52 protein-coding genes and 1 pseudogene (1 of these 53 running past the window's edge) are annotated in these 56,951 nt (G+C 60.6%); 19 read left to right on the top strand and 34 right to left on the bottom strand.

All coding sequences use genetic code 11. From position 1 onward, the window contains the following. The 6 genes from purL to lipA form a co-directional block, all read right to left on the bottom strand. Positions 1-1,024, bottom strand: the 5' portion of a protein-coding gene (gene purL, locus E0L29_RS07710; protein WP_131357239.1) for a phosphoribosylformylglycinamidine synthase subunit PurL. The gene continues 1,256 nt to the left of window position 1, outside the view; 1,024 of the gene's 2,280 nt are visible here — the first part of the coding sequence; it begins with the start codon at positions 1,022-1,024; its stop codon lies beyond the left edge, outside the window. A 30-nt stretch (positions 1,025-1,054) separates the two neighbouring features. Continuing rightward, positions 1,055-4,132 (bottom strand): preprotein translocase subunit SecA, encoded by a 3,078-nt coding sequence (gene secA, locus E0L29_RS07705; RefSeq protein ID WP_131357236.1) that lies wholly within the window; start codon positions 4,130-4,132, stop codon positions 1,055-1,057. Between the two features lie 151 nt (positions 4,133-4,283). Next, a complete protein-coding gene (locus E0L29_RS07700; protein WP_242664319.1) occupies positions 4,284-5,228 on the bottom strand; it encodes a DNA glycosylase in 945 nt (314 codons plus the stop codon). Between the two features lie 335 nt (positions 5,229-5,563). Continuing rightward, entirely contained in the window at positions 5,564-6,259 is a 696-nt protein-coding gene (locus E0L29_RS07695) for an SDR family oxidoreductase (RefSeq protein ID WP_131357231.1), read from the bottom strand. Between the two features lie 13 nt (positions 6,260-6,272). Further along, positions 6,273-6,851, bottom strand: a complete 579-nt coding sequence (locus E0L29_RS07690; protein WP_165498856.1) for a hypothetical protein — start codon at positions 6,849-6,851, stop codon at positions 6,273-6,275. Between the two features lie 12 nt (positions 6,852-6,863). Next, the gene (gene lipA / locus E0L29_RS07685) at positions 6,864-7,748 is read right to left on the bottom strand and encodes a lipoyl synthase (RefSeq protein WP_131357228.1); all 885 of its coding nucleotides are present in this window, start codon (positions 7,746-7,748) and stop codon (positions 6,864-6,866) included. Between the two features lie 149 nt (positions 7,749-7,897). Between lipA and E0L29_RS07680 the strand changes: the two genes are divergently transcribed. From E0L29_RS07680 to E0L29_RS07650, 7 genes are all read left to right on the top strand, one after another. Beyond that, a complete protein-coding gene (locus E0L29_RS07680) occupies positions 7,898-8,515 on the top strand; it encodes a TetR/AcrR family transcriptional regulator (RefSeq protein ID WP_131357225.1) in 618 nt (205 codons plus the stop codon). Then, a complete protein-coding gene (locus tag E0L29_RS07675) occupies positions 8,512-9,420 on the top strand; it encodes an HlyD family efflux transporter periplasmic adaptor subunit (RefSeq protein ID WP_131357222.1) in 909 nt (302 codons plus the stop codon). Before E0L29_RS07680 ends, E0L29_RS07675 begins: the two co-directional genes overlap by 4 nt. Positions 9,421-9,424: 4 nt before the next feature. Beyond that, a complete protein-coding gene (locus tag E0L29_RS07670; RefSeq protein WP_131357219.1) occupies positions 9,425-10,354 on the top strand; it encodes an ABC transporter ATP-binding protein in 930 nt (309 codons plus the stop codon). Further along, positions 10,347-11,090, top strand: a complete 744-nt coding sequence (locus E0L29_RS07665) for an ABC transporter ATP-binding protein (RefSeq protein ID WP_131357215.1) — start codon at positions 10,347-10,349, stop codon at positions 11,088-11,090. Before E0L29_RS07670 ends, E0L29_RS07665 begins: the two co-directional genes overlap by 8 nt. Continuing rightward, entirely contained in the window at positions 11,087-12,214 is a 1,128-nt protein-coding gene (locus E0L29_RS07660; protein WP_131357212.1) for an ABC transporter permease, read from the top strand. The genes E0L29_RS07665 and E0L29_RS07660 overlap by 4 nt, the downstream gene beginning before the upstream one ends. A gap of 54 nt (positions 12,215-12,268) precedes the next feature. Continuing rightward, positions 12,269-13,390, top strand: a complete 1,122-nt coding sequence (locus E0L29_RS07655; protein ID WP_131357510.1) for an ABC transporter permease — start codon at positions 12,269-12,271, stop codon at positions 13,388-13,390. Between the two features lie 112 nt (positions 13,391-13,502). Further along, positions 13,503-14,402 (top strand): LytR C-terminal domain-containing protein, encoded by a 900-nt coding sequence (locus tag E0L29_RS07650; protein WP_131357209.1) that lies wholly within the window; start codon positions 13,503-13,505, stop codon positions 14,400-14,402. A 401-nt stretch (positions 14,403-14,803) separates the two neighbouring features. Here E0L29_RS07650 and E0L29_RS07645 read toward each other — a convergent pair. Next, positions 14,804-14,938: pseudogene (locus E0L29_RS07645) on the bottom strand (AbrB/MazE/SpoVT family DNA-binding domain-containing protein); the annotation flags it as partial. A 185-nt stretch (positions 14,939-15,123) separates the two neighbouring features. Between E0L29_RS07645 and E0L29_RS07640 the strand changes: the two are divergent. Further along, the gene (locus E0L29_RS07640; protein WP_041463829.1) at positions 15,124-16,038 is read left to right on the top strand and encodes an NAD(P)H-binding protein; all 915 of its coding nucleotides are present in this window, start codon (positions 15,124-15,126) and stop codon (positions 16,036-16,038) included. A gap of 15 nt (positions 16,039-16,053) precedes the next feature. On the opposite strand, the gene E0L29_RS07635 is transcribed toward E0L29_RS07640, so the two are convergent. The 14 genes from E0L29_RS07635 to E0L29_RS07570 all read right to left on the bottom strand — a co-directional run bounded on the left by E0L29_RS07635 (position 16,054) and on the right by E0L29_RS07570 (position 29,590). Further along, the gene (locus tag E0L29_RS07635; protein ID WP_011357808.1) at positions 16,054-17,040 is read right to left on the bottom strand and encodes a phosphate acetyltransferase; all 987 of its coding nucleotides are present in this window, start codon (positions 17,038-17,040) and stop codon (positions 16,054-16,056) included. Beyond that, complete coding sequence (locus tag E0L29_RS07630; protein WP_011357807.1) at positions 17,037-17,900, bottom strand: thiamine pyrophosphate-dependent enzyme; 864 nt, start codon at positions 17,898-17,900, stop codon at positions 17,037-17,039. Before E0L29_RS07630 ends, E0L29_RS07635 begins: the two co-directional genes overlap by 4 nt. Beyond that, entirely contained in the window at positions 17,893-19,596 is a 1,704-nt protein-coding gene (locus tag E0L29_RS07625; protein WP_011357806.1) for a 2-oxoacid:acceptor oxidoreductase subunit alpha, read from the bottom strand. The genes E0L29_RS07630 and E0L29_RS07625 overlap by 8 nt, the downstream gene beginning before the upstream one ends. Positions 19,597-19,729: 133 nt before the next feature. After that, positions 19,730-20,641: a F0F1 ATP synthase subunit gamma gene (locus E0L29_RS07620; protein ID WP_011357805.1), complete on the bottom strand. Its 912-nt coding sequence runs from the start codon at positions 20,639-20,641 to the stop codon at positions 19,730-19,732. Beyond that, positions 20,638-22,173 (bottom strand): alternate F1F0 ATPase, F1 subunit alpha, encoded by a 1,536-nt coding sequence (locus tag E0L29_RS07615; RefSeq protein ID WP_131357206.1) that lies wholly within the window; start codon positions 22,171-22,173, stop codon positions 20,638-20,640. Before E0L29_RS07615 ends, E0L29_RS07620 begins: the two co-directional genes overlap by 4 nt. After that, positions 22,151-22,945: a F0F1 ATP synthase subunit B gene (atpF, locus tag E0L29_RS07610; RefSeq protein ID WP_011357803.1), complete on the bottom strand. Its 795-nt coding sequence runs from the start codon at positions 22,943-22,945 to the stop codon at positions 22,151-22,153. Before atpF ends, E0L29_RS07615 begins: the two co-directional genes overlap by 23 nt. Positions 22,946-22,948: 3 nt before the next feature. Then, positions 22,949-23,230, bottom strand: coding sequence for a F0F1 ATP synthase subunit C (locus E0L29_RS07605; protein ID WP_011357802.1), 282 nt, complete (start codon positions 23,228-23,230; stop codon positions 22,949-22,951). A gap of 34 nt (positions 23,231-23,264) precedes the next feature. Next, positions 23,265-23,936 (bottom strand): F0F1 ATP synthase subunit A, encoded by a 672-nt coding sequence (locus tag E0L29_RS07600; protein ID WP_011357801.1) that lies wholly within the window; start codon positions 23,934-23,936, stop codon positions 23,265-23,267. 2 nt (positions 23,937-23,938) lie between these two features. Then, the gene (locus E0L29_RS07595; protein WP_011357800.1) at positions 23,939-24,244 is read right to left on the bottom strand and encodes an ATP synthase subunit I; all 306 of its coding nucleotides are present in this window, start codon (positions 24,242-24,244) and stop codon (positions 23,939-23,941) included. Further along, a complete protein-coding gene (locus E0L29_RS07590; RefSeq protein WP_011357799.1) occupies positions 24,234-24,554 on the bottom strand; it encodes an AtpZ/AtpI family protein in 321 nt (106 codons plus the stop codon). Before E0L29_RS07590 ends, E0L29_RS07595 begins: the two co-directional genes overlap by 11 nt. Continuing rightward, positions 24,547-24,936 carry a F0F1 ATP synthase subunit epsilon gene (locus E0L29_RS07585; RefSeq protein ID WP_011357798.1) on the bottom strand — a complete coding sequence of 130 codons (390 nt, stop codon included), beginning with the start codon at positions 24,934-24,936 and terminating at the stop codon, positions 24,547-24,549. Before E0L29_RS07585 ends, E0L29_RS07590 begins: the two co-directional genes overlap by 8 nt. Beyond that, entirely contained in the window at positions 24,926-26,332 is a 1,407-nt protein-coding gene (atpD, locus tag E0L29_RS07580) for a F0F1 ATP synthase subunit beta (protein WP_011357797.1), read from the bottom strand. The genes E0L29_RS07585 and atpD overlap by 11 nt, the downstream gene beginning before the upstream one ends. Positions 26,333-26,499: 167 nt before the next feature. After that, the gene (locus E0L29_RS07575) at positions 26,500-28,332 is read right to left on the bottom strand and encodes a citrate/2-methylcitrate synthase (protein ID WP_131357203.1); all 1,833 of its coding nucleotides are present in this window, start codon (positions 28,330-28,332) and stop codon (positions 26,500-26,502) included. A 61-nt stretch (positions 28,333-28,393) separates the two neighbouring features. Then, the gene (locus tag E0L29_RS07570; protein ID WP_131357200.1) at positions 28,394-29,590 is read right to left on the bottom strand and encodes an ATP citrate lyase citrate-binding domain-containing protein; all 1,197 of its coding nucleotides are present in this window, start codon (positions 29,588-29,590) and stop codon (positions 28,394-28,396) included. 134 nt (positions 29,591-29,724) lie between these two features. Between E0L29_RS07570 and lgt the strand changes: the two genes are divergently transcribed. Beyond that, the gene (gene lgt, locus E0L29_RS07565; protein WP_131357195.1) at positions 29,725-30,579 is read left to right on the top strand and encodes a prolipoprotein diacylglyceryl transferase; all 855 of its coding nucleotides are present in this window, start codon (positions 29,725-29,727) and stop codon (positions 30,577-30,579) included. Positions 30,580-30,642: 63 nt separating this feature from the next. After that, positions 30,643-31,521: a protease HtpX gene (gene htpX / locus E0L29_RS07560; RefSeq protein WP_131357192.1), complete on the top strand. Its 879-nt coding sequence runs from the start codon at positions 30,643-30,645 to the stop codon at positions 31,519-31,521. Positions 31,522-31,631: 110 nt separating this feature from the next. Here htpX and fetB read toward each other — a convergent pair whose 3' ends face one another. From fetB to E0L29_RS07545, 3 genes are read right to left on the bottom strand one after another with little or no spacing between them, the layout of a single operon-like run. After that, positions 31,632-32,423, bottom strand: coding sequence for an iron export ABC transporter permease subunit FetB (gene fetB, locus E0L29_RS07555; RefSeq protein WP_131357189.1), 792 nt, complete (start codon positions 32,421-32,423; stop codon positions 31,632-31,634). Next, the gene (locus tag E0L29_RS07550; protein WP_131357186.1) at positions 32,420-33,091 is read right to left on the bottom strand and encodes an ATP-binding cassette domain-containing protein; all 672 of its coding nucleotides are present in this window, start codon (positions 33,089-33,091) and stop codon (positions 32,420-32,422) included. Before E0L29_RS07550 ends, fetB begins: the two co-directional genes overlap by 4 nt. Before the next feature lie 3 nt (positions 33,092-33,094). Then, on the bottom strand, positions 33,095-33,757 hold the full coding sequence (locus tag E0L29_RS07545) for a TMEM165/GDT1 family protein (protein WP_131357183.1): 663 nt from the start codon (positions 33,755-33,757) through the stop codon (positions 33,095-33,097). Positions 33,758-33,874: 117 nt separating this feature from the next. Between E0L29_RS07545 and E0L29_RS07540 the strand changes: the two genes are divergently transcribed. Together E0L29_RS07540 and E0L29_RS07535 are read left to right on the top strand one after the other, a co-directional pair. Then, positions 33,875-34,336 (top strand): GNAT family N-acetyltransferase, encoded by a 462-nt coding sequence (locus E0L29_RS07540; RefSeq protein WP_131357181.1) that lies wholly within the window; start codon positions 33,875-33,877, stop codon positions 34,334-34,336. Continuing rightward, complete coding sequence (locus E0L29_RS07535; protein ID WP_131357177.1) at positions 34,330-35,325, top strand: GTP-binding protein; 996 nt, start codon at positions 34,330-34,332, stop codon at positions 35,323-35,325. The genes E0L29_RS07540 and E0L29_RS07535 overlap by 7 nt, the downstream gene beginning before the upstream one ends. On the opposite strand, the gene E0L29_RS07530 is transcribed toward E0L29_RS07535, so the two are convergent. The 4 genes from E0L29_RS07530 to E0L29_RS07515 are packed head-to-tail and all read right to left on the bottom strand — an operon-like array spanning position 35,322 to position 40,003. Then, positions 35,322-36,596, bottom strand: a complete 1,275-nt coding sequence (locus E0L29_RS07530; RefSeq protein WP_242664318.1) for an ABC transporter permease — start codon at positions 36,594-36,596, stop codon at positions 35,322-35,324. The genes E0L29_RS07535 and E0L29_RS07530 overlap by 4 nt on opposite strands. After that, the gene (locus E0L29_RS07525; RefSeq protein ID WP_131357174.1) at positions 36,593-37,852 is read right to left on the bottom strand and encodes an FtsX-like permease family protein; all 1,260 of its coding nucleotides are present in this window, start codon (positions 37,850-37,852) and stop codon (positions 36,593-36,595) included. The genes E0L29_RS07530 and E0L29_RS07525 overlap by 4 nt, the downstream gene beginning before the upstream one ends. Next, on the bottom strand, positions 37,842-39,116 hold the full coding sequence (locus E0L29_RS07520; RefSeq protein WP_131357171.1) for a GGDEF domain-containing protein: 1,275 nt from the start codon (positions 39,114-39,116) through the stop codon (positions 37,842-37,844). Before E0L29_RS07520 ends, E0L29_RS07525 begins: the two co-directional genes overlap by 11 nt. Beyond that, positions 39,113-40,003: a substrate-binding domain-containing protein gene (locus E0L29_RS07515; protein ID WP_131357168.1), complete on the bottom strand. Its 891-nt coding sequence runs from the start codon at positions 40,001-40,003 to the stop codon at positions 39,113-39,115. The genes E0L29_RS07520 and E0L29_RS07515 overlap by 4 nt, the downstream gene beginning before the upstream one ends. Before the next feature lie 203 nt (positions 40,004-40,206). Here E0L29_RS07515 and argC point away from each other — a divergent pair, with 203 nt between their 5' ends. The 7 genes from argC (at position 40,207) to argH (ending at position 47,675) form a co-directional block, all read left to right on the top strand. Then, positions 40,207-41,235 (top strand): N-acetyl-gamma-glutamyl-phosphate reductase, encoded by a 1,029-nt coding sequence (argC, locus tag E0L29_RS07510; protein WP_131357165.1) that lies wholly within the window; start codon positions 40,207-40,209, stop codon positions 41,233-41,235. A 112-nt stretch (positions 41,236-41,347) separates the two neighbouring features. After that, positions 41,348-42,556, top strand: a complete 1,209-nt coding sequence (gene argJ, locus E0L29_RS07505; RefSeq protein WP_131357501.1) for a bifunctional glutamate N-acetyltransferase/amino-acid acetyltransferase ArgJ — start codon at positions 41,348-41,350, stop codon at positions 42,554-42,556. A 32-nt stretch (positions 42,557-42,588) separates the two neighbouring features. Beyond that, positions 42,589-43,506, top strand: a complete 918-nt coding sequence (gene argB, locus E0L29_RS07500; RefSeq protein WP_131357162.1) for an acetylglutamate kinase — start codon at positions 42,589-42,591, stop codon at positions 43,504-43,506. A gap of 15 nt (positions 43,507-43,521) precedes the next feature. Further along, positions 43,522-44,514 carry an ornithine carbamoyltransferase gene (gene argF / locus E0L29_RS07495; RefSeq protein ID WP_131357158.1) on the top strand — a complete coding sequence of 331 codons (993 nt, stop codon included), beginning with the start codon at positions 43,522-43,524 and terminating at the stop codon, positions 44,512-44,514. A gap of 10 nt (positions 44,515-44,524) precedes the next feature. Continuing rightward, a complete protein-coding gene (locus E0L29_RS07490) occupies positions 44,525-44,971 on the top strand; it encodes an arginine repressor (protein ID WP_131357155.1) in 447 nt (148 codons plus the stop codon). Between the two features lie 18 nt (positions 44,972-44,989). Further along, a complete protein-coding gene (locus E0L29_RS07485; RefSeq protein ID WP_131357152.1) occupies positions 44,990-46,192 on the top strand; it encodes an argininosuccinate synthase in 1,203 nt (400 codons plus the stop codon). A gap of 97 nt (positions 46,193-46,289) precedes the next feature. After that, on the top strand, positions 46,290-47,675 hold the full coding sequence (gene argH / locus E0L29_RS07480) for an argininosuccinate lyase (RefSeq protein ID WP_131357149.1): 1,386 nt from the start codon (positions 46,290-46,292) through the stop codon (positions 47,673-47,675). Positions 47,676-47,684: 9 nt separating this feature from the next. Here the strand turns inward: argH and E0L29_RS11685 are convergent, their stop codons facing one another. The 6 genes from E0L29_RS11685 to E0L29_RS07455 all read right to left on the bottom strand — a co-directional run bounded on the left by E0L29_RS11685 (position 47,685) and on the right by E0L29_RS07455 (position 56,772). Beyond that, complete coding sequence (locus E0L29_RS11685) at positions 47,685-47,813, bottom strand: hypothetical protein (RefSeq protein ID WP_278248906.1); 129 nt, start codon at positions 47,811-47,813, stop codon at positions 47,685-47,687. 119 nt (positions 47,814-47,932) lie between these two features. Beyond that, a complete protein-coding gene (locus E0L29_RS07475; RefSeq protein ID WP_242664317.1) occupies positions 47,933-48,832 on the bottom strand; it encodes an alpha/beta hydrolase in 900 nt (299 codons plus the stop codon). A 75-nt stretch (positions 48,833-48,907) separates the two neighbouring features. After that, positions 48,908-49,525, bottom strand: a complete 618-nt coding sequence (locus E0L29_RS07470) for a hypothetical protein (protein WP_131357141.1) — start codon at positions 49,523-49,525, stop codon at positions 48,908-48,910. A 72-nt stretch (positions 49,526-49,597) separates the two neighbouring features. Continuing rightward, complete coding sequence (locus E0L29_RS07465; RefSeq protein WP_165498855.1) at positions 49,598-50,428, bottom strand: metallophosphoesterase; 831 nt, start codon at positions 50,426-50,428, stop codon at positions 49,598-49,600. Positions 50,429-51,086: 658 nt separating this feature from the next. Further along, entirely contained in the window at positions 51,087-51,839 is a 753-nt protein-coding gene (gene avs3b, locus E0L29_RS07460) for an AVAST type 3 anti-phage proein Avs3b (protein ID WP_207387763.1), read from the bottom strand. Further along, positions 51,817-56,772: a hypothetical protein gene (locus tag E0L29_RS07455; RefSeq protein ID WP_207387762.1), complete on the bottom strand. Its 4,956-nt coding sequence runs from the start codon at positions 56,770-56,772 to the stop codon at positions 51,817-51,819. Before E0L29_RS07455 ends, avs3b begins: the two co-directional genes overlap by 23 nt. Between the last annotated feature and the right edge of the window lie 179 nt (positions 56,773-56,951).

The following is a 56,951-nucleotide window of genomic DNA, read 5'->3' as shown; positions in this document are numbered from 1 at the left end:
CGTCCCATTTTTTATAGACCTCGATGATCTCGTCCTCATGGCCTTTTTCGGCCACGACGAGCATCCGCTCCTGCGACTCCGAGAGCATGATCTCGTATGCGCTCATGCCGGCTTCGCGGGTGGGCACGAGATCGAGGTCGATCGTGATGCCGCCCCGGCCGTGTTTTTCGATGCCTCGGGCGCTCATTTCGGACGTGGAGCTCGTAATGCCGGCTGCGCCCATGTCCTGGAGTCCGGAGACATGACCGGTGGCGATGGCCTCGAGCGTGGCCTCGAGCAGGAGCTTTTCCGCGAACGGGTCGCCGACCTGGACGCTCGGGCGCTTGTCTTCGGAGGCTTCGCTGAGGTCTTCGGACGCGAACGTGGCGCCGTGGATGCCGTCGCGGCCGGTCGAGGAGCCGACGATGAGGACGGGGTTGCCCTCGCCTTCGGCTGTGGCGCTGACGGTCTTGTCATGTTCGACGATGCCGACCGACATGGCGTTGACGAGGGGGTTGCCGGTGTAGCACTCCTCGAAGTAGATCTCGCCGCCGACGGTCGGCACGCCGAAGGAGTTGCCGTAGTCGCCGATACCGCGCACCACGCCGTCGACGAGATAGCGGACCCGGGGATCCTTGGGGGATCCGAAGCGGAGCGAGTTCAGCGAGGCGACCGGTCGGGCCCCCATGGTGAAGATGTCGCGGTGGATGCCGCCGACCCCGGTTGCCGCGCCCTGGTATGGTTCGACGGCGGAGGGGTGGTTGTGGGATTCGATCTTGAAGGCGACGGCCAGGTTGTCGCCGATGTCGACGAGGCCGGCGTTTTCCTCTCCGGCTCCGGTAAGGAGGGACTCGCCTTCACGCGGAAGGGTCTTCAGCACCGCGATGGAGTTCTTGTAGCTGCAGTGTTCGCTCCACATGACGGAGAAGATGCCGAGCTCGGTGAAGGTGGGGGTGCGTCCGAGCACCTCCTGGATCTTCTGGTACTCTTCGGCGCTGAGGCCATGCTCGGCGGCTAGTGCCGCATTTACTTCCGGTTCAGTCATTGTTCTTTATTGGGGTTCTGTATTGCCGTTTCACGCAGAGGCCTGCTGGCCGCAGCAGTTCTTGTATTTCTTGCCGCTTCCGCAGGGGCACAGGTCGTTCCTTCCCGGCCTCGAGTGGTCGGCAGTGGCCGGTTGCTGCCCGGGTGCTTTGGTGTCCGGTTCAGCGCCGGCCCGGTAAATGGTTCCGGCCTCCTCGTGCTGGGCAGCCATCAGCTTTTCCTGCCGGATGGCCTCCTGGCGCCGGCGCTCCTCCAACTGCTGCGCCTCGTCCGGATTGACGGGGAAAAGCTTGAAGGCGAGCGAAAGGGTTTCGAGCTCGATCTCGTGAAGGAGAGCGATGAAGAGGTTGTAGGCCTCCTGCTTGTACTCGAGGAGCGGATCCTTCTGGCCGTATGCGCGGAGGTTGATGCCCTCGCGAAGAGTGTCGATCTCGCGCAGGTGCTCCCGCCAGTGCTTGTCGATGACGCTGAGCACGGCGTACTTCTCGATCTGGCGCATGATCTCTTCGGGCACCATCTCCTCCTTGCGGCGGTAGAAGGCGAGCGCGAGCTCATAGAGCCGGTCGGCAAGGGCCTCGGCTCCGTCCTCCTCGAAACGCTCCCGTTCGGGCTTGAACTCGATGGAGAGTTCGCGAAGCACCTGCTCCTCGAGCCCGTCGACGTCGAGCGCCTTGTGGTATTTTTCGACGGTGGTGTCGCAGTAGTCGCGGAGCAGGTCGAGGATGTCGCTCGTAAGCCGCTCCTTCTTCAGGCCGTCCCGCCGGCGGGTGTAGATGACCTCGCGCTGCTGGTTGAGGACGTCGTCGTACTCGAGAAGGCGCTTGCGGATAGCGAAGTTCTGCTCCTCGACCTTCTTCTGCGCACGCTCAATCGATTTGGTGATCATCGAGTGCTCGATGACGTCGCCATCTTCATGGCCGAGCCGGTCCATGACGGAGATGACGCGGTCTGAACCGAAAAGGCGCATCAGTTCGTCTTCGAGGGAGACGAAGAAGACCGATTCGCCGGGATCTCCCTGGCGGCCGGCCCGGCCTCTGAGCTGGCGGTCGATCCGGCGGGACTCGTGCCGCTCGGAGCCGAGGATGTAAAGGCCACCGAGGTCCCTTACCCCTTCGCCGAGCTTGATGTCTGTACCGCGGCCGGCCATGTTCGTGGCGATGGTCACCGCGCCTTTCCGGCCGGCCTCGGCGACGATCTCGGCTTCGCGCTCGTTCTGCTTGGCATTGAGCACGTTGTGCTGGATGCGTCGGCCGCGCAGCATGCGCGAGAGGGTTTCGGAGACCTCGACGCTTGTCGTTCCGACAAGCACCGGCTGGCCCTTTTTCTGGAGTTCCTCCACCTTGGCTGCGATGGCGTTGTATTTCTCGCGCCGGGTCTTGTAGACGAGGTCGTCCATGTCCCTGCGCTGGATGGGGCGGTTGGTGGGAATGGACACAACGTCGAGCTTGTAGATCTCGTAGAACTCGGAGGCTTCGGTTTCGGCCGTACCGGTCATGCCGGCAAGCTTCTTGTAGAGTCGGAAGAAGTTCTGGATCGTGACGGTCGCCATGGTCTGCGTCTCGCCCTCGATCTTGACGTTCTCCTTGGCCTCGATGGCCTGGTGCAGGCCGTCGCTGTAGCGCCTGCCGGGCAGGATGCGCCCGGTGAACTCGTCGACGATCATCACCTGCCCGTTCTGTACCACGTACTCGTCGTCCTTCTGGAAAAGCGTATAGGCCTTCAGGAGCTGGGCGATGTTGTGCAGGCGCTCGGAGCGGTCTGCAAACAGGCGGTAGACCTCGTCCTTGCGTGCGATCTTGTCCTGCGAGGAAATCGAACCGTCGGCATCGATGGCGGCGATCTCGGTTCCTACGTCGGGAAGCAGGAAGAGGTCGCGGTCCTGGTGGCTCAGCTTGCTGAGGAACTCCCGTCCCTTGTCGGTGAGATCGATGGTCGAGGCCTTCAGGTCGACGGCGAAGTAGAGCTCGTCGTCGACCTCGTGCATCCTGCTGGCGTTGTCGCGCAGGTATTCGTTCTCGGTCGTCTGCACATGCCTGGCGACACCCTGCTGTGCCAGCAGCTTGATGTAGCGGCTGTTCTTCGGCTGGCCGCGCTTGACGCGGAGCAGCGCCAGGCCGGATTGTGCGTCGGGCTTCTCGTTTTTGAGGCCCTTTTCCGCCTCTGCGAGGAAGGAGGCCGTGAGGTGCTGCTGGGCGCGCACCAGCTGCTCGATCCAGGGCCTGATCTCGTCGAACTTGCTGTTGTCGGCATTGGGGACGGGTCCGGAGATGATGAGAGGCGTGCGGGCTTCGTCGATAAGCACGCTGTCCACCTCGTCGACGATGGCGAAATAGAAGTCGCGCTGGACCATCTCGTCCTCGGTGCCGGCCATGTTGTCGCGCAGGTAGTCGAAGCCGAATTCGTTGTTGGTACCGTAGGTGACGTCGCACTGGTACTGCCGGCGGCGCTCTTCGGGGAGCATGGTGTTGAGGATGACGCCGACCGAGATGTTGTGGAACTCGAAGACGGGCTGCATCCACTCCTTGTCGCGCTGGGCCAGGTAGTCGTTGACGGTGACGAGGTGGACGCCGCGGCCGGTCAGGGCGTTGAGAAAGGTCGGAAGCGTCGAGACGAGGGTCTTGCCCTCGCCGGTGGCCATTTCCGAGATCTTTCCGGAGTGGAGTACGACGCCGCCGATGAGCTGCACGTCGTAGGGAACCATGTCCCAGATCATCTCGCGCCCCATCACCATGTAGGTATGGCCCTTGAGGCGGCGGCAGGTGTCCTTGACGATGGCATAGGTTTCGGGGAGGATCTCCTCGAGCACCGAAGCGGTCTCGGTCTCGTAACGCCCGGAGAGCGCATCGATCTCCTCGTTGACCAGATCGGCATCCTCAAGCGTTATGGATGCGTCGTCAAGGCGGTGGTAGAGCTCGCGGCGCTTGGCCTCGATCGGCTCAAGCGTCTTGCGTATCCTCTCCCGGAGGGCTGTGCACCGCGCCCTGAGCTCATCGTCGCTGAGCGGAACAAGGGTTTCCTGCAGTGCATTGATCCGGTCGACGACCGGCTGGATCTTTTGGACGTCTTTATCGTGCTTGGACCCGAATATCTTCTCGAAAATTTTCAGCATGCTTCGGCGGTGCTCATCCGTATGGGTTCAAAGAGGGCTCATTGGCCGTAATTTCGTCCCATAAGGTATTGAATTAGGGCTTGAGAAAAAAGCCGATACACGGAAAAAAGCCCCCCGTTGCAAGTGCTTTCGGCAAGGCGCCAGGGGTGACTCAGAAGGCCTGCAGTCCCCTGACTTCCGTGCGCCAGCAGTGGAAGAGGTGGTGCCCGGCATATCCTGCGAGCTCCGGGCCCAGAAGATCGGTCGCCCTGTCGGATAAGATGCGGTAGGTCCTGTCGGTTAGAGCCCCTGACGCCTCTGGAAAACCGAACCACTCGCCGAGAAACTGCCGGACATGGGTGTCTATCGGAAAGGCGCCGAAGCGGCCGAGGCCGAACAGGGCGATGCAGTCGGCGATCTTCAGTCCTATCCCCGCGCAGGCCGAAAGGGCGGAGCGGATATCCTCCTGCGAAGTTTCGGGGCTGGCAAGCGATGTAAAGTCAATGCATCCTTCAGCGACCTTCCTTGACGCCGCAACGATATTGCGGGCCCTGGCGAGATTGTTGTTCGTACATGCCCTCAGTTTCATGGGATCGGCTTCGGCAAGGCGCTGCGGGGTAGGGAAGCGGTGGATCCTTGCTGCCCCTCCGTCGAACTGCACCGTTAAGGGCTCGCCGAACTGCTCCCGGAGCATCGTGACCTGGCGGCGTATCAGAGCCATTCCGATTCCCTGCGCACACATGAACGAAACCATTGTTTCGAATGGATCCTGCCTCAGCACCCGCAGGCCCCGATACCGGGCCAGAAGTCCGGCAAGCTGCGGATAGCGCAGACGGAACGCTTCGGAGAAAAGGGATTCCGTATCGACATCGAGAGAGAAATAGCGGGAAAACCATTCCTCCGGAGGCAATGCATCGACAGCGTCCGAATCGCAAATAATCTCGACGCCTTCAGCATCAGAAGCCTGAATAATGACAGCGCTGACGCTGATCGGAGCGCAATAATACATCCCGCCGCCGCTTAATTTATCCCACATAAACGACTGTCCGCTGAACAGCGAGGACTCAATATCAAGCGATACCCCATGCAGGTTAACTGGCTTCATATAAAAATACATGTATTCGGTTGTTGGTGTCGTGAATCCCGTGTCCCTTACCTAAATCCCACTCTTCATCTGTGGTCACTATTTACTTGTAATAAAACAACTAGAGTGCTATGAGCTAATGTCTTCCTAGGCAACTGAAGCGACAGTTCCAACACAAGTAAACTTTTATTGCAATGGTGTTGTTGGTGGAGTCTAGTAATAAGTGGGCTATCATTTACGATCAGCCGCCATGGGTGGTGCGGCTGGGTTTTCCGGTATCCATGCCGGTTGGGTGAAGCGCGTATAGCCTCCGGAGATTTCGGGTTATGGCAGTACGCAATGCTTGGTTTTGTTGGTCGCGACTCTGCTTATTTGAGAGAAGCAAAGGTGCTTTGGAGGGATTTCTGCGGCGTTTCATCACCCTGGATAAGCTCGAATGTGGCGTTCGAAGTCACCGTTTCCGAGAGTGAGAGCACCGCGATTTCGGCTACATCGCCACGACATATCGAACCTGAAATGGTATCGCCTGTGGCGGCAATGAGCTTGTGCCGGAACGGCGGCGCATCAAGAAGCCCTCCCGGCCTGATGACGGTGTGGGCCTGTTCCGGCGTAGAGAATCTCCTGCGCACTTCGTCCTCTCCCTCCAGCTTCATCGTGAGAACCTGGCCGTACTTGTTGAGCGGGTGCTCAGGGTGGGTGGCTCCGAGCGAGCTGATGAGGATGAAGCGCCGCATTCCCGCCTCTAGGGCTAGCCTGGCAAGCCGCCGGACCGCATCGCGGTCGATAGCGGAGGGAGGAGGGGACGACGGGTCTGCAGGGTTGCTTCCGATGGCGCAGATAAGCGCTGTACAACCCTGCATGGCGGCGTTCAGGGCCGCTTCGTCCTCGATCGAGCCCACCTGGATGGCTGTTTCGACAGTGCTGCCGAATAGCTCGGCGGCTTTCTCTCCTGAGCGGACGTAGAGGCGGAACGCTATGCCGTAATGCTTCAGCCGGGCGACGATTGCCCGTCCCGTCCGCCCGGTGGCTCCGATGACGAGAACTGTTCCTGAATACGTGGCCATATCGACTCCCGGTTCAGTTGAAGAGGGAGAACCTGACGTTCCATGCCATCGTCAGGTCCACCAGTGCATGGAGAAGAATGACGGAGCGGATGTCGCGGTACCAGAAGAAGCTGAGCGCCCAGCTGCCGGCAATCAGGATCTGCACCGGCATGAAAAAGGGCTTGAAGGGGCTCGACTGGTCGACATGCTCGGGAAGGATGTCGAGCCAGAAAAGGCCATGGATGAGGCCGCTGTAGATCATGAAGCAGAGAAACCCTGCAGCGAACAGCACCCAGGCGTTTGTGGTGACTTTTCCGGCCAGTGTTTCGCCGATGCGGAAGACGGCGTAGAACATGAATGTTTCGGCAATGCCGTTGCCGATGCTGAAGACGACAAGGGTCGCAATGTCGAGCGGACGGCCTCCGTCGTAGGTGGAATTGGAGTAGACCCATGCGTTGAGAGCGACGATCGCGGCCGAAAGCACGAGCAGGATGACCCTGCGCGGTTCGAAATCGCTATTGAACGCCACAATGTCGCGACGGAAGAAGACGAGGCCGATCAGGATTGCGACGGCCCAGTAGCTGAAGACCATCATAGGGGCGGAGAACTCCATGGTAGTGCTTTTTTATTGTGTTGCGTTGACTTCGGTGCACAGGGCGCTGGACTCTGCGGCATGGTACGAACTTCTTACGAACGGTCCGGACTGGACGCTCAGGAATCCGAGCGAAAGAGCGGAGTCCCGGTAACGGGCGAACTCCTGGGGGGTGACATAGCGTTCTACGGGAAGGTGGGCGGCGGTAGGCTGCAGGTACTGGCCGATGGTGACCATCCGGCAGCCTCGGCAGGCGAGGTCCCGGAGCGATTCCTCAACCTCCTCGAACGTTTCTCCCATTCCGACCATCAGCCCCGACTTCGTGTTGAGCCCGTACTCGGAGGCGGCCCGTTCCAGAATCGAAAGCGATCGCAGGTAGACGGCCTGCGGGCGGACTTTCGAGTAGAGTCGCGGAACGGTTTCGATGTTGTGGTTGAGCACGTCCGGCCGCTCGATGCAGACGCTGTGGAGGGCCTCGGCGTTTCCCGCAAAATCCGGAATGAGGCACTCTATGCCGGCTTCCGGACAGGTCCTGCGGATCGCTTGTATGGTTTCGGTCCAGTGACTGGCCCCTCCGTCCTGGAGATCGTCACGATTGACGCTGGTGAGCACGACGAACCGCAGTTTCATGGTTCCGGCCGCATCGGCCACGCGCTGCGGTTCATCCGACTCGGGCGCCGGGGGAATTCTGGAGGTGTCGATGGCGCAGAACCTGCAGCTTCGGGTGCAGACGTTGCCGAGCAGCAGGAAGGTCGCCGTACCCTGGGACCAGCACTCCTGCAGGTTGGGGCATTTTGCCGAACGGCAGACCGTGTGGATGCCCTTTGAGGAGAGGAGGCGCTGGACGGCGCCGAAAGCCTCACCGGCAACAAGGCGCTGTTTCAGCCATTCGGGTTTTCGTCTGCTTCTGTCCTCCATACGGGCCTGTGTTCTGCAGTCATGGGGTGTCGGATTCGAGTCAATATAAGAAAATGCGGTCGATACGGAGGTTTCTCTTGGGCATTTGCCCGAAAAGTTTAACTTTTCGGTTAAACATCATCGGGAAATCTTAGAAAAGCGAGTGCTGGATGGCAACAGAGAACGAGACGGAGTACCGGATTCTCAGAAGCGCCGAGGAGGTGTTCTACCGTCACGGATACGATGGCGCCAAGATGCAGGATATCGCCGACGGGGCATCCATCAACAAAGCCCTGCTGCATTATTATTTCCGAAGCAAGGAGCGGCTCTTCGATGCCGTTTTTTCTGCTGCCGTCGAGCGGCTCGTGCCGCCCCTCTTTCTGACGCTTGGTTCAGAAAAGCCTCTGACGCAGAAGATCCGGGAGTTCGTCGACACCTATTTCGATACGGTCCTTGAACATCCCTTTCTGCCCGGATTCGTCGTCCATGAAATGCACCGCAACCCCGACCGTTTCAGGAAGACGATCGCCAGCGGCAATCTCCTGGACCTCGAGGGCCTGCAGGCGGCCCTCGACGAAGGGACGTCACGGGGCGAGTTTCGTCAAACGGATGCGATGCAGTTCCTGCTCAACCTGCTCTCCCTCTCGGCCTTCCCCTTTATCGCAGCCAGGGCCATGCAGGCCATTTCCGCTCTGGGCGAGGAGGAGTATCGCCGGACGCTCGACGAACGCCGGGCGCTTGTTCCCGTTTGGATGGAAGATATCCTCAAACCATGCACGCTATCATGAAACAGCACACCTTCATCGCAAAAGCAACCCTGCCCGCACTCCTCATCGCGATCGGCCTTGCAGGCTGCGCCGACCGTGGCGCTTCCGACGCATACGGCAATTTCGAGTCGACCGAGGTGGTTGTCTCCTCGGAAACCCCCGGGCGCATACTCGAGCTCAATGTTGAAGAGGGCGAGCAGCTGAAAGCGGGAGCAGTGACCGCGCTCGTCGACACGACGCAGCTCCATTTCAGCCTCATGCAGCTCGAAGCCGAACGCAAGGCGCTTGCGGCCAGGATGCCCACGATCGTCGCCGAATCGGCCGTCTACCGCCAGAAGCTGAAGAATCTCGACCATGACGTAGAGCGCTACACCCGGCTCGTGGCCGACGGAGCCGCTCCTGCCAAGCAGCTCGAGGACATCCAGAACGAGGTGAAGGTGGTCCGGCGCCAGATCCGATCGGTCAACTCGAAAAACCCCGAGATCACCCAGCAGCTGGCCTCCATGGATGCCCGCATCGGACAGCTCCGCGACCAGATATCAAGGAGTACAGTGAAGAGCCCCATCGACGGGACCGTGCTTGCCAAGTACGCCGAACCCGGAGAGCTCGTGCCGTACGGAAAACCTCTCTACCGCATTGCCGATCTCGACACCATGTACCTCAGGGCCTACGTCGGCGCAGGCCAGCTCTCCTCTCTGAGGATCGGCCAGAAGGTAGAGGTCCTCTTCGACGGCCGGAAGCCGGCTGAGAAGAGCCTTGAGGGGACCCTTACCTGGATTTCATCGAAAGCCGAGTTCACACCGAAGATCATCCAGACCCGTGAGGACCGGATCAACATGGTCTATGCGGTGAAAATCCTCGTCGACAATTCCGACGGCCTCCTCAAGATCGGAATGCCCGGCGAAATCCGGCTGAAGGGGCGCTGAGAAAATGCGGCCGGCAATCAGGATAGCGGGCGTCGAAAAGTCCTTCGGCGATACCAGGGCGCTTTGCAGCATCGACCTCTCGGTCGCAACGGGCGAACTGTTCGGCCTGATCGGGGCCGACGGCGCAGGCAAGACCACGCTCATACGCATCCTCTGCACGCTGCTTCTGCCCGACCGGGGAAAGGCCGAGGTGCTCGGATACGACTCGGCTGCGGAATACCGGAGCATCCGGAGCCGCATCGGCTACATGCCGGGCAGGTTCTCGCTTTACGAGGATCTCAGCGTCGAGGAGAACCTTCGCTTTTTCGCCACCGTCTTCAATACGAGCGTCGAGGAGAACTACGAGCTGATCCGCGACATCTACAGCCAGCTCGAACCGTTCCGAACGCGCCGTGCGGGCAGGCTTTCGGGCGGCATGAAGCAGAAGCTCGCACTCTCCTGCGCCCTGGTGCACCGTCCCGACCTGCTCCTGCTCGACGAACCCACGACGGGAGTAGACGCCGTCTCGAGAAAAGAGTTCTGGGAGATGCTTGCACGGCTGAAGGAGCAGGGAATCACCATCCTCGTTTCGACCCCCTATATGGACGAAGCCACACGGTGCGACCGTGTGGCGTTCCTGCAGGAGGGCAGGCTTCTTGCCGTCGATACCCCCGAGGGGGTCACCGCTCTCTTCAGGGCACCGCTTTTGGCCGTCAGCGCGAGGGAGAAACATCGCCTGATCACCGAGTTGAGGGCCTTCCCCCATGCCCGCTCGGCTTATGCGTTCGGAAGCTCGGTGCACTATGCCGACCTGCGCGACGAGGTCTCTGCGGCCGAGATCGAGGCCTACCTTCAGTCGAAAGGGCTCAGGGATCTTTCGGTTGCGCCTGTGAAACCCGGAATCGAAGATACCTTCATGGCTCTCATGCAGGAAAAGGGAGGGTGCGATGAATGAAGGGGTAATCAGAGCCGAAGGACTGACGAAAACGTTCGGAGAGTTCCGGGCGGTCGATGCCATCTCCTTTTGCGTCGCCGAGGGCGAAGTGTTCGGCTTTCTCGGAGCCAACGGTGCCGGGAAAACGACCGCCATCAAGATGCTGACGGGCCTGCTCTCGCCATCCGGCGGCAAGGCCTCCGTAGCGGGGTTCGACGTCTACAGGGAGGCTGAGAAGATCAAGCGGAACATCGGCTACATGAGCCAGCGGTTTTCCCTTTACGACGACCTGACTCCGATGGAAAACATCCGCTTTTTCGGCGGCATCTACGGGCTCGGCCGGCGGGAGATCGCCGAGAAGGGCCGTTTTCTCATCGAGAGCCTCGGCCTCGGCCCCGTCGCCGGAAACCGTCTCGGCTCGCTCCCGCTCGGATGGAAGCAGAAGCTCGCCTTCTCGGTCGCGGTGATGCATGAGCCGAAAATCGTTTTTCTCGACGAGCCGACCGGCGGGGTCGACCCCCTGACCCGCCGCCGCTTCTGGGAGATGATCTACGAAGCCGCAGCACGGGGGCTGACCGTTTTCGTAACCACCCATTACATGGATGAGGCCGAATACTGCGACAGGATCTCCATCATGGTCGACGGCCGGATCGCCGCCCTCGGCACCCCCGCTGCGCTGCAGGCCGAGTTCGGGGTCGGAAGCATGGATGAGCTCTTCATCCGCCTTGCCCGTCCCCGGGCGAAGGAGGGTATATGAAGAAGAGATTCTCGCTTTCCAGGAGCTTCAGGGGGTTCGTGGGCAAGGAGTTCCTTCATATCTTCCGTGACCGGCGCACCGCGGCCATCCTTTTCGGCATGCCCGTCATCCAGCTGCTCCTTTTCGGTTACGCCATACGCAACGAGATCAACGAAGTGAAGCTCGCCGTCTGCGACCTCTCGCACGACAGCGTCAGCGAGGCCGTAACCGACGAACTGCTTTCCAGCGGCACCTTCGTCCTGGCCGGCGAGCCCGATGCGCCCTCGGCCATCGCCCCGCTTTTCGAGCGAGGGGCGCTCGATGAAGCAATCGTCTTCGAGCCGGGATTCGGTGATCGGCTGGAGAAGGACGGCAAGGCCGAGCTCCAGATCATCACGGACGGATCCGATCCGAACGTTTCACGCATCATCACCGGCTATACCGCCCAGGTCGTCGGCGACTATCTCGGGCGGAGGACTCCTTCGGGCAGCGGGGGAAGGGGGGTCATGGTCGAACCGCTCATGCTCTTCAACCCGGCGCTGAAGAGCGTCTACCTCTTCGTGCCCGGCCTGATGGCCCTGATCCTGATGCTCGTCTCCTCGCTCATGACCTCGATCAGCATCACCCGCGAAAAGGAGAGCGGAACGATGGAGGTGCTTCTCGTCTCGCAATTGAAGCCGATGCAGATCATCGTCGGCAAGGTGGTGCCGTACTTCATCCTTTCGTTCGTCAACGTCGTCAGCATCGTCCTCATCGCCTCGCTTGTCTTCGGCGTCCCCTGCCGCGGAAGCCACCTCCTGCTGCTGATGGAGTCGCTGCTCTTCATCATGACGGCCCTCTCCCTCGGGATCTTCATTTCCACCATGACCGGTTCGCAGCAGGTCGCCATGATGATCTCGCTCGGGGGACTTCTCCTGCCGACGGTCCTGCTCTCGGGCTTCATCTTTCCGGTGGAGAGCATGCCGCTGCCGCTGCAGCTGATCAGCAACATCATACCCGCCAGGTGGTACCTGGTGATCGTACGGGCCATCATGCTGAAAGGTGCGGGGTTCGAGTATCTCTGGAAAGAGACGCTCGTCCTCGTCGTGATGACGGCAGTCCTTCTCGGAGCCAGCGTACGCAAATTCAGGGAACGGCTCGACTGAGGCCCAAAAACCCGCAAAAGAGATGAAACGATGATTGGAGACATGCGCAGAGGGCTGAAGGTGATCGGCTATCTTCTCCAGAAGGAGTTCCTGCAGATCTTCCGCAACCGCGGGATGCTTCCGATCATCTTCATCATGCCCTTCATCCAGCTGGTGATCCTCTCGAACGCCGCGACGTTCGACGTCCGTAACGTGCCGTTCCACCTCCAGGACATGGACCGCACGGCCCTCTCCGCCCGTCTTGCCGAGCAGTTCACCGGCTCGGGGTGGTTCAATCTCACCGGAGAGTCCTTTTCCGAGCGCAAGAGCGTCGAACGGCTCGTTGCCGGGCAGGCCAACGTCTCGCTCGTCATCCCCAGGGATTTCGAAAAAGAGCTCATGACGAGGGGTGAGGCGAAGGTGCAGCTCGTCATCAATGCCGAAGACGGATTCTCGGCCGGAGTCATCCAGGCCTACTCGAACGACATCGTGCGCTCGTTCAACCGAACCCTTTCCTCAGTGCTCCCCAACGGCCTCTCCCATAGCGGGGTAGGGGAGATCGTGGTGAAATCGTCGGCCTGGTACAATCCCGAACTCGTTTATTCCGATTACATGGTGCCGGGCATCCTCGTGGTGCTGGTGACCCTGGTTGGGCTCTTCCTTTCCGGAATGAACGTCGTTCGCGAAAAGGAGATCGGCACCATCGACCAGATCAACGTCACCCCGATGCGCCGCTACCAGTTCATCACCGGAAAACTCCTGCCGTTCTGGATCATCGGGCTCGGCGAGCTTACCCTGGGGCTCGTGATTGCCCGCCTGGGATTCCATGTCCCGATGCTCGGCAGCTACGCGGTCGTCTACCTCGTCGCCGCCATCTACATGCTCGTCGTTCTCGGCATGGGCCTGCTCATCTCCACCCTCACCGACTCCCAGCAGCAGGCGATGTTCATCGCCTGGTTCTTCATGGTGATCTTCACGCTGATGAGCGGGCTCTTCACCTCGATCGAAAGCATGCCGCACTGGGCGCAGAACCTCACCATGGCAAACCCTGTCCGGCACTTCGTCGACATCATGCGCCGCGTGATGCTGAAGGGGGCGGGGCTCGCCGAGATCAGCTCGCCGCTCCTCATCCTCACCGCTGACGCCGTACTCATGCTGGCCCTTGCCGTAAACCGCTACCGAAAAGTCTCCGACTGAACAGGAGCGGAGGGCTGAATGTTTTTGGATATCGTATTAACGATTGTTAATATCCGATTGGAAGCCGCGCATGGCGTGCCCTCACTTTCCAACGCAATCCAACTCCAGCAGCATGAAACACTTCCTGACCATTCTCGTCCTTCTCCTCATTGCCGTTTCACCGCTTCGTGCCGATGAGCACGGAGCAGAGATCCCTCCGTACATCCGTGTCGGCGTGGCGGCCGGTTCCGTCGACGCCGTCGCAGGAAAGGTGACGGAGGCCCTGAAAACCGGAGGCTTCGAGATCCTCGGCACGTACAACCCTGAAAACAATCCCGGCCTTTGCGTCATCGCCTTTACGCGCGGCGACCTCAAAGCCGCAGCCGTGAAGGTTCAGGATCGCGGAGCCCTTGCCGCGGTCCTGAAGGTCGGCCTCGTAAAAAAGACCAACGGCGTCACGGTGAGCTACCTCAACCCACCATACATCTTCAACGCCTACCTCAGAAAAGAGGCGACGAAGCAAGGCAGGGTGCTCGACAAGGTCACGACGGACCTGAAAGCCGCACTGGGGACGCTGGGAAGTGAATTCGCAGGGTTCGGCGGCGGCATCCGGGCCGAAAAGCTCTGGAAGTACCGGTACAAGTTCATGATGCCGAATTTCGACGATCCCGAAGAGCTGAACACCTACGAGTCGTTCGAGGCGGGAGTTGCAACAATCAGTGCGCATCTGAAAGAGAACTCCGTCCACGCCCGCGAGGTGTACCGCCTGGTCTATCCCGCCGAGAAGACCGCAGTTTTCGGGATCGCCCTCTTAGATCCCGAGGAGGGTGAAGGGATGTTCCTGCCGAAGATCGGAGAAGGGCATATCGCGGCAATGCCCTACGAGATGATTCTCCAGGGGGACACGGTCACGATGCTTCCGGGACGCTACCGCATCGCGCTCAGCTGGCCCGACCTCTCGATGGGAACCTTCATGAAGATCATGAGCACGCCGGGCGACATCAAGGACATGATGCGCTCTCTGACTGAATAGAACGAGTCGAGGGGCCGCCTTGACCAGAAGACCCTCAAGGCGGCCCCGATCGTCACACTGCAATGGTTTAAGGAGAGGTGTGCCAGTCATCTTCGCGCTGGTTGCGTATTGCTGGCATCGTTGCGGTATGGTCGTCGTCGATCCTGAAAAGAACGATATGGCACAATATTCCGGCATCACTGGTTCGCTTTGAGACCTTTTTGTGAAGTGCTTACTTTACATAATTTATATTATACAACAAATATGGATAAAGCGGAACGAGCCTCTGCCGCCGAGGCGATCATCTCCCCCCGAAAATGGTAGCCTGGGATGCCGGGCTCTCATCGGTCATGGTCGAAGAACCGAATTCATTTTCAGCCAGCCTGAAAAGCCTCCATCTGTTCGGCGAATTCCGGGTCTTATGGCGTTATCGCATAGCCTTCGGGCGTTTCCGTCAGAATCAGCATGTCGCCCAGCTTGATTTTAAGGCGTTCTGCGACAACCTTTGGAAGGATCACTCCTGTTGAGTTGCCGATTTTTGTTACTGATGCGCGCATAACGGCCTCCTTTTTATGTTTAATTATTACCAAGAAAATCGATCCCGGCAGGGATTGATTAACCCCACGCTGCCGTTTGATTGGTTGTACTCCGGGCGGCGATCCTCCGCAGCCCGGTGCCCCTCGCCCCACCATCCCTCATGATCGGTTCTAGCGTATTCCAGGAACGTAATCATGAACAACCCATGAACTACCTCATCACCGGATCCCTCGGCCATGTGTCGAGGCCGCTCGCAGCAAAACTCGTCCGTACCGGCCACAGCGTCACCGTCGTCACCCGCCGGGCTGAAAAGAGGGCCGCCATCGAGGCCCTTGGGGCAAAAGCAGCCGTCGGCAGCCTCCTCGACCTCGAGTTCCTCTCCTCTGCCTGCCATGGCGTCGACGCCCTCTTCACGCTCGTGCCACCCGACATGCAGACCGACAACTGGAAGAACTACATCGCGCACGTCGGCGACAACTACGCCAATGCCATCACAAGGGCCGGCGTGAAATACGTGGTCAACCTCAGCAGCATCGGCGCCCATCTCCGTGAAGGATGCGGCCCGGCAGGTGCGCTGCACTATGTCGAAGAGGCGCTCAACAGCCTTTCAGGCGTGCATGTCCGCCATCTCAGGGCCGGGTTCTTCCACACCAACTTCCTCCGGGACATCGACACCATCCGCAGTATGGGGATCATCGCCGCCAACTACGGCAGGGACGCGTCCATTCCGCTCGTCCATCCCGACGACGTCGCCAACATGGCTTCCATGGAGCTGAAGGATTTGCAGTTCACCCTCAAGAGCATCCGCTACATCGACGGAGAGCGTCTCGATACCCAATCGATCGCCCGTACGCTCGGCGCCGCCGTCATGATGCCCGGCCTTCGGTGGGTCGACATGGCCGACGACGAGCTGTACGCCGGCATGCTCGAGCGTGGTTTTCCCCCCGAAATCGCCGACAACACTGTTGAGATGGGACGCTGCCTCCGACTGGGCCGCATGCTCGAGGATTATCTGCAGCACCCCCCTGCCGCCCATGGCAAAATCACTCTCGAAGCCTTCGGTGCGGAGTTTGCCGAGGAGTATGCCCGAAGGGGCGAGCCGCTCGCTGAGAAGCACTGAGCCGGGCTGCTTCCCCTACTCCCCTCTCCGCCCTTCGGCCTCCCTGGCGGCAAGGACGCCGAGCGCGCAAGAGAGCAGGCGCGTGCGGAGGCTGTCGGCCCGGCTTGCGAGCATGACGGGCACCACGCCTCCCATGACGAGACCGCCGGCATCGGCACGGTCGATGAAGGTGAGCTGCTTGGCGAGGATGTTTCCGGCCTCGATGTCCGGCACGAGAAGGATATCGGGATCCCCTGCGACCGGGGAGACGATCCCTTTCTGCTCTGCCGCCTCGCGGCTGACGGCGTTGTCGAACGCAAGCGGGCCGTCGATGATGCAGCCTTGGATCTGTCCGCGGTCGGCCATCTTGCAGAGCGCAGCGGCGTCGATGGTCGCCGCCATCCTCGGGTTGACGAATTCGATGGCCGCGAGTACGGCGACCTTCGCCGGTTCGCGGCTTCCGCTGAAGGCCCTCCAGAGATCGACAGCGTTGCGCACGATATCCGCCTTCGCCTCGAGGTCCGGGGCGATGTTGACGACGGCGTCGGTGACGAGCAGCCACTTATGGTAACCGGCCGTGTCCATCGCGTAGGCATGCGAAAGCCGCCGCTCGGTGCGCAGCGGAGAAGAGCGGGCGACGATCGGCTGCAGCAGCTCGTCAGTATGCAGCGATCCCTTCATGATGGCACCGGCCTCCCGGGCCGCGGCGAGTTTTACGGCCAGGTCGGCGGCTTCGTGGCTGTGGCGGGCGTCTACCATGCGCCACTGCGATATGTCGATTCCGCAGGCTTCGGCCGCCCCCCTGATCCTCCCCCGGGGGCCGACGAGCACCGGCGTGATCAGTCCTTCATCGGCGGCGTCGCGTGCGGCTTCCAGCGCAGCCCGGTCTACAGGGTGGACGACTGCCGTCACGAGCGGCTGCAGATCCCTGCACGACTCCATCACGCTGTGGTAGCGCCGGTGGAGATGGATCTGGACGTCTGCCGGCTCGTCTCCGGGGAATGCCTGCCTGCGGCCCTTCACCGGTAAAGGTCGAGCATGTTCTGGAACTCCGCTTCGTCGGGTGCCTTGCGAAGGTGGAGCGGCGTTCTGCCGCAACAGGCGAGCTCCTCGTAGGTCTCCCTCCCCTCCTTCCGGTAGAGGATGCCGAGCGGGATCGGCCCTTCGGCAGTCGCAAGCGCGAATGCGGCCGTCCGGTCACCGGGGTCATGCTCCTCCGGAACATGTCTGGTATGCTCGCCGAACCAGGCGTAGGTGTTCATGCTGTTGAAGACCACGCAGGGCTGCAGGACGTCGACCAGGGCCGTGCCCCTGAAACGGATGGCCTCCATGATGATCGAGGCCGTCTCGTCCTCGTTTCCTGCATAGGCGCGTGCGACGAAAGGGGCGTTCATGGCGATGGCGACGGCCGCCGGGTTGAAGGGCTCCATGACGACCCCTCTTACCTGCACGGGCGTAACCATGCCGCGGCACGAGGTCGGAGATCCCTGCCCTTTGGTGAGCCCGTAGACCATGTTGTCGTGCACGATCACGGTGATATCGGGGTTGCGCCTGATGGTATGCAGAAAGTGGTTTCCGCCCTCGCCGTAGATGTCCCCGTCCCCGGACTCCACGACCACGGTGAGCTCGGGGTTGGCCAGGCGGATGCCGAGCGCCGCGGGCAGTGCCCGGCCGTGCAGGCCGTTGAACATGTTGGTATTGAGGTACTGCGGCGCCTTTCCCGCCTGGCCGATGCCGGAAACCATGACGAGCCGCGTCCGGTCGATGTCGAGGTCGGTAAGGGCACGCTTCATGGCGCTGAGCAGCTTGAAGTTGCCGCAGCCGGGGCACCAGGCGACGTCCGTCGTCTCCGGCATGTCGAACGAGTCGAGCGAGTCATGCATTGCTGATCTCCCTTAGTGCTTCGCAGATATCCTCCACGGCGAACGGTTCGCCGCTCGACTTCAGGATGCGGTGCGAGACCACGACGCCCGCCTCCCGGGTCAGAAGATCGGCGAACTGTCCGGTTGCATTGTTTTCGATGACCGCCAGTCTCCGGCCCTGCAGCAGGCGGTAGACATCCGGCGGGAGCGGATAGACCTGGCTGAAATGGAGCCCGGCACATCCCTCTCCACCGGTTTTTTCGAGCGCCTCCTCAAGAAGGCTCCTTGTCGATCCCCAGGCGAGGAACAGGGTATGGGCGGATTCGGGATCGCCGAACGCGCTCGGCGGCAGTGCCGCCTTGGCCATGGCGGTCCGGCGTTTGAGTCGCTTTTCCATCATCCGGCGCCGCATCTCGAAACTTTCGGTGATGAGTCCGCTTTCGTCGTGCTCGTCGGAATCGGCGCGCACGATCCCCTCGCCGTAGCCCGGCACTCCCCTGGGGCTGATGCCGTCGGCAGTGAAGGCGTAGCGGCGGTACCCGCACGCGGTCTGGATGATCGACGGGTAGGAGCCGATGCGGCGGATCACCGAACGCGGGATCGTCGTTGCGAGGTCGAGCAGGTGCTGGTCGGTGAGAATGATGACCGGTACCTGGTAGCGGCTGCTGGAGCTGAAGGCTTGCTGCATGGCGGTGACGAGCTCGGAGATCGATCCCGGGGCGAGAACGATCCTCGGAAACTCTCCGTGGCCGCCGTGGAGGACGAGCGAGAGATCGCCCTGTTCCGTCCGGGTCGGCAGTCCGGTAGCGGGGCCGGGTCGCTGGGCGACATGAATCACGACGGGCGTCTCCGTCATGGCTGCCAGACTGAGTCCCTCCTGCATGAGGTCGAATCCTCCCCCGGAGGTGCTGGCAAGAGCCCTGGCGCCCGCAAAGGAAGCGCCGACGCAGGCGTTGAGGGCAGCGATCTCGTCCTCGGCCTGGTCCACAACGATCCCGAACGCCTCGGCATGGGCGGCCAGGAAGGTCATGAGCCCGGTCGCCGGCGACATCGGATAAGAGCTGAGGAAGTTGCACCCTGCCGCGACAGCGCCTATCCCGAGCGCCTGCGTACCGGTGAGGAGGAGATGTTCGACGGCCAGGTCGGTGTCGACAGGTGGAGAAAACGGCATGCCGCCATCCTGGTGTGCTTCACCCCAGCCGTACCCGAGCGCCGCGGCTCTCGCGTTGCCTTTCATCGCATCGGTCCCGCTTCGTGCGAAGGCGGCTTCGAGGTGGGTGATGAAGGGTTTCAGCGGAAGCGCGAGCATGCCGAGGACGATGCCGCCCCCAACGGTGTTGCGGTAGCGGTTGCTGCCGCACTCGGCAGCCATCTCGCTGAAGGGCGTCGTAACGATCTTTCCCGGCACACCGTCGCTCGGTGCGTCGTGTTCGATATACGCCACGCTCCCGGTACCGCTGCGTTCATGGTATCGGCGGAGCGCCTCTGCAGAAAGTCCGATGTAGATGTCGGTTCGGCGGGTGTAGGCGGTGCGGGGCTTGTCGGTGATGCGGATCTGGGCGGTATTGCTGCCGCCGCGTATCCTGGACATGTACTCATGCGATACGGATACAAAGTAGCCGCAGTCCTTGAGGGTTGCGGCAAGGATGTCGGCCATGGCTTTTATCCCCTGGCCGGCTGCACCTTCGAATACGACGCTGAGTTCATCCTGCGGCATTGCTCGCCCCCAAGTAGGTTCGGTTCAATCGGAGGTCACGAAACCCTCCTTCCTTTTGCCGCATGGGGGCGGCCAGAGACGGCCCTTTCGGGGCCTATCCGTTCATAGTACCTGTTGTAATGGGAGAACGGGCTCAATAAGTTCCGCCTCCGTTTCCTCTTTTTTCCTTCCTCTCCGCTCCGCCGAGCGCGGTAAAGCCCGAGACGACATCGAAGAGCTCCTCATCGATCATCGACTGGCGCCGGCGGTGGTAGCGGTGCATGAGGGAGTCGAGGATGTCGTCGATGTTCTTTTCGGCACGCTGCATGGCGGCAAGGCGGCTGGAGTTCTCGCTCGCCAGCGATTCGGCCGAGGCCCTGAAGAGTGAGACGAAGAGGTACTCCCCGAGAAGGGAGCGCTGAAGGTCGAGCGGTTCGCCGATGAGCTGGGGGATCGTCCGCGAAGGCCACCGCCTGTCGCGCAAGCGCTCCTTCCAGGTTTCGTCGAGCGGCAGGATGCGGCTTTGTGTCGGCCGGTAGCGCTCGCCCGACTCCGGGCTGTTGAAAAAGAGCGTCACCTCGATGCCGTGATGTTCTTCCAGGATCGCTTCCGTCCGCGCGAGCAACGCCGAGACCAGCCCGGTGATGGCGCCGACCGAGCTGGGGACCAGATAGAGCTCTTCGGGAGGAGCGGCATCCTCACTGAGGCGCGCATGCACCCGCTCCCCCACCGCCAGGATGGTCGGCTCCGCAGCATCATCCTGGTACTCTCCGGCGACCTTCGTGGAGAGGACATCGTTGAACTGCCCGACGAGCCCCTGGTCGGAACCGAACACGATGGCGACCCGCTTCAGCGGACCCGGCCTGCCGACGGCGCGTTTCGGCTCGCGGGAAAGCGACACGGCAAGTCCGAGCTCGACCGTATCGTAATAGTCCTCGAGGGAGCGTACGGCGTCCTCGTACTGCCGGATGCTCGATGCCGCAAGGGTCTTCATGGTACGGACGACGGAGCGGAGCATCCCGGCGCGCTCGATTTTCCTCGAGAGTGTCTCAATCGTTTCGCTCATAACCGCCCCGCAGTCCTCTTCTTCTGCAACGCCGCTTCGGCCGTCTGCAGGAGGCGCCGGCGGTCCTCGTCGGAAAGAGGCTGGTCGCTGTGCAGCCGTTCGAGAAGGTCGCGGGGAAGTTCGCGCGCGGCTGCCGAGAGCCGCTTCATCGCCCCGGATACCTCCGAAAGCTCAAGCGGGTCGAACTGCCCTTCGCTCAGGGAGAGGAGAATGAGGATCTGCTCCTCGACGCCGAGCACGTCGAGTTCGTCCTGCTTCAGGCACTCCCGGATCCGCTCCCCGTGGGTGATGGCCTTCCGGCTCGCCTCGTCGAGTCGCGTTCCGAACCGTGCGAAGTTCTCAAGTTCCTCGAACTGTGCGTAGGCGAGCTTGAGCCTGCCCGTCACGCTCCGGTAGGCGGCAAGCTGGGCCTTGCCGCCTACGCGCGAGACGGATTTGCCGATGTCGACAGCGGGAAGGTTGCCGAGCTCGAAGAGCGTCGGGGAGAGATAGATCTGCCCGTCGGTGATGGAGATCAGGTTGGTGGGGATGTAGGCCGAGATGTTCTGGGCTTCGGTCTCGATGATCGGCAGCGCCGTGAGGCTCCCCCCTCCCAGCTCCTTTCGAAGATGGGTGGAGCGTTCGAGCAGGCGCGAGTGGACATAGAAGATGTCGCCAGGAAAGGCCTCCCGTCCGGGCGGGCGCTTGAGGAGGAGCGAAAGCTCCCGATAGGCCCGGGCATGGTTGGTGAGATCGTCATAGACGATGAGGACGTCGCGGCCCTGCTCCATGAAATATTCCCCGATGCTGGTCGCAGCGTAGGGGGCGATGTACTGGAGGCCGGAGGGGTCGTTGCCCTCGGTGACGACGGCGACGGTATGGGCCATGGCCCCGTGCTCCCGAAGCTGCGCGAGGACCTTTGCTACCGCGGAGGCCCGCTGGCCGATGGCGCAGTAGATGCAGATGACGTTTCGCCCTTTCTGGTTGAGGATCGTGGCGACGGCGATGGCGGTCTTACCGGTCTGGCGGTCGCCGAGAATGAGTTCGCGCTGCCCCCGGCCGATGGGGACGATCGCGTCGACCACCTTCAGTCCGGTCTGCAGGGGCGTCGATACCGCATTGCGGTCCATGATGCCCGGGGATGGGCGTTCGATCGGCAGGCGGCCGGAGAAGCGGGGTTCCCCCTCTGCGTCAAGCGGGCGGCCGAGCGGGTTGACGACCCTCCCGAGCAGTCCGTCGCCGACCGGAACGTCCATGACCCTGCCGGTCCTTCTGGCACGGCCCCCGGCCTGCAGCTTCGCGTACTCGCCGAGCAGGACGACGCCCACCTCGTCAGGATCGACATTGAAGGCGATTCCGTAGACACCCCCCGACATCTCCACCAGCTCTTCATAGCCCACTCCCGGCAGCCCCCGGATGAGTGCGATACCGTTGAGCACGGTGGTGACCACCCCGTTCTCGCGGAGTTCGATCTCGGGCTGTGTCGTTCGGCTCGCTTCCCCAATCGAGCTGAGGGCGGCGTCGATGCTCTCAGTCAGCGTCTTTTCCTGCATGGCCTTCCTCCTCGTTCATTTCGTCATCCGGCCCGTCGAGCAGGGCGGAGGATGCTTCGTCGATCGCTTCAAGGCGGGAGTTGACGCTCCACTCGATGCTTCGGCCTCCCTGCTCGAGAGCGATGCCGCCCCGGTACGACTCCTCCGTCATGAAGTCCAGGCGCCCTTTGTAACCGAACCGGTCGGCAAGAGTCTTCCGCACCAGTTCCTTTTCCTCCTCCCCCATTTCGAAACCGCTGCGCAGGACGAGGGGCGTGCCGCCCGACTTCAGCAGCTCCTCCACCTCCGTGCCGCCTTCAGAGAGTCGGCCAGAGAACGCCCTGGCCATCTGCGCCTGGAGCCCGCTGTCGGCGAGCGAGTTCAAGACGGAGTCCGAGACCCGGAACACTTCGGCGCGGATCCGGCCGGCGATCGTCCTCCCGAGCGCGGCCTGTTCCTCGTGCAGGGACTCACGGAGCCGCCCGCGAAGCTCGTCGTACTCGCGGCGCGCCTCGCCCTGCAGCCGCTTCTTCTCCTCCCCGGCCTCCTTCCGGGCCGTTTCGAGCATGCCGGCGGCCTGAGCATCCAGCCGGCTCATTTTCTCTTGCCACTCCCTGATTGCCTGCTCAGCCTGTTTGCGGCCCTCATCGGCATCGCGGAGTTCCCCCGAGATCTTCTTCTCCCGCTCGTCGATGGCCTCCAGGACGGGCCGGTAGAGGAAGCGTTTGAGCAGCCAGACCAGGATGAGGAAGTTCAGCAGCTGCGCCCAGAATGTGAACCAGTCGAAGAGCATCGATCAGTGCCCTCCCGCTTTGGACAGGGCCATGGTCCAGAAGGGGTTGGCGAAGATCAGGATCATGGAGGTCACGAAACAGTAGATGGCCACCGACTCGATCATGGCAAGGCCGACGAAAAGCGTGCGGGTGATGCTCGAGGAAGCGTCGGGCTGCTGGGCGAGCGCCTCGAGGGCGCTGGCCACTGCCCGGCCTTCGCCGAGGGCGGGGCCGATCGAGCCGACGGCGATGGTGATGCCGGCGGTGAAGATCGAGACGGCGGCGACGATGGTAAGGATATCCATATGGCTGTGCTCCGTTTTGTTGCGGTAAAGGAAATCACTCCTTCCGGGCCCTGGTGGCCGCGGAAATGTAGACGGTCGCAAGGATGCTGAAGATGTAGGCCTGCACCATGCCGGTCAGGAGGCCGAGGACGCTCATGAGTACCGGAAAGACGAACGGCGTGACGGTCAGCAGGATGGCCAGGATCATGCTGCCGCTCATGATGTTGCCGAAAAGCCTCACGGCAAGCGCGAGCGTGCGTGAGAGTTCGCTGATGATATTGAAGGGCAGCATGATGGGGGTCGGCTTCACGTAGGTGGAGAGGTATCCCCCGAGGCCGCTTTCGGCAATACCGAAAAGCGGGACGGCGACGAAGACCGACATGGCCAGTGCTGCCGTCGTCGACAGCGACCCGGTCGGAGGCTCATAGCCCGGAATGATGGTGCAGAGGTTGCTGAACGCGATGAAGATGAAGAGCGTTCCGAGGTACGGCAGGTACTGCATCGAGCGGCGGAGCCCCACCTCCTCGATCTGGCGGCGGGCCATGCCGACAATGATTTCCAGGACGTTCTGCCAGCGTGGCCGGTGCATCCCGTTCGACAGCCGGCGTGATGCGAACGCCGATCCCCCGACAAGGACCAGCATGAGGGCCCATGTGGTTGCGATCGTAAGGTTGAGTTTCACGAACCCGTGCTGCCAGATGATGATCTCATCTCCTGAAAGGTGCATGGCTATCCCTCCTTTGCCTGGCCCTCATAGGGCGGCGATTTACGGCTGAGAACTGCCGCCAGGACCTTTGCTGCGGTAAAACCGAGCAGCGCGGCAAGGAACCCCCGCCAGTCATTTCCGGCCAGCCACCAGAAACCGGCCAGCACGAGCATGGTGCGCAGGAGCGAGCTGAGCCCGAACCAGAGCCACGGCCTGGGAGAGGCGAGCCCCCTGCGGACGGTAAGCCACAGCCCGCCGAAGAACAGTGAGCCGAGCAGCAGCCCCCCGAGAAGGTCCGGCAGGAGACCCATCAGCATCTCACTCGTCATCACGCTCCTCCCTCTCCATCTCTTTTTTCTCCTCGAGCATCCATCGCACCGCATTCCAGCATCCCACCGCCAGCCCTGCGACGAGCAGCATCAGCGCCCATGATCGCCCGGAAGGATAGCGGCTGTCGATCCACAGGCCGATCGCCACGCCGGCCAGCGTCGGTATGACGATCGACCAGCCGATGAGGCCGAAGAGCGAGAAGCCGAACCAGATGTTGCGGATGGTGCGTTTCCGGGCCTTCAGCTTCCGCTGCTCGCTGCTTCCCACCCGTTTTGAAAGCGGCCCTTTCTCTTCGGGACGTTCAGTCATGGTAGAATTCAACATAGCGTCGGATGAAACTGCTTTCAAGCCTGGCAAGAGCCGAATGCATGGTGCGTTCATGTTCGTCAAGCTCCAGGAAGTCCTCCTTTACGGCCTTTTCGAGGGCCCCGAGCTCGACACCGCCCACCGCCTGGCGGACGGAAACGACGACGTCGGACCCTTTCTTGACGAGGATTCCGCAATCGACGGCGACGAACGAGACACCCGACTCCAGGGTTTCGTATTCAAGGATTCCCGGCACGAGCGAGGCGACGCAGTCGCGCCTTCCGGGGAGAAACCCCCATGAGCCGCAGTTGGTTTCCGCGACGATTCGCGTGACCTTTTCCGTCACGGAAAAGACGCCAAATGGAAGCAGGAGCTCAAGGCGCATGGACGGCGTTGTTTTTACGTGCTTCGGCGACTGTGCCGATCATGTAGAGCGAGCTTTCCGGATAGTCGGCGAATTCATCCCGCAGGATGCGCTCGCATCCGTCTATCGTATCGTTGAGCGACACCATCCGGCCTTCGATCCCGGTGAACTGCTCCGTCGTGAAAAACGGCTGGGTAAGGAATCGTTCAAGCCGGCGGGCCCGGGCCACCAGCTTGCGGTCTTCGGCGGAGAGCTGTTCGAGGCCGAGCATGGCGATGATGTCCTTCAATTCGGAGTACTGGGCCAGTACGCGGCGTATCTGGCGCGAGAGGTCGTAGTGGCGGCGGCCGATGATCGACGGGGCCGTCATTTTCGAACCCGACTGCAGCGGATCGATTGCCGGGAAAAACCCCTCTCCTGCCCGCTTGCGCGAAAGGGTCAGCGATGCAGACAGGTGGGAGAATGTATGGACCGCGGCAGGGTCGGTGAAGTCGTCTGCGGGCACATAGACCGCCTGGATGGAGGTGATGGCTCCGGTACCGGTATTGGCGATGCGCTCTTCGAGCTGCGAGAGCTCCGTGCCCATGGTCGGCTGGTAGCCGAGGCGCGAGGGCATCTGGCCCATCATGCCGGAGATTTCGCTCCCGGCCTGGATGAAGCGGAAGATGTTGTCGATGAGGAGCAGCACGTCCTCGTGCTGGTCGTCGCGGAAGTACTCGGCCATGGTGAGCGCGGCAAGCCCGACACGGAACCGGCTCCCGGGCGGCTCGTTCATCTGGCCGAAGACCATCACCATGGAGTCGAGAACCCCGGCGTCGCGCATGTCGCGGTAGAGCTCCTCCCCTTCCCGACATCGCTCTCCGATGCCGCAGAAGATGCTCACGCCGTGGTGACGGTGCACCATGTTGTGGATCATTTCGGTAAGCAGCACGGTCTTGCCGACTCCGGCCCCGCCGAAGAGGCCGGCCTTGCCGCCCCTCTCGAGCGGCGAGAGCAGGTCGATGATCTTGATGCCGGTCTCGAACACCTCCGAGCGGGTCGAGCGCCTTCCGAGCGGAGGCGGCATGCGGTGGACCCCTCTCCACTCGACATCTGGCGGTGGGGCACCTCGATCGATCGGTCGGCCGAAAACATCGAACATGCGCGAAAGGATCTGCTTGCCGACAGGGGCCCTGAGCGGCATGCCCGTATCGAGGACGGCCATGGCACGGCAGAGCCCTTCCGTACCGGTCAGCGCGATGCCGCGAATGTGGCGGTCGTCGAGCTGGGTCAGCACTTCGATTTTGACTTCCCGGTCTTTTCCGGTCTCCAGAATGGTGTGGATGGGTGGCAGATGGCGCTCGAAACGAACGTCAACGACGCTTCCGCGGATCCTGGCAACCCTGCCGTAACGCTGGTGATGGTCCGCTGTATCCATGGCGACGTGATGCTTGATGACGAGGGACTGTACGTATCCTCTGCAAAATCAGCTCTCTGTTACAACAAGCATTCTTTCAGCGGTTTCGTTCACCCCGGCCGGACAAAAAAAAGAGAGCGGGACCCGAAAGTCCCGCTCTCCCTGTCTGTATGACCGAGTGCCGAAGCTTACTTCTTCTCGGGCACTTCGCGCTCTTCCTTGACGGCGTAGTTGATCAGATAGTCGTAGAGCCTGATGAGCTTCGAGTTCTGCGAATTCTGGTCGATCCAGTGGCCGATCATTCCGATGGTGCGGGCCAGAACGAAGAATCCGTTCAGGGAGTGCTCCGGGAAGTTCAGGTCGACCAGGATACAGCCGATGGTGCCGTCGACGTTGAGGATCAGGTTGTCCTTCTTCGAAGTCGTCACCTTCTCGACCTCGAGCGCGTAGTCGAGAATCGGCGTGTGCAGCGACGTGTGGTTCTTCACGTAGTCGACGAGGTAGCGGACGCGCTTGTCGGGGTTCTTGAGGCTTTTCACCCTGTGGCCGATGCCGGGAACCGGTCCGACGTTCTGCTTCATCCAGGCCAGGAAGCCGGGAATGTCGTTCGGATACTCCTTGACGCCGTAGGCGAAGTACTTGCCGGCGTTGGTCACCGCACCGCCGAAGCGGGGGCCGATCATGGTCATGCCGGCGGAGACGGCCTGCGGCATGTCGATGCCGGCGCAGGCGGCCAGGATCGAACCGTAGGCGCCCGATACTGCCGGGCCGTGGTCGGCAGAGATCATCACGATGCGCTTCATGATCTCGGCTTCCTCGCGGGTCGGAAGCTTCTTGTTCCAGAGCAGGCCGAGGACGTCCTCGATGCCGTAGCCCTTCTCGCAGAGTTCGGAAGCGGCATAACCGGCATAACGGGGCTCTTCGCCGCGGTCGTCGGAGATGGTGGTGCGGATGAGCGGCTCGACGATGACGTCGCCCTGCTTCATCACTTCCTGCACCCTCGGCGGCAGCTCGGGGAGCACGGCCTCGTCGACCTCGATGTCCTGCTTGATGGCGCCTTCGGCGATCAGTTCGTTGTAGACCTGCTTGATGGCCTTCGACAGTCCGCCGAAGGTGTCGGGAACGACGGCGCCGGCTTCACGCAGCGAGTTGATCTTGGAGCGGGCCGAACCGAGGCCCTTCTTGCCTTCCTTCGCACCGGCGTGGCCGAACTTCATGCCCTGCGGGAGCACTTCCTGGCAGGTTCCGCCGATGGCGGCGACGAGACGGATGCGGCGCTTCTTGGCACCGAACCATTCGGCAGCCTCCTCCTCGAGGGTTCCGCCGACCTCGCCCACCATGACCACGGCCTTGGTGGCGGGGTCGTTCTCGAACATCTCGAGGTAGGTGACGAAATCGGTACCCGGGTAGCTGTCGCCGCCGATGGCCACGGCGGAGGTGACGCCGTTGCCGTTCTGGGCGCAGAGCCACATGGTCTCGTTGGAAAGGCCGCCCGACTTGGTCAGCACGCCGAACGAACCCTGGCGGTAGAGGTTGCAGAGCTTGAGGTTCTTGTACTCGCCGCCGATGACGCCGAGACGGCACTCGCCGGCCGACATGATGCCGATCGAGGAGGGGCCGTTGAGGAGCTTGCCCTTCTGGCGTGCGAGCTTGCCGAGACGCTTTGCGTCCTTTTCAGGCACGCCTTCGGTGATCATCGAGACCAGCGTGATGCCTTCGCTCTCGAGGCACTCGACGGCAGCCTGGGTGGCTCGCGATGCGCCGAGGTAGATGAGGGCGGTGTTGATCTGGGGGTTCTCGGCAAGAGCCTGCTTGAGGCTGGAGTACACCGAGATGTTGTTGAGTTCGCCGCCGCGGTAGATCTCCTTCTGCTGGCCGGCTTCGGGCGGATAGACGAAGGCCTGGATGGAGAGCGGGCGGTTGATGAGGAAGTCGAACTGGGCCATCCTCTTGGCGGCATTCACACCGGCGACGCCGCCGATGATGACAACCCGGGTGTCTTTATTTGCGATTATGCTCACGATACGTTCAGTTTTATGAAGTTGGAAGTTTTCTCTGTCTCTTGCCTCTGTGACTGCCGGCTTACGATTTGAGCGCAAGGTCGACGATGTCGGTCATCGGCATGGTGCGGTCGTAGACATGGATGTCGAACCCTTCGTCTTCGAGCTTCTTGATGGCAGCCAGACCCTGGTTCTCGTTCGGTCCGCCGCGGCGCACCCAGATCTTCACTCCATCCAGGTAACCCTTCGCCTTGCTGGCGCGGAACCCGTTGATGATGCCGCTGAAGGTGGCCTTCACGTCGGTGAAGTTGGCGATGGCGCCGCCGACGATGATGTGCTTGATGTTCGGGAGCTGGCAGATGGTCTCGGTCAGCGCCTCGACAGCCCAGTCGGCCGGGTCGCCGGAGTATTCGGCATAGTTGGCGATGGTGCCGCCGCGTGCGACGACCGCATCGGAATAGAAGACGGAAGCGCCGCCGCCTGCGGTGAGGAGCGCGATCTCGCCGCCGGGAACCTCGACGAATTTCACCGAACCCTTGATGCGGGCATCGATCTCCATGATCTGCTGCTCAGCCTCGGTGAAGGGGCGGCCGATCTCGGAGACGGGCTTGAAGTCCCAGTCGGCATGGCGGAAACGGGCGTCCCAGTCGACGTTCATGACCGCGTCGAGCGCTGCGAAGCGCATGTCGCTCTTGCGGATGACGAGCGGGTTGATTTCGATGGACTGCGCATCCTCGTTGTCGAAGCAGAGGATGAGGCGGGAAGCGATCTTGCCGACGCGCTCGGCGACTTCGCCGACGAACCCGGCCTCTTTGGCCGTTTCGGTGAGCTTCTCGATCGAAGGGGTCTCGTCGAGGGGGATGAAGAGCCTCTTGACGCTGTCCCAGTTGTCTTCGATATCGACGCCGCCCTTGTTGGAAAGAAGGAGCTCGGCACCGTCACGGTTGCCGGCGATGGAAACGTAATATTCTTCATCGTGCTCGAGCATCTCGGCGACGATGACCTGACGGATGACTGAGGTACCGATCTCGCGGCCGATCATCTCTTTGGCTGCCTGGTAGGCCTCTTCAAGGTTCAGACCGATTTTGACGAGTCCGAGCTTGAACCGACCGCCGATGGCTTCGTGCGCTTTGACGACGAGTTTCGAATCTCTGAGCCATTTGTTAGCTTCTCCGAGCTGAGTAAGGCGTTCGGGATCCATGATCACAACATAGTTCGGCACCGGGATGCCCCACTTGTTGAACAGTTTCATGGCAGGCCCTTCAAGTATCTTAGCCATTCTATCAGAATTTTGTGTGTTAGTGGGTATGGGAATGCAACAAAATGCGCAAGATTTAAAGTTAACTATATTTTTATTCGATACAATAGTCCCTGAAGTGTTAAATAGGGATAACCCGTAAAAAAACATCACCGATGAACGGCTTTACCGACTGGTGGCAGCACCTTCCCTCACAAATGGACCCGGTCATCTTCACGCTCGGTCCCCTGGCCGTCAGGTGGTACGGAACGATGTACATCGTCGCATTCGCCATCGTCTGGCTGCTTACCCGATACCGGCTCAACACCGAACAGCTGCAGTTCGACCGGACGTTCGTCGGCGACGCCCTGACCTGGGTGATGGCGGGCGTGCTTCTCGGCGGCAGGACCGGCTACCTCCTTTTCTACGGGATGGCGGACCTCCTGGCCGATCCTCTCGGCACCCTGTTCCCGTGGACGGCCGCCGGTGAGGGATGTGCGTTCAGGGGGATATCCGGCATGTCCTACCATGGAGGGGTTCTCGGCGTGGTCCTGGCGCTCTGGGTCTTTACCCGCAGCCGCCGCAAGGGGTTCCTCGAGACCGTCGACCTGTTCATTCCCGCCGTGCCGCTCGGCTACATGTTCGGCCGCCTCGGCAACTTCATCAACGGCGAGCTCTACGGCCGCGTCACCGATGCCGCCGTCGGCATGTACTTCCCGCTCGCACCCGGCTGGCAGCTCCGCCACCCCTCGCAGCTCTATGAGGCATTCTTCGAGGGCATCGTGCTGTTCCTGATCCTCTGGACCCTCAGGAAGCACTCCCCGTTCCAGGGATACCTTTCTGCGGTCTACCTGTTCGGATACGGATTCTTCCGTTTCTTCATCGAGTATTTCCGCGAGCCCGACGAGCAGCTCGGCTTCGTCCTCCTGAACCTCTCGATGGGCCAGCTGCTCTGCCTCGCCATGATGCTGGCGGCAGCACTGGTCTACCTGGCCGGCGCGAGAAGAGGAAGGGCGACCCCCGGCGCTTAGCGCCTCCCGGACCTGCTTTTTCAGTACCCTGCATCCTGCCGTCAACCAAACGAACGACCATATATGAAACGCGTATTCCTGTTTCTTCTGACCAACCTCGGCGTCATCCTGGTGCTCTCCTTCAGCGCCCGCCTGCTCGGCGTCGACCGCTTCCTGACCGCCAACGGACTCGATCTCGGCATGCTGCTGGCATTTGCCGCCCTGATCGGTTTCGGCGGCGCGTTCATCTCCCTATTGATGTCCAAAACCATGGCCAAATGGAGCACGGGGGCCCGTGTCATCGAGCGCCCCTCCGGCGAAGAGGAGTCATGGCTGCTGAACACCGTGCGGCAGCTCGCGAAAAAAGCCGAGCTCCCCATGCCGGAGGTGGCAATCTACGAAGGGGCGCCGAACGCCTTCGCCACCGGCCCCAGCCGCTCGAAGTCCCTTGTGGCCGTCTCGACCGGCCTTCTGCAGGGCATGGACCGCCGGCAGGTCGAGGCGGTGCTGGCCCATGAGGTCGCCCATGTCCAGAACGGCGACATGGTCACCCTCACCCTCATCCAGGGCGTCGTCAACACCTTCGTCATCTTCCTGGCCCGCGTTTTCGGCTACGCCGTCGACAGCTTCCTGCGCAGTGACGAAGAGGAGTCCTCCGGCCCCGGCATCGGCTACTGGATCGCCAGCATCGCCTTCGAGATCGTCTTCGGCATCCTGGCCAGCACCGTCGTCATGTACTTTTCGCGCAAGCGGGAATTCCGGGCCGATGCGGGGGCCGCATCGCTCATGGGGGACGGGCGGCCGATGATCGAGGCCCTGCGCTCACTCGGAGGACTCCAGGCCGGCGAGCTGCCCAAAGAGCTTGCGGCAAGCGGCATTTCCGGCGGCCGGATGATGGCGCTCTTCAGCAGCCATCCATCGATCGAATCGCGCATCGCCGCACTCGAGTCGAGAGTCCGCTGAGCCCCGGGGTGGCATAAATCGCCCCGTCCTGCAACAAGGACTTAAGCCCTGCGATCCGCAGGGCTTTTGTATTGGAAATCAGGCGAAGGGCGAAAGGAGCGGTCGGCCGCCTACTCCGGGCTCAGCAGGGGCTCCTCCCCGCTGCCGAAACAGCGCCGGCGGATGAGGAGCATCACGGCGACCGAGCTCACCGCCGTCGAGCCTACCAGCATCAGCATCACGACGATCTGGTAGCGGATGGCCACCTGCGGATCGGCGCCGGCCAGGATCTGGCCCGACATCATCCCCGGAATGAAGACCAGCCCCACCCCCATCATCGCGTTGATCGAAGGAATCATGCCGGCCTTGACGGCACCGCGGAAGATATCCGCGCTGGCTTCGCGGTAGTCCGCCCCCAGACAGAGCTTCATCTCCACCGTCTCGCGCTGCTGGCGGAGCTCCCGGAAGAAACGCTCGATCGAGATCGCCAGCGCCGACATCGAGTTGCCGATGACCATGCCGCCGGCGGGAATGAAGTAACGCGGCTCCCACCACGGCGCGCTGCCGATGATGAGAGCAGAGACGAACACCGCTGTGGTGAAGTAGCTCAGCAGCATGGTGATGAAGGTCGGCAGGAGGTACGGCACCTGCTTTTCGTTCACCCGTCCCTTGACGATGAAGACGGCGGAGGTGACCATGACGGCAAACACCCCGACGACCAGCCAGAAGCTGTCGGAATGGAGGATGTAGGTCAAAACGTAGCCCATGAGGAAGAGCTGCGCGAAGGTGCGCAGGGTGCCGACGGCGATGTCGCGGTGCAGCCCGAGCCTGAAGACGAAGGAGGAGAGCTGGGCCGTGAGGATGAAGACGAGCGCGAGCAGGAGCTGGCCCGTCGAGATGTCGATGATGGCGGAGGTCGTCATGGCTGCAGGCTGAGGGTGCGGTTCTCGATACGGTAGAGTGCGACCTGCGGCCCTTCTGGCCGATAGTCGCTGTGCGTTACGGTAAGGAGGGTTTTCCCCTTCTCCCTGTTGAGCCGCTCCATGATGGAGAAGACCATTGCGGCGCTTTCCGGATCGAGCGCGGAGGTCGGCTCGTCGAGGAGCAAGAGGTCCGGCTCGAGCAGAAGCGTACGCAGGAGGGCGACGCGCTGCTGTTGGCCGGTGGAGAGCTTCATGGCGGGACGGTCCAGTCCGATGCCGCCGAGATAGAACTCGTCGAGCATCCGCTCGAGTAGGGCCCGATCCGGAGCGGAGCGCCGGGCATTGGAGGCGAAGGCGAACGGAAGGAGGAGGTTCTCCTCGAGCGTGCCGTCCACCATCCTCGGAATCTGGGCCACATAGGCCACCCTGCTGCGCAGCGTCGCCGGCGGCATCTCCGAGACCGGCGTTCCGCGGTAGCGTATGATCCCGGAATCCGGGGCCGCCAGACGGCAGATGAGACGCAGGAGGCTCGACTTTCCGGATCCTGAGGGGCCTTTCAGAAGGATATGCTGCCCCTCCTCCACCGAGAGCGAAAGCTCCCGGAAGAGCGGCTCGGAAGCGCCCTCGTGGGTGAAGGTGAGATCGCGGATTTCAAGGATCGCAGCCATTCCTTACGTCCCTTTGCGGCCGTTGAGAAGAGAGCTGCCGATGAAAAGCCATCCGAACGCGGCGATCAGCGCAAGGGCAGCCGCCCAGACGGCGGGAGGAAATGATGCCCCGCCTTCGTACATGGTGTAGAGGCCGAACAGGAAGAAGATCACGGCGGCTCCTATGCCGACGGCCTTCTCGGGCAGCTGCTTGCCGAGCATGCGCCCGGCGACGATGGCCAGGGCGTCGGAAAGCACCATGCCGACGGTGGAACCGAGCCAGACGGGAACGAACGGAGCGGTTGCGGCCAGGGTCACGGTGGAGAGCATGGTCTTGTCGCCGAGTTCGGCCATGAAGAAGGTTGCGAACACCAGCCAGAACGGCCTGATGGTTCTTTTGCAGGAAGCGCCCTCCTCATCGTCGATACTGTCGCCCCTCAGCGTCCAGAATCCGAAGGCGACGAAGGCAAGGCCGGCTCCGAACCGGATCCAGTCGACCGGAAGCAGATCCCCCATGAACCAGCCGACGGCGGCGGAGAAGACATGGATCAGGAGGGTGGCCCAGAAGATCCCCCAGAGCACCGTCCAGGTGTTGTAGCAGGTGGCGAGCGTGAGGGCCACGAGCTGGGTCTTGTCACCGAGTTCGGCAAGGAAGATCATCACAAGCGAAAGCCAGAAAGCGTCCATCTTGGGGGGAATTGATGGGTTGGCGGAAAAAAATGCACCCGGCAAAATAACACAAACTCAAAGAAGTTATATTGGGCTGGAAACTCCAGCCAAACAAAAACTCATGCCGCCAGCGCCATGGACCCGCTCATCCGCACCGCAGAACCCCGGGACATCGAGGCCTGCAGCGAACTCCTCACCGAGCTCTTCTCCCTGGAGAAGGAGTTCGCAGCCGACACCCAAAAACAGCGCCGCGGCCTGGAGATGATCCTCGAGCGCCCGGAAAGCGGAAGGGTCTTCGTCGCCGAACTTGACGGATCGATCGCCGGCATGCTCATCCTGCTCTCTACCGTAAGCACCGTTCTCGGCCAAAAGGTTGCACTCCTCGAAGACATGGTGGTCGACCCCCGCTTCCGGCGCCGGGGAATCGGCTCCGCGCTCCTCGATCATGCGCTCGAAACCGCCGCCCGCGAGGACGTCGGGCGCATCACCCTCCTCACCGACGGCGACAACCTGGCGGCCCACGCCCTCTACCGCTCGAAAGGCTTCCTCCGCTCGTCGATGGCCGTGTTCCGCAAACTCGCCCCCCTGCCTTGCTGAACCACATCCCGACAACCATCCTTACCGGCTTTCTCGGCTCCGGAAAGACGACGGCCATCAACCACCTGCTCAGCCACAAGCCCGAAGGCGAGCGCTGGGGTGTCATCGTGAACGAATTCGGCCGCATCGGGGTGGACGGCTCGCTTGCCGCCGCCGGAAGAAACGCAACTGTCCGGGAGGTTCCGGGCGGATGCCTCTGCTGCACGGCCGGCATTGCCTTCGAAACCGCCCTCAACCGCCTCGTGCGGGACAGTCGCCCGCAGCGGATCCTGATCGAGCCGACCGGCATCGCCCATCCGCTGCAGGTGATCAGGACCCTCACGGAAGGGTTCTACCGCGACCTGCTCGACCTGCGGGCCGTACTCTGCCTCGTCGACGCCCGCAACCTCCGAAGCAAGCGCCATATGGCCCACCCGGCCTTCATCGACCAGCTGCGCCTTGCCGACGTGCTGCTCCAGTGCAAGCCGGACCTCTCGGAAGAGGCCGATCGGGAGGCACTCTTCGAGTTCGCTGCCGCAGCCGCTCCACCCAAGAGCGTCGTGCGGGAGGCTCCGTTCGGCCGTGTCGGCCTCGACCTGCTCGAGCTTCCGCGCATCCCCGGGCGCCAGGGCGAGCATCCGGAGGCCCATCGCCACACCCGTGGCTGCGCACCGGCACCCGCGCTTGAGGCGGGGCCCGGCCTCCCTGGCGGGTGGCTCTTGCTGGAAGGAGGCTCGGAGGGACTCCATACGGCCGGTTGGCGGATCGGGCGGGATTTCCTGTTCGAGGCCGGAGCGCTCGGGGAGCTCTTCGGATCCCTCCGTGTCCGGCGGGTGAAAGGCGTCATGCAGTGCCGTGAAGGGTGGCGTGCCTTCAACGGCGTATCGGGAGAACTCGCCATCACGGATGTTCCCCCTTCTGCATGCAGCCGCCTCGAGATCATCGACGACAGCAGGATTGCGGCCGCCGAACTCGAGCGCAGGCTGAAGGCCGCCATGGCGCGATGCTAGCTGCTCATGAGGTCGCGCGTGCGTTCTTCGGCAGATCTTGAGGCTTTCCTGGCGGGAAAGATGCTGACGAGAAGCGAAAGCGCGATCGAAGAGAGCCCCACCACGAGGAAATCCGACGGAACCATGTGGACCGGATACGCGTCGATGACGAAGGCGCTTTTCGATGGGAGCTGCACCAGGCCGAACCGCTCCTGGAGTGAAGAGATTACCCAGGCGAGCCCTGAGCCGATAAGGGCTCCGGCAATGCCGGTCAACGCTCCCTGAAGCATGAAGATGGCCTCGAGCCTGCCGCCCTCCATGCCGAGGCAGCGAAGCGAGAACAAATCCTCCTGCTTGTCGATGGCCGTCATGGCAAGCGCTCCGGTGAGGCTCAGCGAGGCGACGAGGACGATCAGCATCAGCACCCCGAAACTCACCCACTTCTCAAGCACCATGACGGCGAAGATGTCGCGGTAGCGGCTCTCGAGCGTGCGCAGGCGCATGGCGGAAGCATCGGGACGGCTCTCGAGCCAGACCGAAAGTTCCCGGTGGAGCCGTTCGTGCGGAACGCCCTCCTGCGCCCGAACGTCGATACCTGAACACTCCCCTTTTCCGATGAGGAGAACAGCGGAGGCCAGCTCCCTCGAAGCCACGACGTAGCGGTCGTCGAAGAGTTTCTGAAGGTTGAAGAAGGAGGCAACCGTCGGCTCGGGAATGCGCAGCGCCGCGAGAAGGTAGGGCTGTGAGAGCGAGTGCAGGCCGAGCGAAACCAGCTCCGGACTGAAGAGCCTCACCCTCTCGCCGGGCAGCACCCTCGTGCGGTAGGCGAGCAGCTCGCCGAGCGACACGCCGTTTTCAAAAAAGTACGGAACGCCGGCCCCGGTGATGTTGCGCAGGCGCTTTTCTGCCGAGGGGGTGATCCCCTTCACCCGCACCAGTTCACTTTGGCGGCCGACGGCCAGGATGGCGTCGCCCTCGCTGAAAGGCTCGGCCGACGCAACGGAGGGAAGGCGCAGGACGGAATCGAGCAGGCGCTCGTCGAAAGGCATCGTGCGCCCTTCGGCGGCGACGATCTGAACGGGGCTGTCGAGGGTGAGGAACATCTCTTCGGCCAGTTTCTGGAACCCGTTGAGGACACTCATCACCACCAGGAGCGTACTGACGCCGATGACGATGCCGGCTAGGCTGATGGCCGAAATGATGTTGATCACCCGGAAACGCTTGCGGGCGAAACTGAACCGGCCGGCGATCCAGAGCGCGGGCCGTGGCAGTGCGGGTCGTCGCTTCATCATGTTCCGAGGGCGGTGGCGGGCTTGAGGGAGGAGGCGATGCGGGCCGGAATGAACGCGAACAGCATCGTCACCGCCATGACGGCGAGCGATACCAGGAGGTAGTCCGACGGATCGAGCCGGAGCGGGACGTACTTGATGAAGTAGCTCTTTTCGGGCAGCGTGATGAGATGGAAACGGAGTTCGAAAAGCGTCAGCCCGAGCGCCAGGATGTTGCCGAGAAGAATGCCCCCGAAAGCGGTCAGGAAGGCCTGCGCCATGAACACCCGGCTGATGCGCCCGGGTTCGAGGCCGAGTGCGGAAAGCATGCCGATCTCCCGGGTTTTCTCGATGATCAGGACAAGGAGCGTCGAGATGATGTTGAAAACCGCCACGACCGTGATGGTGAGGATGAGCAGCGGCATGAGGTTCTGCTGGAGGCGGAGCCATTCGAAGAGGTTGGCGTAACGCTCGAAGACGCTGTAGCCGTAGAACGGATAGCCGAGCGCCGAGACGATCCTCGGCACGGTTTCCGCCAGCTCCCCGGGATGGCGCACCCTCGCTTCATAGCCGGTGACCATGCCGGGAGCGAACAAGGCCTGCATCGAATGGAGGTCGGCGATGAGCATGAAATCGTCGAATCCCTCCTGGAGTCCGGTATCGTAGACGCCACGGACGGTGCCCACCTCCAGCTCGAGCGAAGAGAGAAGCCCGACGAGGCCGTCCATCTCCCCGACCGAGGCGGATCCGTCGACGCCGGCAAGCAGCACCCGTGACCCGGGCTGCAGGCCGAGATTTCCGGCCAGGGTGCTGCCGACGTAGATTCCGATCGTCCCCTCCCCGACAGGGGCGTCCCGCCCTTCCCCCCGACGGTACCGGCCGAGGAAGCGCTCGAGCTCACCGCTCTCGACACCCTTCAGCATCACCGGGCTGCCCTTGCCCGCTGCTGAAGCGGAAGGTGGCTGGTAGCGGAGAATGAGGTTCTTTTCAAGGAAGGCTCCCCCGGACATGCTCTCGGGGTCGCGAAGTATGGCCTGCATATCCCCCCTTCGTTCCCTGAAGGGGCGGCTGTCGGGCTGGCGGAACTGCATGTGCGAGCTGAAACCGATCAGCTTCCCCTCGATGCTCGAGGAGAACCCTTTCACGACCGAGAGCGTGAGGATGAGGGCTGCGGTCCCGACCGCGATGCCGATGACGGCGATGAGGATGATGAAGGTCGGCCGTGTCGACGAGCGCTGCTTGAAGGCGAACCGACCGGCGATATAGAGCTCAGGCTTCATCGGCAGAGCCTGGCTGCAGGTTCAGGGAGCTGTAGGCGACGACGCTGTTCCGGCCCCGGTTCTTGGCCTCGTAGAGCGCACGGTCGGCGTTGTTGATGAGGGTGTACCAGTCGGGGGCGTCGTCGGGATAGCTCGCGATGCCGATGCTGACGGTCAGCTGCCCGGAGGGCTGGTGGTGCTCATGCGGTACCGGCGTCGCGCTGATGATCTTGCGGAGCCGTTCGGAGATCTCCAGCGCGGTCTCCTGGTCGGTTCGGGGGAAAAGGATGGCGAACTCCTCGCCGCCGAAACGCGAAGGGATGTCCGAGCTGCGGCTCTCCTCGCGGATGATTCCGGCGAGGATCTCCAGGACCTGGTCCCCGGCAATGTGGCCGTGGGCGTCGTTGTACTGCTTGAAATGGTCGATGTCGATCATGGCCAGCGAGACGCGCGAATGGAAGCGCTTGGCCCGCTCGACGTCGATGATGAGGTGTTCCTTGAAATGACGGTAGTTGTAGAGGCCGGTCTTTTCATCCTTGATGAAGATCTCGTCGAGCTTCTTGTTTTTCGCCTCGAGGTCACCGCAGAAGTTCATGATGGATTCGGTGATCTGGGTGATGTCCCGGGAATGGGCCGAGCTCGTCAGCTCTTTCTTCATCTCCTCGGCCGTATCGTGGATGCTTTCGGGAATGTCGCGGTTGACGAGCTTGAGCTGTTCGACGAGCTGGCCGAGCGGGATGAGCGTCAGGCGGTAGTTGTAGTGGAGCACCCAGCCGGCGACGATGTTGAGCGTGAGCAGCAGCGCCAGGATGAAAAAAAGGAAGAGGTGGTTGAACAGCACCAGGCGCTCCATCGACTCCCTCGCTTCGGCTTTCACCCGCTCGATTGCGGAATCGAGCTGGATGCCCACCAGTTCGCTGTTGGCTACCGTGGGCACGGGAATGACGGGAACATGCTTCAGGCAGGCCTCCTCCATCTGCCCGACCAGCCGGTCGTACATGAAGCGGAGGATCCGGTCCCGCTCCTCCGTCCGGAGCTGAAGGGAACGTTCCGCAGGGCCCGTTGCGGCCGTTTCGGGATGCTCCATGCCGGCGCCGCCGACCTTCGCCTTGAACTCCACAAGATTGAAATAGCACTCCTCCTTCTTTTCGACCTCGTCGAGAACGCGACTCTGGAAGAGGATGAATCCGGTGGTGCCGGCGATGACGACGAGGATGCCGATCACGCCGGCCAGGATGATGACGAGGAGCGGAGAGCGCTTCCTGTGGCTAAGCAGGTCTTTCATAAGGGGTCGGACGATGGTTGCGCCGAAAGAATGATGGTTCGCTCCAGCCGCCTCCAGGGAACGAGCGGGCCATGCTCGAGCGCTTTCTGGCCCTGGCCTGAGAACCATGAACCGAATCCCGCCGGAAGCGCATCGCCGGGTATGTATATATACCAAACCTCAACGACAAAGGGATAGCTTCCCTCAAGGATATTTTCGGCGTCCGGCATGCGGGGACCTCCCGTATCGCCATCAGCGGAAATGGGGAGCATGCGCACGCCGGAACCGACGAGCCCGGATTCTTTCGCCGAAAGGTAGGCCGAACGGAGCATGAGACCTGCCGCACCGGCGTCCGCCTCGATACGGCGAAGCAACGCGGCCCTGTCGGGCGCACCGTAAGCCCGGAGGCGCCAGCCGCCATGCGCTCCCCCGCCCTCGAGCAACGCGCGCATTACGACATCCCCTTCGGCTATCAGCGGAAGAACCCCGCTTCGTTCTCCACCGAAAAGGGCCTTCAGCTCGGAGACCGAGAGGCGGCGGAGAGGGCTATGGGCATTGACAAGACACACCACGGCGTCCCGGCCGACCGGTTCGACCCGGAACCGCGAGCCTTTCGTTTCCGGCGCCACATCGGGACGAAGCAGGGAAAGGGCGGCGTCGCACTCCCCTCTTGCGAGCATGGCGGGCGCCGAAAGACTCTCTGCCGTGACTACGCTGGCCCGGGCTTCGGGATAATAGCGGCTGAAGAGCCCTGCCTCGGTTGCCGCAGGGCCTTCGTATCCGGGGTCCACGGCCAGGCGCATCACGCCGCGGGTCGGACTTTCGGGCGAATGCCGCTCCCCGGAGCAGGCGGAGAGGAGGAGTGCCAGGGGAAGGAGGAAGAGGGGAAGTGAGCGTAACGGATGCATGGTTATCCACAACGACGGTTCAGGGATACGGCAGCGGTACCGGCCGACTGTGGTAAGATACTGAGAAAAAGCCTCTTGCCATAAAAATCGACGGGAGATGCAGGCGGATTGGAAAAATGCGGAACAGGGTTTGAAAATAGATGGGAAAAGCCGTATATATGCGCTTTGGTGGATATTTATTCATAGCTAACCGTTATTTCCGCATGCACGAATCCGCACCCGGAGCCGAAAAGCTGCCCGGCGTCTCGATCATCGGCGCGTCAGGATACTCCGGCGCCGAGCTGACCCGCCTGATTCTCCGCCACCCCGCCGTCCGGCTGGAACGCCTTTATGCCTTTTCGCAGGCGGGGAAATCGGCCATGTCGCTCTACCCCGCAACCGGATGCGACATGACCTACCACACCTACGAAGGGGAAACCCTGAGCGACATCTACTTCCTGGCCCTCCCCCACGGCGAGGCCCACGCCATCGTCCCGCGCCTGCAGGCCGCCGGCAGGATGGTGGTCGACCTCTCCGGAGACTTCCGCCTGCGCGACACGGCCGAACACGAACGCTTCTACGGGGGAAAAAAGCCTGCGGACGCGGTCATGACCTACGCCATGCCGGAACTCTCGAGGAAGGAGATCGCCGCATCGCGCGCCCTCAGCAACCCCGGCTGCTACGCCACCGCCATCATCCTCGGCCTCGCCCCCCTCTTCGACGCCGCTTCGCCCCTGCCGAAGGTGCGTTCGGTCGCCTGCGCGGCCATGTCGGGACTCTCTGGGGCGGGCCGCAGCTCGAAGACCGAACTCTCGTTTGCCGAAATGGGCGGGAACATCCGTGCCTACAAGGTCGGCATGCACCAGCATACCCCGGAGATCATGCAGGCGCTCGGCACCTCGGCGACGAACCCTTCGTTCGATTTCAGCTTCACGCCTCTCATCGGCCCGCTCGTCCGCGGCATCTACGCAACCCTGACGGTGAAGCTTGAAAAACCCGTCGCGCAGGCCGACGCAGCCGCCGCCTACGAGGCGTTCTACCGTGACGCCCCGTTCACCAGGGTGCGCCGCCAGATGCCGGAGGTGCGCCATGTCGCCCATACCAACTACTGCGACGTCTTTCCGGCATACGCCGGCGAAGACGGGACGCTCACTGTCGTCTCGACCATCGACAACCTTTTGAAGGGTGCCGCGGGCCAGGCCGTCGAGAACATGAACATCATGCTCGGCATAGACCAAACCTCCGGCCTCTGAACCAACCGCAACCAACAACCAGAAGACGACCCCGTTGAAAAAAAGAGAGAAAGCCCTGGAGACCATCTTCCGCCACGCCGCCGAGACCGCATGGCCGGAAGGGGTACGGCCCATGGGTTCACCTGAAGAGGCATCCGCCGGGTTCTGGCCCGAGGGATTCGTCACCTCCGCCGCTTCCGCCGGCATCAAGTATTCCGGAAGGAGCGACATGTTCCTCATGCTCTCCGACACGGCTGCCGCCACCGCCGGCGTCTTCACCACCAACCTCTGCTCTGCGGCTCCGGTCGTTCTTTCTCGGCGCCATCTCGAATCGGCCGGCGGCGCGATGCGGGCCATCGTCTGCAACAGCGGCAACGCCAACGCGGCGACCGGAGAAGAGGGAATGAAAGACGCCGAAACCATGGCACGCGAAACGGCCCGGGCGCTCGGGATCGAAGCGCGTGAGGTCCTTGTCTCCTCGACCGGCGTCATCGGCCAGCTGCTGCCGATGGACAAGGTGGCAGCGGGCATCGAAGCCCTGCCGGCCGGACTGCAGAAGGAGTCCGGCATCGAGTCCGCCGAAGCCATCATGACCACCGACACCTTCCCGAAATTCTTCTCGCTCGACGTCGCCCTCTCCCATGGCACCGCCCGGATCTCGGGCATCGCGAAAGGATCCGGCATGATCGCCCCGAACATGGCCACCATGCTGGCCTTCATGGCGACCGACGCGTCGATCGGGCATGAACTGCTGCAGGAGGCCCTCCGCCGTGCCAACAGCAGCAGCTTCAACGCCATCACGGTCGACGGCGACACGAGCACCAACGACATGGCCGTCATCATGGCCGGCGGCACCGGTCCTTCGATCGAAGCCGGAAGCGGAGATCTCGAGCGCTTCACCCTCGCGCTCGAGTCGCTCATGGGCTTTCTTGCGCGGCTCATCGTCATCGACGGCGAAGGGGCCACCAAACTCGTCGAAATCAACGTCCGGGATGCCGCAACCGAGGAGGAGGCCGCCATGGCGGCGCGCACCATCGCCACCTCGAACCTCGTCAAGACCGCCCTGCACGGAGAGGACGCCAACTGGGGCCGCATCATCGCCGCAGCGGGCCGTTCCGGCGCACGCTTCCGCGAAGAGGACCTCGAGCTCTTTTTCGAAGAGCTGCCGATCCTGCGCAAAGGACTCAGGGCCGACTTCTCCGAAGAGGAAGCGGCGGCGATCCTCCACCGCCCCTCCTACGCCCTCACCCTTCGGCTCGGAGCCGGCAGCGCCTCGGCGCGGGTATGGACCTGCGACCTCAGCAAGGAGTACGTCGACATCAACGGCAGCTACCGGAGCTGACCTCCTTTCTTCAACCCCTTCAACGCACGCTATTGAAACAGAACGATCCACTCTCCTGCTGCGACCTCCGCCCGGCCCGCAAGGCTCCCAAGACGGCCATCGGCCAGGTGCTCATCGAAGCCCTGCCCTACATCCGCCAGTTCGAAGGGAAGACCTTCGTCATCAAGTACGGCGGATCGGCCATGAAGGACGAATGCCTGAAGAACTCGTTCGCCCAGAACGTCACGCTCCTGCGCAAGGTCGGCATCCAGGTCGTGCTCGTGCACGGGGGCGGCGATGCCATCACGAAAACCGCTGAAAAGCTCGGCATCGAATCCACCTTCGTGCACGGCAAGCGGGTCACCGACAGCGAGATGATCTCGGTCGTCCAGATGACGCTCGCCGGCAAGGTCAACCAGGACATCGTCCGCCTCATCAGCGAGCACGGGGGCAAGGCGGTCGGCGTAACCGGCCTCGACGCCGACACCATCAAGGCAATGCCGTGCCGTGAGGCCGGTACGCTCGGCCTGGTCGGGGAAATCAAATCGATCAATACGGCTTACATCGACCTGCTCTGCAATGCCGGGCTCATCCCCGTCATCGCACCGATCGGCTTCGACGAAGAGGGGAAGATCTACAACATCAACGCCGACGACGCCGCCAGCAGCATCGCCATCGCCCTGAAGGCCGAAAAGCTGATCTATGTCAGCGATGTTGCCGGCATCAAGGTCGGCGAGCGGATCCTGAAGACCATCTGCAAAACCGAGGCCGCCGACTTCATCGAGCAGGGCGTCATCACCGGAGGAATGATCCCGAAGGTGCTCTCCGGCTTCCTGACGCTCGACGGAGGGGTCCGGAAGATCCACATCATCGACGGAAAGTCCGTCCACTCGCTTCTTCTTGAAATATTCACCCATGAGGGCGTCGGCACCCAGTTCATTACCGAAGAGGTCGAAAGCGCCAACCCTTAACCAACAGAAGGCACCATGAAAACCAACGATAAACGCGATTTCCTCGGCTTCGAGCCGCTCGACGCAGCCAAGATCATAGAACTCTTCGACTACTCGCTCTTCATCAAGAAGGCACGGCGCCAATCCGCCCGCAGCTTCCGCCCGCTCGAGGGAAAGACCGTAGCCATGATCTTCAACAAGCCCTCCCTCAGGACACGGGTCTCCTTCGAGCTCGGGATCCACGAGCTCGGCGGCTACGCCATCAACCTGGACGGAAAATCCATCGGCGTTGGGTCGCGCGAGTCCGTGGAGGATATCGGCCTCCTCCTCTCGCGCTACAACGACGCCATCGTCGCCCGTCTTCACGAACACTCGGTGATCGAGGAGCTCGCCGCGAGCGCCACGATCCCCGTCGTCAACGCCCTGACCGACCTCTCCCACCCCTGCCAGATCCTGGCGGACGCGTTCACCCTCTACGAAAAGGGTCTCTGGCGGGAGGGCATCAAGGTGGTCTTCGTCGGCGACGGCAACAACGTGGCCAACTCATGGATCGAGCTTGCAGGCATCCTCCCCTTCCATTTCGTCCTGGCCTGCCCTGAAGGGTACACGCCGGACGAGGGCCTGCTCGAGGCCGCCCGGAAACGTGGCATCAGCAGGATCGAGATCCTGCACGACCCCATGGAGGCTGCCAGGGACGCCGATGTCCTCTACACCGACGTCTGGACCAGCATGGGCCAGGAGGAGGAGCAGAAGGAGCGGCTCAGGGCGTTCGCCCCGTTCCAGATCAACGAGGCCATGCTTGCCGTGGCAAGTCCCTCCGCCGTCGTCATGCACTGCATGCCGGCGCACCGCGGCGAGGAGATCTCGGCCGGCGTGATGGACGGGCCGCAGGCCATCATCATCGACGAGGCCGAGAACCGCCTGCACGTGCAGAAGGCCCTGCTCGTCAAGCTGCTCAACCATGACGAGTACCGCAAGTTCCACCTTACGCACCGCCTGCAGAACGCCGCGAGGAACCTCAAGTCCTGAGAACAGAGCGATGAACAAGCACACACGCCAGCAGCGGATCCGCGAGATCATCCAGCAGGAGGGCGTCGGCAACCAGCACGACCTGCTCCGTCTCCTTCGCGAGTCCGGCATCAAGGTGGCGCAGGCGACGCTCTCGCGCGACTGCGCCGAGCTCGGCATCGTCCGCTCGAAGACCCATGCCGGCTACCGCCTGCTCTTCGGCGACGAAAGCACCGGACGGATCATCAAGGGACTGGTCGGAATGGAGGTGACCTCGGTCGCCTCGAACGAAACCTCGGTGATCGTGCGCACCCTTCCCGGCCGCGCGCACGGTGTGGGATCCTGGCTCGACCAGTTCAGGAGCCCGCTCATCCTCGGCACCATCGCCGGCGACGACACGGTGCTCGTAATTCCCGATTCAGTAGAGAATATTTCGGTGCTGATGTCCTATATTCAGAAAAATCTTTCCACAAACTGATTAACTCCACACACTACGATGCAGAGAGAAAAAATTGCGCTCGCCTATTCGGGCGGACTTGACACTTCGGTCATGATCAAGTGGCTGAAGGACAAGTACGATGCCGAGATCGTCGCCATCACCGGCAACCTCGGGCAGCAGAAGGAGATCGAGAACCTCGAGTCCAAAGCGAAGGCCACCGGCGCAAGCGGCTTCCATTTCGTCGACCTGAAAAAGCCGTTCGTCGAAGAGTACATCTGGCGCGCGCTGAAGGCCGGTGCCCTCTACGAGGACGTCTACCCGCTGGCCACCGCGCTCGGCCGACCGCTGCTCGCCAAGGCGCTCGTCGACGTCGCACTCGAGGAGGACTGCACCATGCTCGCCCACGGCTGCACCGGCAAGGGCAACGACCAGGTCCGCTTCGAGGTCACCTTCGCCTCTCTCGCCCCGCACCTCAGGGTGCTCGCTCCGCTCCGCGAGTGGGAGTTCACCTCGCGCGAGTCTGAAATGGATTATGCCATCAAGCACAACATCCCGGTTTCAGCCACGAAGAAAAGCCCCTACTCCATCGACGAGAACATCTGGGGCATCAGCATCGAATGCGGCGTGCTGGAAGACCCGATGGTCGCTCCTCCCGAGGACGCCTACCAGATCACCACGTCTCCCGAAAGTGCCCCGAACGAGGCAACCGTCGTCGAGATCGAGTTCGAAAAGGGCGTTCCCGTATCGGTCGACGGAAAGAAGACGTCGGGCCTGGAGATCATCGAGCGCCTGAACGTGCTCGGAGCGAAAAACGGCATCGGACGCCTCGACATGATCGAGAACCGCGTCGTCGGCATCAAGTCCCGCGAGATCTACGAAGCGCCGGCGGCCACCATCCTGCACTTCGCGCACCGCGAGCTCGAGCGCCTCACCCTCGAGAAGAGCGTCTTCCAGTACAAGCGCCACATCGCCCAGGACTACGCCAACATCATCTACAACGGAACCTGGTTCTCGCCGATGCGCACCGCCCTCGACGCGTTCGTCGACGATACCCAGAAGCCTGTCACCGGCATGGTCCGCCTGAAGCTCCTGAAGGGGTCGGTCTCCCTCCTCGGCCGCCAGTCCCCCTACTCGCTCTACAACGAGGCGCTGGCCACCTACACCGAGGCGGACTCCTTCGACCACAAGGCCGCCGAAGGGTTCATCCAGATCTACGGCCTCGGCCTGAAGACCTACAGCGAGGTCCACTCCTCGAAGTAAGCTTCGCCGTTCCGTATTCCATGACGCATATGCCCCCGCTTTGGGGGCGCATGCGTTTCCTCATTCATCCTTTTCCCACCCGCAAACAGCCGCAACGATGAGCAACAAGAAAGAACTCCTCTGGGCGAGCCGATTCAACGAGCCCTTCGACCGCGACGCACTGAAGTTTTCCTCGTCGGTCCACGTCGACGGCAAGCTCTTCCGCGAGGACATCCGCGGATCCATCGCCCATGCGACGATGCTCGGCGAGGAAGGAATCATCGGCGAGGAGGAGGCGCGCGCCATATGCACGGGGCTGAAGGAGATCGAGCGTGAGCTCGAAGAGGGCTCGCTCGTCCCCCACTGGGAGGACGAGGACATCCATACGGTGATCGAGAACCGCCTGAAGGAGAAGATCGGCGCAGTCGCCGGCAAGCTCCACAGCGGGCGGAGCCGCAACGACCAGGTGGCGACCGACACCCGCCTCTACATGCGGGAGCGTATCGATGAGCTTCAGGTGGCGCTCAACGACCTCCTCGAAACCCTTGTCGAAAAAGCCGAGACCTACAAGGACTCCATCATCTTCGGCTATACCCACCTGCAGCGGGCGCAGCCGATCTCTGCCGGCCACTACTACCTGGCTTACTTCAACATGTTCGACCGCGACACCGATCGCCTGCTCGATCTTTCGATGCGCGTGGACGTCTCCCCGCTCGGGGCGGCAGCCTTTTCAGGCAGCACCCTGCCGCTGAACGTCGAAAGAACGGCCGAGCTGCTGGGCTTCACCGAGATCTTCTCGAACAGCATCGACGCCGTCAGCGACCGTGACATCCTGATTGAATTCATCTCCTGCTGCTCCATCATCATGATGCACCTCTCGCGCTTCTCGGAGGACATCATCCTCTGGAGTTCGTACGAATTCGGCTACCTGGAGATCAGCGACGCCTTCTCGACCGGATCGTCCATCATGCCGCAGAAGAAGAACGCCGACATCGCCGAGCTGATAAGAGGCAAGACCGGCAGGGTCTACGGCGACCTCATGGCGATGCTCACCATCATGAAGGGGCTCCCCCTCTCCTACAACCGCGACATGCAGGAAGACAAGCCGCCGCTCTTCGACAGTGCCGAAACGGCCATCTCCTGCGTAACGCTCTTCAACCGCATGCTGCAGCACACCCGCCTGAAGGAGGAGCGGCTGGGCGAGCTCACGAAAAAGGATTTGAGCCTGGCCACCGAGATCGCCGAGTACCTCGTGAGGAAGGACGTGCCGTTCCGCGACGCCCACCGCATCACGGGAAAGATCGTGAGCTGGAGCATCGAGAACCGGACTCCCCTGCCCGACATCCCGCTCAAGCGGTTCAGGGAGTTCTCGGAGGTATTCGACGAGGGAATATTCGCGGCGCTGACGCCGGAGGCGAGCATCACTTCGAAAAAGTCGCACGGAAGCTGCTCGTTCGAGTCGGTCGAACGGCAGATCAGGGAGGCTAGGGAGCTGCTCGGCTGAAGGACCGGGTCAATCGAGCGACTCTTCGCTCGATTCTTCCTGCAGGGATCCGGAGTCCCAGTCAGTTTCGAGCCTGCCGCCCGGCAGGCTCTTTGAGGAGTAACGGTGTACCCTTGCGCCGTCCTCACACCCCTGCATGCAGGCAACGGCTTCCTCCAACCCGCGCTTTATGCTGTCAAAGAGAGAATCCATAACAGGTTCTTATCATTCCTTACTATCATTTCTTAATAGCGCACGTGCGCCATTCATGAGGCTCTTCATCCGGCGTGGCGCTCTAGGAACCCGGCAGCCACAGCCTGCGCCTCTGCCGCTCCGGGGCTGACCCAGAACCCGAGGTGTGAGCCGTACTCGATCCAGTGGCGCCGGGCCCCCTCGATGCTTTCGTAGGCGTAGACCCCGTCCCAGAACTTCACGTCGGCGTCGTGCGTCCCGTGCACGACGAGCGTCGGGCAGTTGATGGCACCGAGCGGGATGCGCGTGTAGGTGGCGAACACCGCCACGTCGTTCTCCGTCCCCTCTTTTCTCGTATGGTACGGGAACATCGTCTGCATGAAGGCGTGCACGAACTCGAGCTGGCGGGGATCCTGCATGGCGGAAGCAACCTGCTCGTTCATCTGAGACTTGGTGTAGTAAGCCTCGCTCATGAACAGCTGCTTCAGGAAGGAGGCCGGGCTCACCTTTTCCATCAGGTTGGTGATTTTCTGGCCAAGGCTGTTGAGAAAGAGGGCTTCAGCGACCGGACCGACCTTTTCGGGAAGCTCGTAGAATCCGCTGACCGCGTCGATGGCGACGAGTGCCGAAATCCGGTCGGGATGGCGCATGGCGAAGAAATACCCCGGAGGCCCTCCTGCCGATGCGCTGACGACCGAGACCTTCCCGATACCAAGGGTGTCGAGAAGCGCGGCCAGAAGATCCGCCTGCTCCTCCATCGTGCGGCCGCTCTCGAGGGGCGTGCCGAGGTATCCGGGGCGCGAAGGGCAAAGAATGCGATACTTCGATGTGTCGATCCATCGGGCGGCAATCGCCATGGCCTGGTCATGCCCGCCGAGACCACCGTGGATGACCATGACGACCGGGCCATCAGATCCAGCCAATGAATATTCAATCATACCGGCCTTGGTCTCGACGGTAACCGGATCAGCAATGATCACGGGCATTAATTCCTGTTGATTCATTTTTTCCCCGAGGAGATGATTTAAGCAGTAGTTTTTTCGTGACCCCTGTCCTATACCCTACCAGAAAGATGGGCGATGGGGCTTCACTTCTGCTAAGTGATCATTCAATGCTCCGCCCATATCGCCCGTGTATATGCTCCACAGAATCTTTGCCTGGGCCATGTTGGCAACCTCTTTGATTTCCCCGGCAGGAATCCCCCTTTCCCCAGCAAGAATCCCCCCGCCGCAGTGGCTGTCAACGCAGACAAAACGATAACTGTTACCAACTTTTCTGACACTGAAATTGTTAAGGTGATGCACCGGCATATAGGGGAGACGCCCCGAAGGCATCCGCCCGACATACAATGACCCGTCCTTGTAAAAGGCCACGGCCACCGTCCAGAAGGCAGGCTCTTTACCGAAAGCCGTCAAACAGTGCGAGGGGGTTTCATATGTGTTATCGCCATGGGGACCGGCAATGTGTGTCTGGACCGCCCCCTTGTGAAGCCCTCCACTTGAAGCAATGTCTATCATCTTTTTAACATCAAAGTTCCCGCCGAAAATATCATCCCCTGTCGGAATACAAGCCGTTTGTACGGCTGTCACCATCTTGACATCCAGGGTGTTCCCTATCTTAACTGTGTGGCGAGCCATGACCATGGTCGGAAAAACAATAACAGCCAGAAAAATTATCACTCCAAACTTTTTCGGCGCTCCGCTGATTTTAATGGGAATGCGTGGTGGTAGGATACGGTCGGTGCCCGACCATTAAAGATCGAACACGGCAATTTCAGGGCGTGAACCTAGGCGGGCAGCAATGATTGACATTCCTATCCCTCTGGACACGTAGAGTCTGCTACCGGGGATATCGTAGAAACCAGCTACAAAATGACCGCTTCCTCCTGGAGTAAACGGTGCCCACCTCCCAATCGTAATTTGTCCTCCATGGGTGTGTCCAGACAGGCATAAGGGAAATCGACCTGATCCCATAAGTCGGGGTACTTCCGGCAAGTCGAAAAATCCGGGCGAATGTTGCAACAGGACGGTTGTGGCTACGTTTTCCCTGTGCAAGGACCCGGTTCGCTCCAACAGCTCCAGGTCAGGGTTCCCGCCGGTGAAGTCATCAAGGCCTATCAGCTGAATTGTGCGCTTTCCTTTCGTGAATGATGACTGTCCGTTGACAAGGAGTCGGTTTCCCTGCCGATTCTCAATGGCGGCGCGCAATTCCGAGAAGTCCACATCGCTCCAATGCTCCCAGTTGCCGGGGACTGCAATCAGGGGAATCGGACCAAGATCTTCCACAAACGCTTGCAGCAACGGTAACGCGTCAGCACGATCAATCATGTCACCAGTCAAGACCACCAGATCAGGCCGCAATTCCTTCACTTGGTTCACCAGTGCCTTTTCATGCTTTCCGACGGCTTGGAGGTGGAGGTCAGAAAGTTGAACAAGTCGTAAACCCTGATCATCAGATTGATGACGCATATCATGGTAGGTCACCTCCATGCGGGCGGGCTCAATAAAAAAAGCCATTCCTAGAACTACCAACAGGACAGTGATCAACAGAAGTCCGGCGAAGGAGCGGATGTTAGATTTCATGGCTGAGAGTGTAGGGATCGCCAAAAACCATTCCTCGACTCTCAAGAAGGGATATGTGATCTTCCCAGGTTTTGGGCTGCTTTGTGAAGGGGGAGGCCATATAATCCAGCATAAAAAAACCCGCCAGTTTGAGGGCACGCTTGCGCGCATAGCCTTAACGGGTTTTGTTACCTAAAATGTACAAAATGACCCCAAGTAATTCAAGCGAAATACGCGAGGACAAGGTAAGAGAGAGTGGTAAATGACGAGTAGAAAGGTGAACGGAAAACGTGTTCATCGAAGGAACCAGCGCGGGAATCATGTCGATATCGTTTCGGATTAAGATATACGGACTCTGCGGGTGGTCTGGATGGCGAGGCTGGGCCTATGTTTTGAGGGATTACTAATATATTAGCTTTACATAACTAATATTATACAACAATCATTACATAAAAAGAGTCATCAGATACTGAGCGCTCATCATCACCCGCCCGACGAAACTACTGCCGAATCCAATCCCCCAAGGTCGGGTCGGGTGACTGATGTTGTTATGCATCAACAGGAAGGTTTATTGAACAAGTTACCACCTTAATCAACTGTCTGAAAATCGGGGTCCACTACATGCTTTCCAACCCGGCGAGAGCAGCCTTTTCTACGCTCGATTCGATGAACAAACTCATCAGATGTCCCCCGGATCTTTGGGTTCGGACTTGGACAACGTCTCAGCAGTAATATCAACGTCTTCTTCAGGAAGTGGGAAGGATTCGAGCTTAGCTTTCAAATCGGATGCAACTGACTCGGCCAGCTTCATGAAGCCTTCTAACCGTTTAATTTTTTCTTGCTGTCGCCGCCGAACATCGGCATTGGGGTAGAGATCCTTTCCGAGATCCGCATTACTCGAAACGAAACGGATCACGATTTCCGGGACACCTTGTTCAGCCTCTGCGGCATCTGCGAGTTTGACCCACTCCACGGACTTGTCCACTGCAGCCCGTGCTGCTTCAGACAGACAATACCCGATAAGTACCTTCGCCGAGTAATCAAGCCCGTCTACCATGGCAAGCCAACTATCCGCTTCAGATTGTTCCGTGTTTTTCTCGTTTGGCCAGCGGGATGAACGAAAGTAGCGAGGAGTTTCATTTTCCGGATCGAGACTTTCGATAGCGCGAATGACTGGTTCTAAATTTTCAAAAGGACGTTTACCATTTGGCAATTCTGCACGATGTTTCCAAAGCACCATAATCGCTTCGAAACAATTCTGTTCGGCCAAACTCTTCTCTTCGTCCGTTGCGTTTTCCGCCTTGACGATAAGATCGGCGATATAATGCGCCATCCAACGGTCAAGGGTATCCACTGATGGCTCTATCCCAAGTTCCTCTACCAGTTTGCGGCCTAAAGCCAAAATGCGTTCAGAGTGTGCGAAACTGTCCATCTGCTCCGAGGAGGTAGAGTCTGGCTTTCGTAGGAATTCGATTTTTGTTATCATTAACACCGCTTTTGTATGGTTGATATCGTCGACGGCGCTCAATCTGCACTTCAATAATCAGATCACGATCGAGTTTGGCCAACATCGAGGTTAATAAGCCCAACGAGCCTTGAAGACGACTTCCGCATTCCGGATTTCTGCTTTCGTAGTGCTTGGCCTCATCGTAATGACCCCATACCTGGGATACCATGACAACTGATTTCCCTCTATCTTTCCAAAGTCTGCGATCCGAGTCGGTTTCGAGCCCCATCACATCAATGATTTGACGCGCGGGCATCGCTGGAGGGAAACTGATCCCCCCGGCCCAACGATCAAGACCATCCAATCCCTGGTTTCCATTATTGTCGACTATCCAACCCTTAAGCGAAAAACCGAACTTATCTATCTCCATATCACTTCCCGCTCTCGGTATCGCGTAATCATAAAAGCTCTTAGCCGTGCCGAGTGCTCTGAGAAGCGAGAGCGACTTATCGGGCGACACTAACGCACTGTAGATACGGGTCGATTGCTCATTCTCGGAATCAGCAGCTGTCCAGTATCCCCAAACGTTAATCATATTGGTGGCCTTGAGCACCTCGTCGAAATCTTCTGCTGCGATACTCCTATATGCGTCGCCATCCTCCTTTCGATCCTGCCAAACGGAGCGTTCCTGCGGCGTCGGATCGCGTCGATCCCAAAGCCAACGCCCATCCTTTCGTGATAGATCGTGACGGTCGAGCCAGTCTGCGAATTCATCTTCTTCGCAATGTACCGAATCGCGATGCGTAGGCTTACTGGCCAATAGGTTTCCGGCAACGACCATCATAGCATGATAAGCAAGATAAAAATGGAGCGTGTCGGCACGTGGATACGAACCGTGGGAATGACGGGTGTAATTGTCTTCGTAGAGCTTTCGTCTGCTCCGCTCATCTTCATCCCATCGCCCGCTAGCTGTGTAACCGAAGTCCTTTCTGATTATTTTAAGCGCCTCTGACTCGACCTCGTTTTGTGACATTGCGAACACACGGCCCAGAGGTTCGTACCAATATGGTCCGATGTCGATACCAAAGTAAAAACGATCGTCTTCGTTGGTATATGTTTTCTCTTTTTTCTTATAACGAACGCGATCGAAGGATTTGGATTCAACGACAGAGTGTGGTGATACATTAACGTGGTCAAGGCGATCCTTGAGACTATCCCGGTCTGCCAAAGCCCCATTATTAATGAGCGTGAGCACTGCTCGCGCGGAAAACTGCCTGATCAGAACGTGAGGCTGGTCATTCAAAGCCCAATCCACAAGCTGGTTCGCAAAAGGCGTAAGTACCGCTGGAGATTCGACTGCAGCGCGTGCGATGCCAATTAGGAACCATTGACGCGCATGTAGCATATAAAAAGGCAGTCTCGCATCCGCAAAGGGTCCGCTCTTCCTATCTGCAGCGAACTTGAAAACATGGCCGAGAACATCTTGTCGTCCCAGGACAACAAGTCCCACAACCACATGTGCGCCTTCCCACCGTATGACGGCATCGGGTGCTGCCATGGACGCCCAGATGTAACCTGCCAGCGAAACCTTAACGTCAGTGGGTGGCAAGAGCTCGTTTGACCATGGGCCATCCCCATCTTTTTCTTCCAAAACCGGAGTAAAGAGTTCGAGGCCAAAGCTTAAAGCCTCCAGTGCTTCGTCTTCCGATAGCTTGATGGCAATTAGGCCAACTAGCGAGAAGAGTCGGTTGGAATCCGCGAGGTCGGGTGCTTCTCCAACGGCGTCGAGCACGACATCGACTATTTCGACTTCACTCATCCCCGCCAAGGTGCCGGCCGTCTTGAAGGGCAGCACTTCATAGTATCGGTTTTTCGCAATTTCCATGCAGTAGCGGCGACAAAAAACTTTGAGCGTAAAAGCAAGTGCGCGCGTTGTCGATGGTCGGTCTTTCCATGCATCCGGAACCTGCTCCAAGAAAGTCCGAAAATGGTAAAGACCTAATTCAGGAACGTTGCCAATGGCCTGAATGAAGGCTGCTTCAGAGCCAACCGGCACGCGCCCGATGGCTTCCTCGAAAAACTGATCGTGATCCCACGGCGACTCAGTATTTTTGAATGCTGCAAAGGCTTGTGAAAGGCCATCGGCATTGGTCAGATTGCAGCCAGAAAACACGCCATCCCAATCCCGCGCGGACTTGGCTAGCACATAATTTGGGCCGTCAACCTGTTCGTATTTCTCTCGTCTGCCTGCACTCTTTTTTGTCTCATTAAAGGCAATAACCTCATCGAGGCCATCTATCGTCACGTTATGCCTGGAAGTAATTTCCTTGAACCTAGAGAGATCTCCTTCGTTGAATTGCATGTACCGATAAAGATGCGCGGTCTCGGCCTCTTTATCGGCTTGTGTTGAATACTTTGATAGCACGCTTTCGAGTAATCGGTCGTATGTCCAGTGTGCACGAAAACCGATTAGGGGCAGTGCGTCGCGTGCATCCAAGCTTCCGCATTGAATCAGTCGCCTTATAGCCACAGGGAGTATCCGTTCAGAGTATCCGAAATTTCGGTCTCGCCAACGGCTCAGTATCGCCAAGGATGACGCCGGGCAAAGGCCACAGAGTGCCTCGATGGTGGATTCCCAATCAAAGTGCTTATCTCGGACATAATCGTACGTTAGTTCGGCACAGCGCGCAAAATGATAGGCGATCTCTGGTGAGGGGCGGTCAGTACGAGCGGCACGATCCGCCAAGCCCAAAATGGCGTCCCAGCGTGAAAGATTCTCGTCACCAATCTTGCTCGCGACCTCAACTGCATCATTGAAATATGCTTCCGCTTCTGACTTGCTCACCAGAAGAATAGCGCGAGCTGCATCGATGTAGCCTTCGGATTTGCTGTCCGCATCGGATCGTTCTTCCTTGGTGAGATTAAACGCTTCGAGAGCAAATTTGAGCGCTGCTGCCCTTGTTGCTTCTTTCTGACCGCATAACCGCGCGAGAGTGGTCAGGGTGGGTGTGAAGAGCTGCCTCCTCAGACTGTCCTTCCATTGCGAAAAGGCTGCCAATGTTGACTCATCCGCCGCGTCGAGTTGGTGCAAAATGTTCAACCACAGCAGAGCGATCTCGTTTGATGTGTGGAAATCGTCGAGATAGTATGCTTTTCGCGCGCTCTTAGACACCTCGCACGTCCTTTTAAGTTCGTCGTCCAGCAATGCTATCGACACACGACCGAGAAAAACTGACGCCGAAAGCTGATGCCACGGAAGCAGGGCGCCAATGTCTTCCTGAAACTCATGGAGATCGCGTGATGTGGAATGCTGGGCTTTCTTGTCTATCTCAGCCCGCAGCTCTGGATGGGCCAGGTCGCGGACGTCCAGTACATGCCCCCGTAAAGCCGCACGCAAGCAATACGCCTGAAGTATCGGAAATCGTGACTTCGTGAATCGCGACGATAGCGCCCGAGGGGGCTCGCTCGGAAGATAACGCGTAAGCACCGCCGCTGCCTCATCCGCAGTGCATACCGCCTGTTGCAACCCCGCTTCGACCAGTGCGGTTACCGAACCGAGGGCTGTTTCCTGATCATCCCATGCGTGGTCGTTCATCAAATTCACTCGCTTGCTGGAGACAAGTCGAAGGGCCCGGTGCGTAACTTCGACCGGCGGTATCCGCTGAATCTCACGGAGTTCGACGGTGATAGCAAGCACAAGCCAAAGATTGTTCCCGGCAGCAAGGGCAAGTGTATCCACATCCTGAATCCGCCCGTGATCGATAAGACGCCTCGCCACGGACCGGCCAACGCGGAATGACACTTCTCGCGGTCGCCAGAACCCAAGGCTGTGTGCGCCACTTGCGGGGCCGTGAATGTTGACATTGGCAAGTGTCAGCTCAACGATATCTTGGTCCGAAATCTCTTCATTTTTACGCTCGTCGGGGGTCAATCGGCTCCAATTGCGCAACCACTCCTCGGCCATGCGCAGACGGCTTCGTGCATCACTGACAAGTTCCGGACGACCTGACAGAAAGGCCGCTTCATAGGCATGATGTGAACCGAGCCAGCCTGAGCCAAATATCCGTCGGGAGACGATTTCCTGAATAAGGTCGGTTTCCAGAAACGTTGCCGCCAGATCAGTGTTGGCTTGCAGAATTGTTCTTTGCCGATCGTAACCGGCCGTCTCGCCGCCTGCTTTCAGAGCAAGCTTGGCTGCATCAAGATAGCGCTTCGACCGTAGCCCTGCTTTCAGTGCAATTTGCAGACGTTGCAGTTCAACATCGTGCTTTTCGAGCGGACTCGTTTCTGGAAGTGCTGCTGAGGTGAGGGCTAATTCCACAAGCTCGGAAAATTTCCCAGCCTCCAGCATCAACTGTGGCAGCACCGATGCCACGTAAGCGCTTTTCGTTGCCAGCGGCATCAGATTCGCGATAAACCCATCCATAGCACCGGCCGGCGGCTTGAATTCCTTGCGAAACCACGTCTCGGCAGGTTCATCGAAAAATTGAATGGTATCACCGGCAAGGAGCAGCGGTCGACCTAAATCGATGGCAAAACTTTTGATAGCCTGCTCATCAACATCTGACATTTGAGACAAAATTGGAATCGGGATCAGAGGGCGGAGGATCGCCAGACCAGCACAAATTTTGTCGAACTGGGCTTTTTCAAAGAGGCCGACGCTATCCTTCAGCTTCGCGATGGCGCCTTCCAACAAGCTTTTAATCGTGCCTTCGACGGTTGTCGGATTGGGCCCAAGCAGTCGCAACGTATCAGAAAGGAGATTATTACGCGACAGGGCGAGCGCCTGGACGCGCGGGTTATGAGAACTCAGGCGATGGAATTCATCGATATCGTGTTCGCTTGCGTCTGAGAACCTCTGCTTGAGATGGGCGGCCGTTTCCTCACGGCTGAACGGCGCCAGTTCGCATCGGATCACGTTGACTGGTGGATCAAGATAGTTCTGACGATGCGAGCGGCATAGAAAAACTGGCCCTTCGTCGAATTTAGTGGGTCGCTCTTCGGCAAACTACTGCATTGTCAGATTGCCATGTCGAGCTTCCCGCAGTAAAACAGGATTCGGGTTCGGTAGCTTTCGAAGCTGTGGAACCCACGGGC

Source organism: Chlorobium sp. N1, from assembly GCF_004332115.1.
Lineage (GTDB): Bacteria > Bacteroidota > Chlorobiia > Chlorobiales > Chlorobiaceae > Chlorobium.
Note: the sequence above shows the minus strand (reverse complement) of the source record. Positions and strands in the feature narration are given on the sequence as shown.

Excerpts from the sequence above, each read along its gene's own strand:
- secA (WP_131357236.1), bottom strand. The coding sequence starts at position 4,132 with ATGCTGAAAATTTTCGAGAAGATATTCGGGTCCAAGCACGATAAAGAC.
- E0L29_RS07700 (WP_242664319.1), bottom strand. The coding sequence starts at position 5,228 with ATGTATTTTTATATGAAGCCAGTTAACCTGCATGGGGTATCGCTTGAT.
- E0L29_RS07695 (WP_131357231.1), bottom strand. The coding sequence starts at position 6,259 with ATGGCCACGTATTCAGGAACAGTTCTCGTCATCGGAGCCACCGGGCGG.
- E0L29_RS07690 (WP_165498856.1), bottom strand. The coding sequence starts at position 6,851 with ATGGAGTTCTCCGCCCCTATGATGGTCTTCAGCTACTGGGCCGTCGCA.
- lipA (WP_131357228.1), bottom strand. The coding sequence starts at position 7,748 with ATGGAGGACAGAAGCAGACGAAAACCCGAATGGCTGAAACAGCGCCTT.
- E0L29_RS07680 (WP_131357225.1), top strand. The coding sequence starts at position 7,898 with ATGGCAACAGAGAACGAGACGGAGTACCGGATTCTCAGAAGCGCCGAG.
- E0L29_RS07675 (WP_131357222.1), top strand. The coding sequence starts at position 8,512 with ATGAAACAGCACACCTTCATCGCAAAAGCAACCCTGCCCGCACTCCTC.
- E0L29_RS07670 (WP_131357219.1), top strand. The coding sequence starts at position 9,425 with ATGCGGCCGGCAATCAGGATAGCGGGCGTCGAAAAGTCCTTCGGCGAT.
- E0L29_RS07665 (WP_131357215.1), top strand. The coding sequence starts at position 10,347 with ATGAATGAAGGGGTAATCAGAGCCGAAGGACTGACGAAAACGTTCGGA.
- E0L29_RS07660 (WP_131357212.1), top strand. The coding sequence starts at position 11,087 with ATGAAGAAGAGATTCTCGCTTTCCAGGAGCTTCAGGGGGTTCGTGGGC.
- E0L29_RS07650 (WP_131357209.1), top strand. The coding sequence starts at position 13,503 with ATGAAACACTTCCTGACCATTCTCGTCCTTCTCCTCATTGCCGTTTCA.
- E0L29_RS07640 (WP_041463829.1), top strand. The coding sequence starts at position 15,124 with ATGAACTACCTCATCACCGGATCCCTCGGCCATGTGTCGAGGCCGCTC.
- E0L29_RS07630 (WP_011357807.1), bottom strand. The coding sequence starts at position 17,900 with ATGCATGACTCGCTCGACTCGTTCGACATGCCGGAGACGACGGACGTC.
- E0L29_RS07625 (WP_011357806.1), bottom strand. The coding sequence starts at position 19,596 with ATGCCGCAGGATGAACTCAGCGTCGTATTCGAAGGTGCAGCCGGCCAG.
- E0L29_RS07620 (WP_011357805.1), bottom strand. The coding sequence starts at position 20,641 with ATGAGCGAAACGATTGAGACACTCTCGAGGAAAATCGAGCGCGCCGGG.
- E0L29_RS07615 (WP_131357206.1), bottom strand. The coding sequence starts at position 22,173 with ATGCAGGAAAAGACGCTGACTGAGAGCATCGACGCCGCCCTCAGCTCG.
- atpF (WP_011357803.1), bottom strand. The coding sequence starts at position 22,945 with ATGCTCTTCGACTGGTTCACATTCTGGGCGCAGCTGCTGAACTTCCTC.
- E0L29_RS07605 (WP_011357802.1), bottom strand. The coding sequence starts at position 23,230 with ATGGATATCCTTACCATCGTCGCCGCCGTCTCGATCTTCACCGCCGGC.
- E0L29_RS07600 (WP_011357801.1), bottom strand. The coding sequence starts at position 23,936 with ATGCACCTTTCAGGAGATGAGATCATCATCTGGCAGCACGGGTTCGTG.
- E0L29_RS07595 (WP_011357800.1), bottom strand. The coding sequence starts at position 24,244 with ATGACGAGTGAGATGCTGATGGGTCTCCTGCCGGACCTTCTCGGGGGG.
- E0L29_RS07590 (WP_011357799.1), bottom strand. The coding sequence starts at position 24,554 with ATGACTGAACGTCCCGAAGAGAAAGGGCCGCTTTCAAAACGGGTGGGA.
- E0L29_RS07585 (WP_011357798.1), bottom strand. The coding sequence starts at position 24,936 with ATGCGCCTTGAGCTCCTGCTTCCATTTGGCGTCTTTTCCGTGACGGAA.
- atpD (WP_011357797.1), bottom strand. The coding sequence starts at position 26,332 with ATGGATACAGCGGACCATCACCAGCGTTACGGCAGGGTTGCCAGGATC.
- E0L29_RS07570 (WP_131357200.1), bottom strand. The coding sequence starts at position 29,590 with ATGGCTAAGATACTTGAAGGGCCTGCCATGAAACTGTTCAACAAGTGG.
- lgt (WP_131357195.1), top strand. The coding sequence starts at position 29,725 with ATGAACGGCTTTACCGACTGGTGGCAGCACCTTCCCTCACAAATGGAC.
- htpX (WP_131357192.1), top strand. The coding sequence starts at position 30,643 with ATGAAACGCGTATTCCTGTTTCTTCTGACCAACCTCGGCGTCATCCTG.
- fetB (WP_131357189.1), bottom strand. The coding sequence starts at position 32,423 with ATGACGACCTCCGCCATCATCGACATCTCGACGGGCCAGCTCCTGCTC.
- E0L29_RS07550 (WP_131357186.1), bottom strand. The coding sequence starts at position 33,091 with ATGGCTGCGATCCTTGAAATCCGCGATCTCACCTTCACCCACGAGGGC.
- E0L29_RS07545 (WP_131357183.1), bottom strand. The coding sequence starts at position 33,757 with ATGGACGCTTTCTGGCTTTCGCTTGTGATGATCTTCCTTGCCGAACTC.
- E0L29_RS07540 (WP_131357181.1), top strand. The coding sequence starts at position 33,875 with ATGGACCCGCTCATCCGCACCGCAGAACCCCGGGACATCGAGGCCTGC.
- E0L29_RS07530 (WP_242664318.1), bottom strand. The coding sequence starts at position 36,596 with ATGATGAAGCGACGACCCGCACTGCCACGGCCCGCGCTCTGGATCGCC.
- E0L29_RS07525 (WP_131357174.1), bottom strand. The coding sequence starts at position 37,852 with ATGAAGCCTGAGCTCTATATCGCCGGTCGGTTCGCCTTCAAGCAGCGC.
- E0L29_RS07520 (WP_131357171.1), bottom strand. The coding sequence starts at position 39,116 with ATGAAAGACCTGCTTAGCCACAGGAAGCGCTCTCCGCTCCTCGTCATC.
- E0L29_RS07515 (WP_131357168.1), bottom strand. The coding sequence starts at position 40,003 with ATGCATCCGTTACGCTCACTTCCCCTCTTCCTCCTTCCCCTGGCACTC.
- argC (WP_131357165.1), top strand. The coding sequence starts at position 40,207 with ATGCACGAATCCGCACCCGGAGCCGAAAAGCTGCCCGGCGTCTCGATC.
- argJ (WP_131357501.1), top strand. The coding sequence starts at position 41,348 with ATGGGTTCACCTGAAGAGGCATCCGCCGGGTTCTGGCCCGAGGGATTC.
- argF (WP_131357158.1), top strand. The coding sequence starts at position 43,522 with ATGAAAACCAACGATAAACGCGATTTCCTCGGCTTCGAGCCGCTCGAC.
- E0L29_RS07490 (WP_131357155.1), top strand. The coding sequence starts at position 44,525 with ATGAACAAGCACACACGCCAGCAGCGGATCCGCGAGATCATCCAGCAG.
- E0L29_RS07485 (WP_131357152.1), top strand. The coding sequence starts at position 44,990 with ATGCAGAGAGAAAAAATTGCGCTCGCCTATTCGGGCGGACTTGACACT.
- argH (WP_131357149.1), top strand. The coding sequence starts at position 46,290 with ATGAGCAACAAGAAAGAACTCCTCTGGGCGAGCCGATTCAACGAGCCC.
- E0L29_RS11685 (WP_278248906.1), bottom strand. The coding sequence starts at position 47,813 with ATGCAGGGGTGTGAGGACGGCGCAAGGGTACACCGTTACTCCTCAAAG.
- E0L29_RS07475 (WP_242664317.1), bottom strand. The coding sequence starts at position 48,832 with ATGCCCGTGATCATTGCTGATCCGGTTACCGTCGAGACCAAGGCCGGT.
- E0L29_RS07465 (WP_165498855.1), bottom strand. The coding sequence starts at position 50,428 with ATGAAATCTAACATCCGCTCCTTCGCCGGACTTCTGTTGATCACTGTC.
- avs3b (WP_207387763.1), bottom strand. The coding sequence starts at position 51,839 with ATGGACAGTTTCGCACACTCTGAACGCATTTTGGCTTTAGGCCGCAAA.